Source organism: Novosphingobium sp. FG90 (assembly GCF_057808725.1).
The window spans coordinates 109095-163860 of sequence record NZ_JBMDIO010000003.1; the positions used below are offsets into that span (position 1 = coordinate 109095).

The 54766-nt window shown below is 65.3% G+C and carries 55 protein-coding genes and 1 tRNA gene (2 of these 56 only partly in view); 32 read left to right on the plus strand and 24 right to left on the minus strand.

What is annotated here, in order from left to right:
- The 4 genes from ACODRZ_RS03715 to ACODRZ_RS03730 all read left to right on the plus strand — a co-directional run.
- Nucleotides 1-160: the 3' portion of a MerC domain-containing protein gene (locus ACODRZ_RS03715; protein WP_488969517.1), read on the plus strand. 212 nt of this gene lie to the left of the window's left edge; 160 of the gene's 372 nt are visible here — the last part of the coding sequence; its start codon lies beyond the left edge, outside the window; its stop codon occupies nucleotides 158-160.
- A 17-nt stretch (nucleotides 161-177) separates the two neighbouring features.
- On the plus strand, nucleotides 178-390 hold the full coding sequence (gene thiS / locus ACODRZ_RS03720) for a sulfur carrier protein ThiS (RefSeq protein WP_008831265.1): 213 nt from the start codon (nucleotides 178-180) through the stop codon (nucleotides 388-390).
- A gap of 56 nt (nucleotides 391-446) precedes the next feature.
- Nucleotides 447-1229, plus strand: coding sequence for a bifunctional sulfur carrier protein/thiazole synthase protein (locus tag ACODRZ_RS03725; protein WP_488969518.1), 783 nt, complete (start codon nucleotides 447-449; stop codon nucleotides 1227-1229).
- A gap of 158 nt (nucleotides 1230-1387) precedes the next feature.
- Nucleotides 1388-1915 carry a hypothetical protein gene (locus tag ACODRZ_RS03730; protein ID WP_488969519.1) on the plus strand — a complete coding sequence of 176 codons (528 nt, stop codon included), beginning with the start codon at nucleotides 1388-1390 and terminating at the stop codon, nucleotides 1913-1915.
- A 129-nt stretch (nucleotides 1916-2044) separates the two neighbouring features.
- Here ACODRZ_RS03730 and ACODRZ_RS03735 read toward each other — a convergent pair whose 3' ends face one another.
- From ACODRZ_RS03735 to ACODRZ_RS03750, 4 genes are all read right to left on the minus strand, one after another.
- Nucleotides 2045-3154 (minus strand): zinc-binding metallopeptidase family protein, encoded by a 1110-nt coding sequence (locus ACODRZ_RS03735; RefSeq protein ID WP_488969520.1) that lies wholly within the window; start codon nucleotides 3152-3154, stop codon nucleotides 2045-2047.
- Nucleotides 3155-3213: 59 nt separating this feature from the next.
- The gene (locus ACODRZ_RS03740) at nucleotides 3214-5031 is read right to left on the minus strand and encodes an AMP-dependent synthetase/ligase (RefSeq protein ID WP_488969521.1); all 1818 of its coding nucleotides are present in this window, start codon (nucleotides 5029-5031) and stop codon (nucleotides 3214-3216) included.
- A gap of 74 nt (nucleotides 5032-5105) precedes the next feature.
- Nucleotides 5106-6839, minus strand: coding sequence for a gamma-glutamyltransferase (ggt, locus tag ACODRZ_RS03745; RefSeq protein ID WP_488969522.1), 1734 nt, complete (start codon nucleotides 6837-6839; stop codon nucleotides 5106-5108).
- A gap of 11 nt (nucleotides 6840-6850) precedes the next feature.
- The gene (locus ACODRZ_RS03750; RefSeq protein WP_488969523.1) at nucleotides 6851-7897 is read right to left on the minus strand and encodes a quinone-dependent dihydroorotate dehydrogenase; all 1047 of its coding nucleotides are present in this window, start codon (nucleotides 7895-7897) and stop codon (nucleotides 6851-6853) included.
- A 458-nt stretch (nucleotides 7898-8355) separates the two neighbouring features.
- Between ACODRZ_RS03750 and ACODRZ_RS03755 the strand changes: the two genes are divergently transcribed.
- From ACODRZ_RS03755 to ACODRZ_RS03795, 9 genes are all read left to right on the plus strand, one after another.
- Nucleotides 8356-8796, plus strand: a complete 441-nt coding sequence (locus ACODRZ_RS03755; RefSeq protein ID WP_488969524.1) for an SUF system Fe-S cluster assembly regulator — start codon at nucleotides 8356-8358, stop codon at nucleotides 8794-8796.
- 1 nt (nucleotide 8797) lies between these two features.
- Entirely contained in the window at nucleotides 8798-10285 is a 1488-nt protein-coding gene (sufB, locus tag ACODRZ_RS03760) for a Fe-S cluster assembly protein SufB (RefSeq protein ID WP_488969525.1), read from the plus strand.
- 190 nt (nucleotides 10286-10475) lie between these two features.
- Entirely contained in the window at nucleotides 10476-10970 is a 495-nt protein-coding gene (locus tag ACODRZ_RS03765) for an endonuclease domain-containing protein (RefSeq protein ID WP_488969526.1), read from the plus strand.
- A gap of 3 nt (nucleotides 10971-10973) precedes the next feature.
- A complete protein-coding gene (gene sufC, locus ACODRZ_RS03770) occupies nucleotides 10974-11726 on the plus strand; it encodes a Fe-S cluster assembly ATPase SufC (protein WP_488969527.1) in 753 nt (250 codons plus the stop codon).
- On the plus strand, nucleotides 11723-12460 hold the full coding sequence (locus tag ACODRZ_RS03775) for a SufD family Fe-S cluster assembly protein (RefSeq protein WP_488969528.1): 738 nt from the start codon (nucleotides 11723-11725) through the stop codon (nucleotides 12458-12460). Before sufC ends, ACODRZ_RS03775 begins: the two co-directional genes overlap by 4 nt.
- Entirely contained in the window at nucleotides 12457-13656 is a 1200-nt protein-coding gene (locus ACODRZ_RS03780; RefSeq protein WP_488969529.1) for an aminotransferase class V-fold PLP-dependent enzyme, read from the plus strand. The genes ACODRZ_RS03775 and ACODRZ_RS03780 overlap by 4 nt, the downstream gene beginning before the upstream one ends.
- The gene (locus tag ACODRZ_RS03785) at nucleotides 13653-14123 is read left to right on the plus strand and encodes an SUF system Fe-S cluster assembly protein (RefSeq protein WP_488969530.1); all 471 of its coding nucleotides are present in this window, start codon (nucleotides 13653-13655) and stop codon (nucleotides 14121-14123) included. Before ACODRZ_RS03780 ends, ACODRZ_RS03785 begins: the two co-directional genes overlap by 4 nt.
- Entirely contained in the window at nucleotides 14120-14623 is a 504-nt protein-coding gene (locus tag ACODRZ_RS03790) for a GNAT family N-acetyltransferase (protein WP_488969531.1), read from the plus strand. Before ACODRZ_RS03785 ends, ACODRZ_RS03790 begins: the two co-directional genes overlap by 4 nt.
- Complete coding sequence (locus ACODRZ_RS03795; protein WP_488969532.1) at nucleotides 14620-14985, plus strand: HesB/IscA family protein; 366 nt, start codon at nucleotides 14620-14622, stop codon at nucleotides 14983-14985. Before ACODRZ_RS03790 ends, ACODRZ_RS03795 begins: the two co-directional genes overlap by 4 nt.
- 113 nt (nucleotides 14986-15098) lie before the next feature.
- Here the strand turns inward: ACODRZ_RS03795 and ACODRZ_RS03800 are convergent, their stop codons facing one another.
- The gene (locus tag ACODRZ_RS03800; RefSeq protein ID WP_488969533.1) at nucleotides 15099-16241 is read right to left on the minus strand and encodes a serine hydrolase domain-containing protein; all 1143 of its coding nucleotides are present in this window, start codon (nucleotides 16239-16241) and stop codon (nucleotides 15099-15101) included.
- A gap of 31 nt (nucleotides 16242-16272) precedes the next feature.
- Between ACODRZ_RS03800 and ACODRZ_RS03805 the strand changes: the two genes are divergently transcribed.
- The gene (locus ACODRZ_RS03805) at nucleotides 16273-16671 is read left to right on the plus strand and encodes a hypothetical protein (RefSeq protein WP_488969534.1); all 399 of its coding nucleotides are present in this window, start codon (nucleotides 16273-16275) and stop codon (nucleotides 16669-16671) included.
- Between the two features lie 89 nt (nucleotides 16672-16760).
- Here ACODRZ_RS03805 and mnmA read toward each other — a convergent pair whose 3' ends face one another.
- Nucleotides 16761-17915 carry a tRNA 2-thiouridine(34) synthase MnmA gene (mnmA, locus tag ACODRZ_RS03810; protein WP_488969535.1) on the minus strand — a complete coding sequence of 385 codons (1155 nt, stop codon included), beginning with the start codon at nucleotides 17913-17915 and terminating at the stop codon, nucleotides 16761-16763.
- A gap of 257 nt (nucleotides 17916-18172) precedes the next feature.
- Here mnmA and ACODRZ_RS03815 point away from each other — a divergent pair, with 257 nt between their 5' ends.
- The 6 genes from ACODRZ_RS03815 (at nucleotide 18173) to ACODRZ_RS03840 (ending at nucleotide 25504) form a co-directional block, all read left to right on the plus strand.
- Nucleotides 18173-18421 (plus strand): hypothetical protein, encoded by a 249-nt coding sequence (locus ACODRZ_RS03815; protein WP_008829372.1) that lies wholly within the window; start codon nucleotides 18173-18175, stop codon nucleotides 18419-18421.
- Nucleotides 18422-18423: 2 nt separating this feature from the next.
- Nucleotides 18424-18723: a CtrA inhibitor SciP gene (gene sciP / locus ACODRZ_RS03820; protein WP_008829371.1), complete on the plus strand. Its 300-nt coding sequence runs from the start codon at nucleotides 18424-18426 to the stop codon at nucleotides 18721-18723.
- Between the two features lie 294 nt (nucleotides 18724-19017).
- Complete coding sequence (locus ACODRZ_RS03825) at nucleotides 19018-20244, plus strand: efflux RND transporter periplasmic adaptor subunit (protein WP_488969536.1); 1227 nt, start codon at nucleotides 19018-19020, stop codon at nucleotides 20242-20244.
- Between the two features lie 16 nt (nucleotides 20245-20260).
- Nucleotides 20261-23680 (plus strand): efflux RND transporter permease subunit, encoded by a 3420-nt coding sequence (locus tag ACODRZ_RS03830; RefSeq protein WP_488969537.1) that lies wholly within the window; start codon nucleotides 20261-20263, stop codon nucleotides 23678-23680.
- Nucleotides 23681-23762: 82 nt separating this feature from the next.
- Nucleotides 23763-24971: a DUF445 domain-containing protein gene (locus ACODRZ_RS03835; RefSeq protein WP_488969538.1), complete on the plus strand. Its 1209-nt coding sequence runs from the start codon at nucleotides 23763-23765 to the stop codon at nucleotides 24969-24971.
- Nucleotides 24968-25504, plus strand: coding sequence for a GNAT family N-acetyltransferase (locus tag ACODRZ_RS03840; protein WP_488969539.1), 537 nt, complete (start codon nucleotides 24968-24970; stop codon nucleotides 25502-25504). The genes ACODRZ_RS03835 and ACODRZ_RS03840 overlap by 4 nt, the downstream gene beginning before the upstream one ends.
- Nucleotides 25505-25514: 10 nt before the next feature.
- Here ACODRZ_RS03840 and ACODRZ_RS03845 read toward each other — a convergent pair whose 3' ends face one another.
- From ACODRZ_RS03845 to sucC, 4 genes are all read right to left on the minus strand, one after another.
- Nucleotides 25515-26378 carry a hypothetical protein gene (locus ACODRZ_RS03845; RefSeq protein ID WP_488969540.1) on the minus strand — a complete coding sequence of 288 codons (864 nt, stop codon included), beginning with the start codon at nucleotides 26376-26378 and terminating at the stop codon, nucleotides 25515-25517.
- Nucleotides 26379-26555: 177 nt separating this feature from the next.
- Complete coding sequence (locus tag ACODRZ_RS03850; RefSeq protein WP_488969541.1) at nucleotides 26556-27485, minus strand: electron transfer flavoprotein subunit alpha/FixB family protein; 930 nt, start codon at nucleotides 27483-27485, stop codon at nucleotides 26556-26558.
- A complete protein-coding gene (locus ACODRZ_RS03855) occupies nucleotides 27485-28231 on the minus strand; it encodes an electron transfer flavoprotein subunit beta/FixA family protein (RefSeq protein WP_488969542.1) in 747 nt (248 codons plus the stop codon). The genes ACODRZ_RS03850 and ACODRZ_RS03855 overlap by 1 nt, the downstream gene beginning before the upstream one ends.
- Nucleotides 28232-28466: 235 nt before the next feature.
- Nucleotides 28467-29666 carry an ADP-forming succinate--CoA ligase subunit beta gene (sucC, locus tag ACODRZ_RS03860; protein ID WP_488969543.1) on the minus strand — a complete coding sequence of 400 codons (1200 nt, stop codon included), beginning with the start codon at nucleotides 29664-29666 and terminating at the stop codon, nucleotides 28467-28469.
- A gap of 187 nt (nucleotides 29667-29853) precedes the next feature.
- Here sucC and ACODRZ_RS03865 point away from each other — a divergent pair, with 187 nt between their 5' ends.
- Nucleotides 29854-30648, plus strand: coding sequence for a 3'(2'),5'-bisphosphate nucleotidase CysQ (locus ACODRZ_RS03865; protein ID WP_488969544.1), 795 nt, complete (start codon nucleotides 29854-29856; stop codon nucleotides 30646-30648).
- A 21-nt stretch (nucleotides 30649-30669) separates the two neighbouring features.
- On the opposite strand, the gene ACODRZ_RS03870 is transcribed toward ACODRZ_RS03865, so the two are convergent.
- Together ACODRZ_RS03870 and ACODRZ_RS03875 are read right to left on the minus strand one after the other, a co-directional pair.
- On the minus strand, nucleotides 30670-32226 hold the full coding sequence (locus ACODRZ_RS03870; protein ID WP_488969545.1) for a DUF1570 domain-containing protein: 1557 nt from the start codon (nucleotides 32224-32226) through the stop codon (nucleotides 30670-30672).
- A 148-nt stretch (nucleotides 32227-32374) separates the two neighbouring features.
- Nucleotides 32375-33049 carry a YiaD family glycine zipper/OmpA-like lipoprotein gene (locus ACODRZ_RS03875; RefSeq protein ID WP_488969546.1) on the minus strand — a complete coding sequence of 225 codons (675 nt, stop codon included), beginning with the start codon at nucleotides 33047-33049 and terminating at the stop codon, nucleotides 32375-32377.
- 231 nt (nucleotides 33050-33280) lie between these two features.
- On the opposite strand from ACODRZ_RS03875, the gene ACODRZ_RS03880 reads away from it, so the two are divergent.
- Nucleotides 33281-34612 (plus strand): hemolysin family protein, encoded by a 1332-nt coding sequence (locus tag ACODRZ_RS03880; protein ID WP_488969547.1) that lies wholly within the window; start codon nucleotides 33281-33283, stop codon nucleotides 34610-34612.
- A 345-nt stretch (nucleotides 34613-34957) separates the two neighbouring features.
- On the opposite strand, the gene ACODRZ_RS03885 is transcribed toward ACODRZ_RS03880, so the two are convergent.
- The 9 genes from ACODRZ_RS03885 to ACODRZ_RS03925 form a co-directional block, all read right to left on the minus strand.
- Nucleotides 34958-35374, minus strand: a complete 417-nt coding sequence (locus tag ACODRZ_RS03885; RefSeq protein ID WP_488969548.1) for a DUF3035 domain-containing protein — start codon at nucleotides 35372-35374, stop codon at nucleotides 34958-34960.
- 16 nt (nucleotides 35375-35390) lie between these two features.
- Nucleotides 35391-35909: a signal peptidase II gene (gene lspA / locus ACODRZ_RS03890; RefSeq protein WP_488969549.1), complete on the minus strand. Its 519-nt coding sequence runs from the start codon at nucleotides 35907-35909 to the stop codon at nucleotides 35391-35393.
- Nucleotides 35906-38809 carry an isoleucine--tRNA ligase gene (gene ileS / locus ACODRZ_RS03895; RefSeq protein WP_488969550.1) on the minus strand — a complete coding sequence of 968 codons (2904 nt, stop codon included), beginning with the start codon at nucleotides 38807-38809 and terminating at the stop codon, nucleotides 35906-35908. Before ileS ends, lspA begins: the two co-directional genes overlap by 4 nt.
- 230 nt (nucleotides 38810-39039) lie before the next feature.
- On the minus strand, nucleotides 39040-39969 hold the full coding sequence (locus tag ACODRZ_RS03900; protein WP_488969551.1) for a bifunctional riboflavin kinase/FAD synthetase: 930 nt from the start codon (nucleotides 39967-39969) through the stop codon (nucleotides 39040-39042).
- An 11-nt stretch (nucleotides 39970-39980) separates the two neighbouring features.
- Complete coding sequence (locus tag ACODRZ_RS03905; protein ID WP_488969552.1) at nucleotides 39981-40478, minus strand: dihydrofolate reductase; 498 nt, start codon at nucleotides 40476-40478, stop codon at nucleotides 39981-39983.
- On the minus strand, nucleotides 40478-41536 hold the full coding sequence (locus ACODRZ_RS03910; RefSeq protein ID WP_488969553.1) for a 5-(carboxyamino)imidazole ribonucleotide synthase: 1059 nt from the start codon (nucleotides 41534-41536) through the stop codon (nucleotides 40478-40480). Before ACODRZ_RS03910 ends, ACODRZ_RS03905 begins: the two co-directional genes overlap by 1 nt.
- Nucleotides 41537-41670: 134 nt before the next feature.
- Nucleotides 41671-42126 (minus strand): 5-(carboxyamino)imidazole ribonucleotide mutase, encoded by a 456-nt coding sequence (gene purE, locus ACODRZ_RS03915; protein WP_488969711.1) that lies wholly within the window; start codon nucleotides 42124-42126, stop codon nucleotides 41671-41673.
- 26 nt (nucleotides 42127-42152) lie between these two features.
- Nucleotides 42153-42839 (minus strand): 2,3-diphosphoglycerate-dependent phosphoglycerate mutase, encoded by a 687-nt coding sequence (gpmA, locus tag ACODRZ_RS03920; RefSeq protein ID WP_488969554.1) that lies wholly within the window; start codon nucleotides 42837-42839, stop codon nucleotides 42153-42155.
- Between the two features lie 47 nt (nucleotides 42840-42886).
- Nucleotides 42887-43069 carry a hypothetical protein gene (locus tag ACODRZ_RS03925; protein WP_488969555.1) on the minus strand — a complete coding sequence of 61 codons (183 nt, stop codon included), beginning with the start codon at nucleotides 43067-43069 and terminating at the stop codon, nucleotides 42887-42889.
- Between the two features lie 140 nt (nucleotides 43070-43209).
- Here ACODRZ_RS03925 and ACODRZ_RS03930 point away from each other — a divergent pair.
- The 4 genes from ACODRZ_RS03930 to ACODRZ_RS03945 all read left to right on the plus strand — a co-directional run bounded on the left by ACODRZ_RS03930 (nucleotide 43210) and on the right by ACODRZ_RS03945 (nucleotide 48148).
- A tRNA-Thr gene (locus tag ACODRZ_RS03930) sits at nucleotides 43210-43284 on the plus strand.
- 185 nt (nucleotides 43285-43469) lie between these two features.
- Nucleotides 43470-46277: a TonB-dependent receptor gene (locus ACODRZ_RS03935; RefSeq protein ID WP_488969556.1), complete on the plus strand. Its 2808-nt coding sequence runs from the start codon at nucleotides 43470-43472 to the stop codon at nucleotides 46275-46277.
- On the plus strand, nucleotides 46277-47392 hold the full coding sequence (locus ACODRZ_RS03940) for a phytase (RefSeq protein ID WP_488969557.1): 1116 nt from the start codon (nucleotides 46277-46279) through the stop codon (nucleotides 47390-47392). Before ACODRZ_RS03935 ends, ACODRZ_RS03940 begins: the two co-directional genes overlap by 1 nt.
- Nucleotides 47393-47470: 78 nt before the next feature.
- Nucleotides 47471-48148 (plus strand): lytic transglycosylase domain-containing protein, encoded by a 678-nt coding sequence (locus tag ACODRZ_RS03945; protein ID WP_488969558.1) that lies wholly within the window; start codon nucleotides 47471-47473, stop codon nucleotides 48146-48148.
- 144 nt (nucleotides 48149-48292) lie between these two features.
- On the opposite strand, the gene galU is transcribed toward ACODRZ_RS03945, so the two are convergent.
- Complete coding sequence (galU, locus tag ACODRZ_RS03950) at nucleotides 48293-49174, minus strand: UTP--glucose-1-phosphate uridylyltransferase GalU (protein ID WP_488969559.1); 882 nt, start codon at nucleotides 49172-49174, stop codon at nucleotides 48293-48295.
- 157 nt (nucleotides 49175-49331) lie between these two features.
- Here galU and murA point away from each other — a divergent pair, with 157 nt between their 5' ends.
- From murA to ACODRZ_RS03965, 3 genes are all read left to right on the plus strand, one after another.
- Nucleotides 49332-50615, plus strand: coding sequence for a UDP-N-acetylglucosamine 1-carboxyvinyltransferase (gene murA / locus ACODRZ_RS03955; protein WP_488969560.1), 1284 nt, complete (start codon nucleotides 49332-49334; stop codon nucleotides 50613-50615).
- A gap of 59 nt (nucleotides 50616-50674) precedes the next feature.
- Nucleotides 50675-50881, plus strand: a complete 207-nt coding sequence (locus tag ACODRZ_RS03960) for a hypothetical protein (RefSeq protein WP_488986167.1) — start codon at nucleotides 50675-50677, stop codon at nucleotides 50879-50881.
- Between the two features lie 184 nt (nucleotides 50882-51065).
- Nucleotides 51066-51560, plus strand: coding sequence for a metallophosphoesterase family protein (locus tag ACODRZ_RS03965; protein WP_488969562.1), 495 nt, complete (start codon nucleotides 51066-51068; stop codon nucleotides 51558-51560).
- Nucleotides 51561-51607: 47 nt separating this feature from the next.
- Here the strand turns inward: ACODRZ_RS03965 and ACODRZ_RS03970 are convergent, their stop codons facing one another.
- Nucleotides 51608-51841, minus strand: a complete 234-nt coding sequence (locus ACODRZ_RS03970; RefSeq protein ID WP_488969563.1) for a ribbon-helix-helix domain-containing protein — start codon at nucleotides 51839-51841, stop codon at nucleotides 51608-51610.
- Between the two features lie 178 nt (nucleotides 51842-52019).
- Between ACODRZ_RS03970 and ACODRZ_RS03975 the strand changes: the two genes are divergently transcribed.
- Genes ACODRZ_RS03975 through ACODRZ_RS03985 form a run of 3 tightly spaced genes read left to right on the plus strand, consistent with a single transcriptional unit; the run spans nucleotide 52020 to nucleotide 53689 of the window.
- Nucleotides 52020-52400: a PadR family transcriptional regulator gene (locus ACODRZ_RS03975; protein ID WP_488969564.1), complete on the plus strand. Its 381-nt coding sequence runs from the start codon at nucleotides 52020-52022 to the stop codon at nucleotides 52398-52400.
- Nucleotides 52390-52956, plus strand: coding sequence for a DUF1700 domain-containing protein (locus ACODRZ_RS03980; protein ID WP_008832543.1), 567 nt, complete (start codon nucleotides 52390-52392; stop codon nucleotides 52954-52956). Before ACODRZ_RS03975 ends, ACODRZ_RS03980 begins: the two co-directional genes overlap by 11 nt.
- Nucleotides 52957-52978: 22 nt before the next feature.
- Nucleotides 52979-53689 carry a GIN domain-containing protein gene (locus ACODRZ_RS03985; protein WP_488969565.1) on the plus strand — a complete coding sequence of 237 codons (711 nt, stop codon included), beginning with the start codon at nucleotides 52979-52981 and terminating at the stop codon, nucleotides 53687-53689.
- A 195-nt stretch (nucleotides 53690-53884) separates the two neighbouring features.
- Here the strand turns inward: ACODRZ_RS03985 and ACODRZ_RS03990 are convergent, their stop codons facing one another.
- Nucleotides 53885-54766, minus strand: partial view of an L-threonylcarbamoyladenylate synthase gene (locus ACODRZ_RS03990; RefSeq protein WP_488969566.1) — the 3' portion only. 66 nt of this gene lie beyond the right edge of the window; only the last 882 of its 948 coding nucleotides appear in the window; its start codon lies off the right edge, out of view; it ends in the stop codon at nucleotides 53885-53887.

The window sequence follows — 54766 nt, forward strand, 5'->3', positions numbered from 1 at the left end:
CCACGGGCGTGTCGCTCCGCTGGCGATAGGCGCATCGGGTCTGACGCTCATGGGCATCGCCCTGCTGGTCGGTCACGGCATCGAGGAGACGGTGCTGACGATCGCGGGCGTCGCGCTTGTCGCCTTCGCGCACATTCGGAACTTGCACGGCGCCTGTTGAGCGCTATTCGGCAAGCCATGGCTGCCGAAATCCTGCTTACCGTGAATGGCGAACCGCGCCGTATTGCCGCCGGTTCCAGCATCGCCGACCTCGTCGCACAGATCGGCCTCGACCCCAAGAAGGTCGCGGTCGAGCACAACGCCGAGATCGCGCCGCGCTCGACGCTTGCCGACGTGACCTTGTCAGAAGGCGACGTGCTGGAGATCGTCCACTTCGTTGGCGGCGGCTGATCGGGCTATCCTGCCCCGCTTTTCCTGATCCCCGCTTCCCCGAAAGGACGCGCTTCATGACCGATTTCCCCGCTGATTCCTGGACCGTTGCCGGTCGTACCTTTACCTCGCGCCTGATCGTGGGCACGGGCAAGTACAAGGACTTCGCCCAGAACGCCGCCGCGGTGGAAGCATCGGGCGCCGAGATCGTCACGGTTGCCGTGCGCCGGGTCAACGTGTCGGACCCGAAGGCGCCGATGCTGACCGACTTCATCGACCCTCGGAAGATCACTTACCTGCCTAACACCGCCGGTTGCTTCACTGCCGACGACGCCATCCGCACCTTGCGCCTGGCCCGCGAGGCGGGTGGCTGGGATCTGGTCAAGCTGGAAGTGCTGGGCGAGGCCCGCACCCTCTATCCCGACATGCGTGAAACGCTGAAGGCCACCGAGATTCTCGCGAACGAGGGCTTCCTGCCGATGGTCTACTGCGTCGACGATCCGATCGCGGCGAAGCAGCTCGAAGAGGCGGGCGCCGTCGCTGTGATGCCGCTGGGCGCGCCGATCGGCTCGGGCCTCGGCATCCAGAACAAGGTGACGGTGCGCCTCATCGTCGAGGGCGCGAAGGTCCCGGTGCTGGTCGACGCGGGCGTGGGCACCGCTTCGGAAGCCGCCGTGGCAATGGAACTGGGCTGCGACGGCGTGCTGATGAACACCGCGATCGCCGAGGCGAAGGAGCCTGTCCGCATGGCCCGCGCCATGAAGCTGGCAGTCGAGGCCGGTCGCCACGCCTACCTCGCCGGTCGCATGGGCCAGCGCCGCTATGCCGACCCGTCGAGCCCCCTCGCCGGCCTTATCTGAGCACCTTCGTACCGAAACGGGACGGGCCTGCAGCCTTTCCCGTTTCTGACGGCAAACTGCGCATACAAACCTTTGCATCGTAAACCGTCCAGAAAGGATGATCGTGGTTAAATCCGACTCGTGACGGGGATCATCCCGCCACCTCAGGGACAACCACGATGGCCCACGCAGGTACGGCTAGTCTGACGATCAACGAGCTGCGCGAATTCGCCAGCTTCTCCCCCAGCGAGCAGCGCTACATCCGGCGCAGCCTCGACATCGGCCTCGGCCGCCAGGATGCTTTCAAGCTCTGGGCGCGCGACGAGAACGAACTGGCCTCGATCCGAAAGCAGTACGTCGCCTACCAGGATCTCAAGACCCTGCGCACGATGCGCCCGGACGATTACAGCTTCGACGACGTCGATGCCTTCATGGGCAAGCTGGTCCGCATGGCCGCGTTCGACCTGGCGCAGGAGCGCCTGACCAGCTTCTCCGCCTTCCGCTTCCTCTATGAGCGCCTGCTCGGTGGCTGGGTACGACCTTGGTTGCCGGGCGCGTTCTGCGGAGCCGCCGCGCTGCCACAGATTCGCCCGGATCGCCGCCGCACGCTGCTCCACTCGATCAGCGAAGCCGCCGCCACCGCGCCCGGATGGTCCGACCGCGAACCCAGCTTCTATCCCGAGTTCATCGAGAAGGAAGCGGCTTAAACCGGGACCGGTGATCCTATCATCGGCATTCCCGCAAAGGCGGGAACCCATCTCCTGACGCCGCCTGTTGCACGGTCTCCAGATGGGTCACCGCCGTCGCGGCGATGACTGAGGGTTTCAAGTCCGGCGTCACACAGGAACCGGCAGCTCAGCCAAAGAATCCCCCACCCGCGCCTTCGCCGCCAGATTGTGAATATAGTCCAGCTTGGCGATGATCGCGTCGGACAAGTGGAATGGATAGAGGTCCGGCTGCCCCATCGAGCGGTTGATAGCGTTCATCGCGAAGGACAGCGGCCCCATCGCCTCCACTAGCGCGCGGGTATCGGCGGTATAGGGATTGAAATCGAGTTCGACCTCCAGCCCGACCTCATCCCCCGGCAGCGGCGCCAGCGAAAGGTCAAAGCCCCCCGCCGTCGCCAGCACGTCGACGATATGCAGATAGTGCGCAAAGGTCTCTGCGAAGTCCTCCCACGGGTGTGACGTGGCATAATAGCTCACGAAATCGTCGGTCCAGACCTTCGAGCCGTTATCGTTGTAATGCGCCTGCAGCGCCTGATTGTAGTCGATCCGCTCGTCGCCGAAGACCGCGCGGAAAGCCTCGATTTCCTGCGGATCGGTCTCGACCAGCCGTGACCAGTAATGGTGGCCCACCTCGTGCCGGAAATGGCCGAGCAGGGTCCGGTACGGCTCGCCCATCGCATGACGCATCCGCTCGCGCTCGGCATCGTCGGCCTCGATCAGGTTGAGCGTGATCACCCCGCCGTCGTGGCCGGTGTAGATTTGCGGATTGCCCGCCTGCTCCGCCGCCGCGTCGTAGAGGAAGTCAAAGGCTAGGCCTTGCATGCCCGGCCCTTCCTCGGCCTTGGTTTCCAGCGGCAGGCCCAGCTTCATGAGCGTATGGAACAGGCGCCGCTTGGCCGCCTCGATCCTGCCCCAGCGCGGCGGCACCGAGGGTTCGGACAAGTCGGGGATCATGCGGTTATGGCGGCAGGCGCGGCACATCGGGGTTGTGTCATCGCTCGCCACCAGCCAGTTGCAGATCTGGTAATCGTTGTTGTTGGCGCAGACGACGACATCCGCGACCTCGCCTTGAGCATCGCGCCAGACGGTCGCCCCGTCGGCGAGGAAGCGGAAGGAGTCGGTCGCGGGGTCATAGCCCAGCGTGGCCTGGCAGCCGGGGCAGACGCGAACTTCGAAATGATTCAGGCGGCGGCAGTTCGGACAAGGGAAGGCACGCATGGCGCACTCGCTGTGGTTGACGTTTGCCCGGTCAACGCAGCAAGCGAGCCAGCGTTTCCTCAGCCGCGATAAAGCGCGTCCAGCCGCGCGGCGTAGCGCTCCTTGAGCTTGTGGCGCCGGATCTTCAGGCTCGGCGTCATCTCTTCATTCTCGATCGAGAACGGCTCGTCGGCGAAGGCGTACTGGCGCACCTTCTCGATCACCGAGAGGTCGGCGTTGACCCGGTCGATTGCGCTGCGCAGCGCGGTTCGAAACGCCGGAAGCCCTTGCAGCTTGCCGAAATCGAAGGTCTCGCCATTGTCGCGCGCCCACTGCAGCGCCCAGTCGGCATCGGGGACGATCAGGCCGACGATGTACGGCTTGCGGTCACCATAGACCATGGCTTGCGCGATTTCCGGCTGCAGGGTCAGCATCGATTCGACCTTCTGCGGAGAGACGTTGTCGCCCTTGTCGTTGACGATCATGTCCTTCTTGCGGTCGGTGATGGCGATGCGCCCGCGATCGTCGATGTGGCCAATATCGCCGGTGTGCAGCCAGCCGTCCTTGAGGACATTCGCGGTCGCCGCCTCGTTCTGCCAGTAGCCCGACATCACGAGTTCACCGCGAACGAGAATCTCGCCGTCCCCGGCGATCTTCACCTCGACGCCGCGCATCGGCGGACCGACGGTGTCGAATTTCACGCCCGCCGCAGGGCGATTGCAGCTGATGATCGGCCCCGACTCGGTCTGGCCGTAGCCCTGGAGGAGCGTCAGCCCCATCGCGTCGAAGAACACCCCGATCTCCGGGTTGAGCGGAGCCCCGCCCGAAACCAGCGCCTTGATCCGCCCGCCGAAGCGCGCGCGGATCTTTGGGCGAAGGGTGCGCTCGATCAGCAGGTCCAGCGGGTAATCCAGAAGCCCGCGCCTGCCGTTCAGGCGGCGCATCCCGCCACCGATCGCCCAGTCCATCAGGCGATTGGCGACGGCGCCCTGCTTCTCGATCTGCTTCATGATGCGCGTGCGCAGCACCTCGAACAGGCGCGGCACGACGACCATCACGGTCGGGCGCACTTCCTCGATATTGGCGGCGAGCTTGTCGAGCCCTTCCGAGTAATAGATCTGCCCGCCGAGCCCGATCGGCAGCCACTGGCCGCCGGTATGTTCGTAGGCATGGCTGAGCGGCAGGAACGAGAGGAATATCTCGCGCTTGTCCGGTCCCCGATCCCAGCCGAAGTCCTGCTCGATGATCTGCGCAGCGCCTGCCACGTTGGACAGCAGCATGCCGTGATGCTGGCGCACCCCCCGCGGCGCGCCGCCGGTGCCGCTGGTGTAGATGATGCATGCAAGGTCGGTACGGCCGATGCGGGCGATGCGCTGATCCACCTCGGCGCGGGCCGTAGCGGCGTCACCCTCGAGCAGTTCCTCCCACATATGGGTCTCGTAGGCACCGCCCTGCATCGGCACGAGCGGTTCCATGCCGATGACCTGACGGCACATGTCGGTCTGCACCACCGCGGGCAGCAACGCCTTGCCCAGCTTCGCGGTCGAGACGACCGCCGCGCGGGCGCCCGAATTCTCGAGGATGTGGATGTGATCGCGGGTCGTGTTGGTGGTGTAGGTCGGCACCGTCACGCAGCCCGCCGCCATGATCGCAAGGTCGGCAAGGCACCACTCCGGCCGGTTCTCCGAAACGATCAGCACCCGCTCGCCATCGCGCAGGCCCATACGGCGCAGCGACGCGGCGATCAGGCAAACGCGCCGCGCCGCCTCGGACCAGCTGATCGAGCGCCACTGGCCATCGTGCTTGGCCCAGAGCATCGGCACCTCGCCCAGCGCGTCGGCGCGGGCAAGGAACAACGACACGACGTTGGCGCTGTTGTCGAAATCGGCAATGTCCATGGCGGCCCCCGGTGTATCCTTACGAACTTCTATTGTAGGCGAACGTCTAGGTGGGGTGGCGGGTTGCCACAAGGTTACTGCGAAACGGCGACACCTTCGGTGCGCGGATCGCCCGAGCCGACCAGCCTGCCGTCCACCACCAGCACCCCGTTGGTCTTGAGCGGCATCTCGGTGGCCCGCACCGACGCATGCCCCAGCGCCTGCAGCGCCGGAATCATAGCCTCGAGCCGCGTGCCCTTCTCGACGTTGATGGCATCGGTCGGCGCGAACAGGACCGGCAGCGCCAGCGCCTTGTCCACCGGCAGCTTCCAGTCGAGCACGCCGACCAGCGCGCGGATCACTTGCACCGGGATCGTAGCGCCGCCCGCCGCACCGACGACGAACAACAGCTTGCCGTCGGGGCCGTAGACGATGGTGGGCGCCATCGAACTGCGCGGCCGCTTGCCGCCCTCGACCCGGTTGGCGACGATCGCGCCGTCTTTTTCGGGCGCGAAGCTGAAATCGGTGAGTTCGTTGTTCAGATAGAATCCGCCGACCATGATGCCCGAACCGAAAGCGCTTTCGATCGTCGATGTCCAAGAGACGACCTCGCCCTGCCTGTCGACGACGACGAAATGCGAGGTGCCATGTTCGACATAATGGCGGCCTGCCGACAGTTTCGGCGCGGGCAGGCCCGCGCTGACGGTCGCCATCGTCCGATCTGCCGAGATCAGCGCGCCCCGGCGCTTGAGGTAGGCAGGATCGAGCAGCGCCGCGACAGGCACTTTCACGAAATCGGGATCGGCCAGGAACAGGTCGCGGTCGGCATAGGCCAGCCGCTCCGATTCGGCGATCAGGTGCCAGGCGACCGGCGAATCCGGGCCGAGCCTGCCGAGATCGAAGTCCTCCAGCTGGATCAGCGTCGCTAGCACGGTGGTCGCGCCCGAGGATGGCGGACCCATGCTGCAGATTTTATAGACACGGTACTTCGCGCAAGTGCTGGGCCGTTCCTTCGCCGAGAACGCCGCGATGTCCGCCTCGGTCATCTTGCCGTCGGCGGGTGTCTCGGCCGCGACCTTCGTCGCGATCGCCTGCGCCAGCTCTCCCTTGTAGAAGCCGTCCGGCCCCTTAGCCGCGAGCATTTCCAGGGTGCTGGCAAGTGCCGGGTTGCGGATCGTGGTGCCGATAGGCAGCGGCTTACCGTCCGCACCATAGTAGATGCCCCGCGCCTGTGCATCGTGCGCGCCGGTTTCGGACTGCTTCGAGAGCGACTGGAACCCGCGCGGGGAAAGCACGAAGCCCTCGCGCGCAAGGTCGATCGCCGGCTGGAACAGGTCCGCCCACGGCAGGCGGCCGTGCTCCGCGTGAATCTTCGCAGCGAGCGCAATGTTGCCCGGTACGCCGACGCTGCGCCCGCCGACGACGGCAATGCGGAACGGCAGGGGCTGGCCCGACGAGTCAAGGAAACGCGCGGGCGTCGCGGCCTTGGGGGCGGTTTCCCGCCCGTCCCAGGATTCGACTTCGCCCTTCTCGTTGCCGAGCATCAGGAAGCCGCCGCCGCCGATCCCCGAGCTTTGCGGCTCGACCACGGTTAGCGCCAGCATCGTCGCGATCGCGGCGTCGGTGGCGCTGCCGCCACGCCGCAGGATCGACGCACCGGCCTCGGCCGCATGCGGATCGGCGGCGCTGACCATCCCAGCATCGAATACGGCAGGCCCCGCGACGGCGGGGGTGCTCGCGATCGGTTGCGATGGAATGGTCGCCGTCGTCGCGGCACAACCAGAGAGGGCGAGCGAGGCAGTCAGCCCCAGGATCAGCTTTCCGGACATTGCAGAAAGGCTTATTCGGTTCCAACCGCCTCTGCAATCGATGCGAAGCCATCGCGGCGCATCAGTTCGAGCAGGCCCTTGTTGATGGCCTTGGCGATGCCCGGCCCTTCGTAGACCATGGCGCTGTAAAGCTGGACGAGGCTCGCTCCCGCCCGGATGCGCGCCCAGGCATCCGTAGCATTGGCAATGCCGCCTACCCCGACCAGCGGCACCGCGCCGCCCGTCGCCTTGCGGAAATCGCGCAGGCGCTGCTGCGCCAGATCACGCAGCGGCGCGCCGGAGAGGCCGCCGGTTTCTCCCTTGTGCTGCGAGGCCAGCTGCGGCCGCGAAATCGTGGTGTTGGACACGATCAGCGCGCCCAACTTCTTGTCGATGGCGATTCGCGCGATGGCCTCGATGTCGGCGGGTTCGAGATCGGGTGCGACCTTGAGGAAGACCGGAGGCCGGTGCCCTGCGCCGCAAGCCTCGTCGCGCGATTCGATGACCGCGTCGAGCAGCCCGGTCAGCGCCGATTCGTCCTGCAGCGCGCGCAGGCCCGGCGTGTTCGGACTGGAGATATTGACCGCAAGATAGCCCGCCAGCGGCGCCATCAGCCGCGCCATGATCGCATAGTCGTTGACGCGGTCAGTCGAATCCTTGTTCGCGCCGATGTTGATGCCGACCACGCCGGGGCGCTGAACGCGCGCTTCCAACCGATAGACCGCATCCTGTGCGCCGCCGTTGTTGAAGCCCATCCGGTTGATGACCGCGCGGTCCTCGACCAGCCGGAACAGGCGCGGCTGCGGGTTGCCCGCCTGCGGTAGCGGGGTGATCGAACCGACTTCCGCAAACCCGAAGCACAAGCCGAGCAGCGCGTCCGGCACTTCGCCATCCTTGTCGAAGCCCGCAGCCATGCCGACCGGACTGGGGAAAGCGATCCCCGCCACGGTGCTGGCCAAAGCCGGATCGGTGCGCGGCGCACTGCCGGGTCCGGAAAGCTTCAGGGCCTTGAGCGCAAGACCATGGGCCTTCTCGGCCTCGATTCGGAAAAGGGCGGGTCGGATGAGAGAATAGAGCACGAGCGCCGCATAACGCCCCCGGCAGTGTTGCTCAAACGCTTCTTCTGCTGCGGTGCGAGATGAAAAAGCCCGTTAGGGGTCATCCCGAGCCATCCGGACCTGCGAACGTGTCGCGTTTATACAATAAATCGACCCATACGGAGCATACACGAGTCCTGCGACCCGAAGGGCTCGTAGCGGGATGCGCTCGAGTTCTTTATAACTTAAGGCGGTTTCCGATTTCGATCGGGAACCGCCTTTTTTCGCGCTTCTTGACGGCAGGCTCCCACAGATCGACCGTTAAGCAAGCCTTTTTCCATGGCTTGCGTATCTTTTGCGACGAGCTATGGCGCGGCAGCGATCAACCGTGCGAACCACTCGCAGGTGCGAAACGGCCATTGAAACCCGCCGCGTGCTGCACTAGGTGCAAATCGGAAAGAATTGATCCGATTTAAACACAGGAACCAGAAAGCCCGTTCATGCGCCTGTCGAGTATGACAGACTATGCCGTCGTCATAATGTCCGCTGCGGCGCGGCATTGCGGCACCTGCTCGCTCATCGAGCAGGCGGGCGGCAAGCGTGCGCGCATTTCCGCCGCCCAGCTGGCGGAGGAAACCGGCCTGCCTGCTCCGACCGTGCAGAAGCTGGTGAGCAAGCTCTCCTCTGCCGGACTGATGCGTTCGTCGCGCGGTGTCGGCGGGGGTCTGCGACTCGCACGGCCTCCCGCCACGATCTCGCTGGCGGACATCGTCGAGGCAGTGGAAGGGCCGATCGCCCTCACCGCCTGTATCGATCGCGCGAAAAGCGATTGCACGCTGGAATCCTGTTGCAACGTAAAAGGCCACTGGCCGCAGGTTAATGCGGCCGTGCGCGGAGCGCTCGCCCAGGTGGCGCTGACCCAGCTCGTCGAGGAAGTTTGAGATGACCGAAGAAACCCTCCCCGTTGAACGCGATGCCGCGGCGCGCGAAGCCGCTGCCCGCGTCGCCGAGTACGAGCATGGCTGGTCCTCGGACATCGAGCAGGAATACGGCCCCAAGGGCCTGTCCGAAGACACCATCCGCTTCATCTCGGCCAAGAAGGACGAGCCCGAGTGGATGCTCGATTGGCGTCTGAAGGCTTACGCAAAGTGGCTGGAAATGACGCCGCCGGACTGGGCGAAGCTCGATATTCCGCCGATCGACTACCAGGAATCCTACTATTGGGCCGCGCCCAAGAAGAAGGACGCCCTCGCCAGCCTGGACGAAGTCGATCCCGAGATTCTGCGCGTCTACGAAAAGCTGGGCATTCCGCTGGAGGAGCAGAAAGTGCTCGCCGGCGTCGAAGGCGCGCGCAAGGTCGCGGTGGACGCGGTGTTCGATTCGGTTTCGGTCGCCACCACCTTCCGCAAGGAGCTGGAGCAGGCGGGCGTGATCTTCCGCTCGATCTCCGAGGCGATCCGCGAATTCCCGGAGCTCGTGAAGAAGTGGCTGGGCCGTGTGGTCCCGGTGCATGACAACTACTTCGCGGCGCTGAACTGCGCGGTCTTCTCGGACGGCACCTTCGTCTACATCCCCGAGGGCGTGCGCTGCCCGATGGAGCTGAGCACCTATTTCCGCATCAACGCGGAGAACACCGGCCAGTTCGAGCGCACGCTGATCGTGGCCGAAAAGGGCAGCTACGTTTCCTATCTGGAAGGCTGCACCGCGCCGATGCGCGACGAGAACCAGCTGCACGCCGCCGTGGTCGAGCTGGTCGCGATGGAGGATGCGGAGATCAAGTACTCCACCGTCCAGAACTGGTATCCGGGCGATGCCAACGGCAAGGGCGGCATCTACAACTTCGTCACCAAACGCGGGCTTTGCCAGGGCGCACGCTCCAAGATCAGCTGGACCCAGGTGGAAACCGGCTCTGCGGTGACGTGGAAGTACCCCAGCTGCGTCCTCAACGGCGAGGATTCGGTGGGCGAGTTCTACTCGGTGGCCGTCACCAACAACTACCAGCAGGCCGATACCGGCACCAAGATGATCCACAACGGCAAGGGCAGCCGCTCGACGATCATCTCCAAGGGCATCTCGGCGGGCAAGTCGAACAACACCTATCGCGGCCTCGTGCGCGTGGGTGCGAATGCCGATAACGTGCGCAACTTCACCCAGTGCGATTCGCTGCTGCTCGGCAAGGAGTGCGGCGCGCATACGGTGCCCTACATCGAAGTGCGCAACCCCAGCGCCCAGATCGAGCACGAGGCGACCACCAGCAAGATCAGCGACGACCAGCTGTTCTACGCCATGCAGCGCGGCCTCGACACCGAGCAGGCGGTGGCGCTGATCGTCAACGGCTTCGCCAAGGAAGTGCTGCAGCAACTGCCGATGGAATTCGCGGTGGAAGCGCAGAAGCTGCTGGGGATCTCGCTGGAAGGCAGCGTGGGGTAATGCCCGCCCTCTCCTCTTTCCTCCGTCACCCTGAACTTGTTTCAGGGTCCATCGGGCAGCGCAGACCGAAGGCTCGTTTCACCAGCCGCCCGGTCGATTCGCTGCGGCAGGGACCGGGGCAGGAGGCACAATGGACCCTGAAACAAGTTCAGGGTGACGCAGAAAAACAGAAGATACGAAGGACCACACCATGACCGCCGCCCGCAAGACTTTGGGCATCAGCCTCGCCTCAAACGGGCCGAAGGCAGACGCCAAGGCCAGCTTCGCCGTTACCGGCACGCGCCTCGAAACGCTGAAGGAGCGTGCCAAGGACCAGCGCCGCAACCCCAGCGAAGCGCAGAAGGCCCTGTGGGCGCAGCTTTCCGGCTCGAAGCTGGGCGGGGTAAAGTTCACGCGGCAGTCGATCGTCGGCTCGGCGATCGTCGATTTCGCCTGCCCCTCGCGCTGGATCGTGATCCAGCTGAGCGCCGAGGATTCCAACCCCGACGTCAATGAATTGCAGGACCGCAAGCTCACCGAAGTCGGCATCCGCGTGCTGCGCTTCTCGGAAGAGGAAGTGATCGGCCAGGTCGATACCGTGGTCCGCGAAATCAACACCGAACTCAATGTGCCCTTCGACAAGCGCTCCGCGCGCAAGAAGGCTGGCTCACGTCCGGCAGGGACGTTCGTGAGCGACGAAGGATAAGCCATGCTCAAGATCGATAACCTGACAGCAAACGTCGCCGACAAGCCGATCCTCAAGGGTCTCTCGCTCACCATCAATCCCGGCGAGATCCACGCGATAATGGGGCCGAACGGCGCGGGCAAGTCGACGCTGGGCTACACGCTCGGCGGCCGTCCGGGCTATGAAGTGACCGGTGGCTCGGTGGACTTCGCAGGGACCGACCTGCTCGAACGCGAACCGCACGAGCGCGCCGCCGCCGGCCTGTTCCTGGGCTTCCAGTACCCGGTCGAGATTCCCGGCGTCTCCTTCGTCCAGTTCCTGCGCGAGGCCGCCAACGCCCAGCGCAAGGGCCGAGGCGAGGAACCGCTTTCGGGCGGCGAATTCCTCAAGCTCGCCAAGGAAAAGGCGGGCCTGCTGCGCATGGACATGGACATGCTCAAGCGCCCGGTGAACGTCGGCTTCTCGGGCGGCGAGAAGAAGCGCGCCGAGATGGTGCAGATGGGCATCCTGAACCCGAAGCTGGCGATCCTCGATGAGACCGACTCCGGCCTCGACATCGACGCGCTGCGCATCTGCGGTGAAGGCATCAATGCGATCATGCGTGCGCCCGACAAGGCGGTGCTGCTCATCACCCACTACCAGCGCCTGCTGGACTACGTGAAGCCGGACTTCGTCCACGTCCTCGCCGCCGGGCGCATCGTCAAGTCGGGTGGACCCGACCTTGCCCTGCGTCTTGAGGAAGAGGGCTACGAGGCGGTGGTGCAGGAGGCGGCATGAACGTCGAACTCGCCCTCCCCACCCGCAGGCACGAGGACTTCCGCTACTCCGACATCGCGGCGCTGGAGACCGTCTGGCCGATCGTGACCGAAGAAATCGCGGTTGCGGACGGCGCCGAGGATTCGCTGCAGATCGTCGAGACCGGCACCGGAGCCGTCGCCCGCCACATCGCCATCACGCTCGGCAAGGGTGCGAAGTTCGATCTTCGCGTGCTGACCGCCGGGCCTGCCTATGGCCGCATCGCGGTGGACGTGCGGCTGGCCGAAGGCGCCGACTTCACGCTGGGCGCGGCGCAGCTGGCTACGGCTGAGGAGACTCTGGAGATCGTCACCGAAGTCACCCACGCCGGGCTGAACGCGACGTCGGAGCAGATCGTGCGCACGGTGCTGGCCGGCAAGTCGGTCGGCACCTACCTCGGCCGCATCGCGGTGGAGCGCGGCGCCGACGGAACCGATGCCGAACAGTCGGTCCGCGCCATGCTGCTGGAACGCACCGCGACCGCCAATGCGCGCCCCGAACTCGAAATCTACGCCGACGACGTCAAGGCCGCGCATGGCTGCGCGGTAGGCGAACTCGACGCGCAGGGTCTGTTCTACCTGATGAGCCGCGGCCTCACCCCGCCGCAGGCCAAGCGCCTGATGCTGCAGGCCTTCATCGCCGAAGCCTTCACCGGCGCGGCGGGCGAAGAGGAACTGAGCGCAGCGGCGATCGCCCGTCTGGAGGCGATCCTGTGAGTCTCGACACCGCAGAACTCGCGCTCAAGAGCCAGTTCCCCGGCCTTGCCGGCGACTGGCACTACCTCGACACCGCCGCCACCGCGCAGAAGCCGCAAGCGGTGATCGACGCCACCGTCGCCGCAATGGGCCGCGACTATGCGACCGTGCATCGCGGCGTCTACGCACGCTCGGCCGACATGACGCTGGCGTTTGAGGCGGCCCGCCGCCGCACCGCCGCGTTCCTGAACGCCGAGGAGGACGAAATCGTCTTCACGCGCGGCGCGACCGAATCGATCAATCTCGTCGCCCAGAGCTGGGCCGCCGCCAACCTTCAGCCCGGCGACCGCATCCTGCTCTCGACGCTGGAACACCACTCCAACATCGTGCCCTGGCAACTGCTGCGAAACGGCGTGGAGATCGATGTCTGCCCGCTCGACGCCAAGGGCCGCATCGACCTCGAAGCCGCCGAGCGCATCCTGACGCCCGCGCACAAGCTGGTCGCCTTCGCTCATGTGTCGAACGTGCTGGGCTCCGTGCTCCACGTGGAACATGCCGCAAAGCTCGCCCATGCGGTCGGCGCGAAGCTGCTGATCGACGGCTGCCAGGCCGCGCCGCGCCTCGCACTCGACGTGAAAGCGTTCGACTGCGACTTCTACGCCTTCTCCGCGCACAAGCTCTACGGCCCGACCGGAATCGGCGTGCTCTGGGCGCGCAAGGAAATCCTAGACGGGATGCAGCCCTGGCAAGGCGGCGGCTCAATGATCGACAAGGTCACCTTCGCAAAGACCACCTACGCCCCTGCCCCGCAGCGGTTCGAGGCAGGCACGCCCAACATCGTTGAGGCCATCGGCATGGCCGCCGCGATGGACTGGCTTGCCGCCATCGGCCTGAACCGCGCCGAAAAGCACGAGCGTGATCTTGCTGTCCTGCTGCGCAGCGAATTGCGGGGGCGCAACGACGTGACGCTGTTCGGGCCGGACGATTCGCTCGGCATCGTCAGTTTTGCGCTCGACGGGGTGCATCCGCACGACCTCGGCACCATATTGGATGAAGAAGGCGTGGCGATCCGCGCCGGGCACCACTGTGCCCAGCCGCTGATGGAACACCTTGGCGTCCCCGCGACGGCGCGGGCCAGCTTCGGTCTCTACAGCGATGAAAGCGATATCGAGGCGCTCCTGAAAGGAATCGAGCGCACCAGGAGAATTTTCGGATGAGTGACCAGAAGCCTGCATTCAGCGTAGAGGAAGTCGATGCGGCTCCCCCCGCTCCGCGTGCGCGCGTGGACGATGCCGTGCCCCCGCCCGAGGAGCGCAAGCGCGACTACCTCGACGGATTCCTCGCCGAAAAGCCGCAGGGCATCGACCCGGCCGACCCGGGTGGTGCGATCTACGATGGCGTCATCGACGCCCTGAAGGAGATTTTCGACCCCGAGATTCCGGTGAACATCTACGACCTCGGCCTGATTTACGGCGTCGAGGTTTCGCCCGAGGCATCGGTGCAGGTCATCATGACGCTCACCACCCCCCATTGCCCGGTCGCCGAATCGATGCCGGGCGAAGTGGAACTGCGCGTCTCGGCGGTGCCCGGCGTGCGCGACTGTGAAGTGAACCTCGTCTGGGATCCGCCGTGGGACATGGCCAAGATGACCGACGAGGCCAAGCTGGAACTGGGAATGCTGTGAGTGATACCCTCGCCCCTGACCTTGCGATCACGCGCGCGAACTTCGCCGATCCTGCCGACGCGGCGGCGATCGTGGCGATGCTCGACGTCTATGCGCGCGATCCGATGGGCGGTGGCGAACCGCTTTCCGACGATGTGCGCGAACGGCTGGTGCCCGCTCTGGCACAAGTGCCCGGCGCCTTCGTGCTGCTCGCGCGGCTCGAGGGTGAACCCGTGGGCATTGCCAACTGCTTCACCGGCTTCTCGACCTTCGCGGCGCGCCCGCTGGTCAACATTCACGACATGGCCGTCGCCCCTGCCCATCGCGGCAAGGGCATCGCCCGCGCCCTGTTCGCCGCGATCGAGGGGGAAGCCCGCGCGCGCGGTGCCTGCAAGATCACGCTCGAAGTGCTGAGCGGGAACCAGCGCGCCAAGGAACTCTACGCATCGCTGGGCTACGGCGACTACCAGCTCGACCCCGAGGCCGGACACGCGCTGTTCTGGCAGAAGAGGCTCTCATGACCGAAACCACCACCAAGACCCGCCCTATCCGCCCCGCCGCCGTCATCCTGACGCCCAGCGCCGAAGCCCGCATCGCCAAGCTGATGAGCGAGGCCCCCGAAGGCGCGATCGGCGTGAAGCTCTCCACCCCGCGCCGGGGCTGCTCGGGCCTCGCCTACTCGGTCGACTACGTGACCGAGGAAGCCAGGTTCGACGAGAAGATCGAGACCCCCGGCGGCCTGTTCTATATCGACGGGGCCTCGGTGCTGTATCTCGTCGGCAGCACGATGGACTGGGTGGAGGACGATTTCACCGCCGGGTTCGTGTTCAACAACCCCAACGCCAAAGGCGCCTGCGGCTGCGGTGAGAGCTTTACGGTCTGAAGTCGCGCCTTGCCTCGGGGGCTTCGACAAGCTCAGCCTGAGCGGCAACACACAATAGTCCGAAAATCCTCTCACGCTGAGCTTGTCGAAGCCCCATGAGCGGTATGCGCCCCTCAATTCTTCGGAAACAGCGCCAGCAGCGCGCCCAGCCGGTCATGCACCTCGCGCGCCTGTGCCGGGTCGCTATGGCCGATGCGCACAACCGTCAGCAGTTGCCCGGGTGAGCCGATCACGAACTGCCCGTAATCGCCCAGACACGCGAAGACGTCCTTATCCGCCGCGCCGGGCCACAGGCGGGCGCCGTCGTTGGCCTCGCCGCGATTGAGCCATACGCCAGCGCCATAACCCGGCTCGCGCGGGCTCGGTTCCAGCATGAACTGCATCCAGCGACGCGGCAGGATCTGCGCGCCGCCGACCGAGCCGGTGTGGCGGATGAATTCGCCCAGATTACCCCAGTCGCGCGCGGTCATGGCGATCATGCCCGAACCGATCATCGTCCCCGCCCGGTCGTACCCGACGATCGCCGAGCCCAACCCGATCGGCTGCAGCACGCGGTTGCGCAAATAGTCGCTCACCGCCGCCCGGCGCCGCAGCGCGTCGTGATCGGGCGAAAGCACCCGCGCGGCAAGGTCCGAAAGGATCACCGCGCTGGCCGAGGAATGCACGAAAATCTTGCCCGCCGGGGCCTCCAGCGGCTGCGCCTCGGCGTAGGAGGCCATGTCGTCGCGGCCGTCGAGGAACAGCATGCGCATGCGGTCCGATTCGTCCTCGATGCGGCCGGTCCCCGCGCTGGTCGTCTCGACATGGCGCAGGCCCGAGCGCATCTGCAGGAGCTGGCGCAAGGTGATGACGCCGCGTGGGTCACCCGGGCGCTGCCATTCAGGCACAGGGGCCGATTCGTTGAGGCGCAGGCGGCCGTCGCTGACCAGTTGGCCGATCATCAGCGCCGTCACGCACTGGCCAGCCGACCAGCCTGGAAGGCGCGAATCGGGCTTAACGCCCTCGCCGTAGCGCTCGACCACGACCGAGCCGCGCTTGAGGATGACGAGGGCGTCGGTTTTACCCACCGCCTCGTCGTCGAACAGGCGATCGATGGTACGGCCCAGCGATTCGCGCGGGGCGCCGCCGGAATCCTTGATCGCGGCGAGCGATTCGGTGCTTGGCGGCGGCGGTCCTGCGGGCGCGCCGGAGCCGCAGCCCCACAGGGCTGGCAGCATCAGCATCGCGGCGATAAGGGGGGGACGGCGCACCGACATGGCGCGCCGGTCATGTGCGAGGCGTTTGAGAATGGCAACATCCGGGCAACCCGGACCGGGGGATAGGGGCGCAGGTGCGGCCTATCCGACACGGCAACCCTCGCGCTGGAAGCGCAACGTGATCCTGATCGCGCTGCTGGCGATGGTGTTGTGCCTGGGGTGGATGTGGCGTGGGCTGCGCGAGGAAGCGCTCGTCGGCGCCGCCTATGGCGCGCGGATCGGCTGCGTGTGCCGGTTCGTGTCGAAGCGGCCGATGGACTTGTGCGAGGGCGATCTCAAGGTGGCGGGGCTCGCGGGCGCCGGGCGCTGGGTATCGCTGTCGGAGGACGCCGATACGCGCACGGTCAGGGCCTCGGTGCCGCTGCTGGCGAAGCAGAGCGCGGATTTCGATCCGGCGCGCGGGTGTCGGCTGGAGCCGTGGCAGGATTGAGCACACTTCGTCATTGCGAGCGCAGCGAAGCAATTCAAGGCAGCATTGAACCGCTCTGGATTGCTTCGCTGCGCTCGCAATGACGAAGGTTAAGCCGCGCTTTCGGTCGAATCGATCCAGCCGCCGCCGATCACCCGCTCCCCGGCGTAGATCACCGCCGCCTGTCCTGGCGCGACGCCGTATTCGGGTTCGGCAAAGCGGATCGTCGTGTCCGCGCCCTCGCCCAGCGGGCCGTCGAGCACGATCGGCACCGGCTTGGCGAGCGAGCGCACCTTGGCGGTCAGCGGTGCATCGGGAATCGGCCCGATGCGGTTGGTCTCCACCAGCCTCGCCGAGGCGGTCGCCAGCAGGCGGCGCGGGCCGACACGGACCTGCCGGGTTTCCGCTTCGATACCGGTGACGTAGAGCGGCTCGGGCTGGCCGCCGATCTCCAGGCCCCGGCGCTGGCCCACGGTGTAGTGGATGACGCCGCGATGGCTGCCGAGCACCGCTCCGGTCTCGGCATGGACGATCTCGCCCGGCGCCTCGCCCTCGGGACGGACGGCGCGCACGATCTTGGCGTAATCGCCATCGGGCACGAAGCAGATGTCCTGGCTGTCGGGCTTGGCGGCGACGCGCAGGCCCGCCGCTTCGGCCAGACGGCGCGTCTCGGTCTTGGGCAGGCCGCCGAGGGGAAAGCGCAGGAAATCCAGCTGCTTCTCGGTGGTGCCGTAAAGGAAGTAGCTCTGGTCGCGCGCCGGATCGAGGGCGCAGTGCAGCTCGGAACCCGCCGCGCCCATCACCCGGCGCACGTAGTGACCGGTGGCGAGGCAATCCGCGCCCAGTTCGCGCGCCATCGTCAGCAGGTCGGTGAACTTCGGCCCCATGTTGCAGCGAATGCAGGGGATCGGCGTGCGCCCGGCGAGGTAGTCGTCGGCGAAGCGCTCGACCACTTCCTCGCGGAAGGCGCTCTCGTGATCGAAGACGTAGTGGGCGATGCCTAGGCGGTCGGCGACCGCGCGCGCGTCGCGGATGTCGTCGCCGGCGCAGCACGCGCCCTTGCGGCCGGTCGCGGCGCCGTAGTCGTAGAGTTGAAGGGTTACGCCGATGACTTCCGCCCCGCTCGCGGCGGCAAGAGCGGCGACGACCGAACTGTCCACGCCCCCTGACATGGCCACGACGATGCGGCGGGCGGACAGAGGCTCGGCAAGTTGGAACAGTTCGGCGGGGTCGAGCCCGGAAAGAAGATCGGAAAACGCGGTCATGGTGGGGGCGCACATACAGCCAAGCGCGCCGGATTCCTATCCTCCGCCTTTTTCGCCCCCTTTCCCATCGTGAAGAAAGGGTAAAAACGGCTTTTACGATCCCTTGACCACCTGCGGGTTATAGGGCCTGCATCATGAACGTCGCACCACATCACATGACCCCCGATACAGGGGACGCTCCGGGTCGCACCGCAGGGATACCTGCGGTTCCGGGCTGCGACGGGCTTTCCGAAGGGCACCTCCCCGCCGATCCCGCAATGATCGACTGGCAGGCGCTGCGCTCCCGCCTCTTCGCCACGCACGACCGGCTCGGTGTGCTGGGAGAGGACGCGGCAGCCACGCGGCTTCGGCTGCGCGGCAGCTTCGACGGGTGCGCCGCCTCGGCTCTTAATGCTTACGAAGAATGCTCAAGAAACGTTAACCTTGATGCTTCAAGCAATGGCAAGCCCGTTGGAGGCAAGGATTCTCCAGTCGCCGATGTGAACGATAGCGGCGAACGAGGGTAAAGATGATCGAGAACCAGAAAATCCGTCCGGCACAGGTGATCGGCCCGCTCGGCGAGCCGCTGACGGTTGCCGACCTCCCCCCCCCAAACACCACGCGCTGGGTCGTGCGCCGCAAGGCCGAAGTCGTCGCCGCCGTCAACGGCGGCCTGCTGACGATCGACGAAGTCTGCGAGCGCTATTGCCTCACACTCGAGGAATTCGCCTCGTGGCAGCGCGCCGTCGATCGTTCGGGCATGCAGGGCCTGCGTGTGACACGAATCCAACACTATCGCGATCTCTACGAGCGCCAGCAGAAGTTCTGAGCCCCCTCTAACTTCGTCAACCAAGTTCAAAGGCGGCCGTGGAGCATCTTCACGGTCGCCTTTTCACGTTCCGACGCAATAAAACACATTCACCTGGCCAGACTGGCGCAATGAAGTCGTTCGTCGATGCCTGTCGACGTGAAACCCGGTTCGCGTTGCCACCCTGTTCCCGCGAGTATATGAATCCAGCGGTTTAAGCCATATCGGCAGCCCCGCCTGAATACAGGCACAAGGGCGGACGATGCGGCGGGAGAGCACGCCGCCCGGGGGCGCGTGCATGCGTGCGGTGAACAGATGAACTACGATGGCAAGATTGAAGCCGGCCCCTCTCAGGTCGGCGGGCAGGCAGACGAACCTCACGTCTTTGACGCGGCGGGAACGTCGCTCGACAGGGACGATGCCCTGGACCGTCGCTCGCGCCGGGTGATCGTTCTGGTCATCGTCACCGTCGTGCTGCTGGCAGCCGCGCTGTGGTTCGTGCTGCACAAGGGCGACGCGGCCGATGCCGCCGGTGCCGATACCACGCAGGTTCCCGTCGTCTCGGTCGTGGTGCCGGGCCGCTCCAGTGTTGCCGGGGAAATCACCGGAACCGGATCGCTCGCTGCACGCCGCGCCATGCCGGTGGGCTCGGTCGGCGAAGGCGGCGAAGTGCGCGAAGTGCGCGTGGACGCAGGCGACTGGGTGCAGAAGGGTCAGGTCCTTGCGGTCATCGACCGTTCGGTGCAGGTCCAGTCCGCCGCCAGCCAGTCCGCCCAGATCCGCGTGGCCGAGGCTGACGCCCGGCTGGCGCAGGCCAATCTCGATCGCGGCCTCAAGCTCGTCGATCGCGGGTTCATCTCCAAGGCCGACATCGACCAGCTGACCGCCACCCGCGATGCCGCCGTCGCCCGCGTCGGCGTGGCGCGCGCTACGCTCGGCCAGCTGCAGGCGCAAAATGCGCGGCTCAACATCGTCGCGCCCGCCTCGGGCCTCGTCCTCGCGCGCAACGTCGAAGTCGGGCAGGTGGTAAGCGGCGGCAGCGGCGTGCTGTTCAACCTTGCCCGCGACGGCGAGATGGAACTGCTGGCCCTGCTCTCCGAGGACGACCTTGCCAAGCTGCACGTCGGCGTCACCGCGAACGTCACGCCGGTCGGCTCGGGCAGGAGCTTCACCGGGCAGGTCTGGCAACTCGCGCCCACCATCGACAATACCACTCGCCAGGGCACCGCGCGCATCGCGCTCAAGTACGACCCGGCGCTGCGTCCCGGCGGCTTCGCCACCGCCGTGATCGAAAGCGGCACGGTCGTCGCGCCGATGCTGCCCGAATCCGCGATCCAGAACGATGCCAAGGGCTCGTTCGTCTACGTCGTCGGCAAGGACGACCGCGTCCACCGCCAGCCGGTTAAGACCGGCCTCGTCACCGCGACCGGCATCACCGTCACCGCGGGCCTGGGTGGCGACGAGAAGATCGTGATGCGCGCCGGCGGCTTCCTCAACGACGGGGACAAGGTCAAGCCGCGCCCCTCGACTGCAGCCAAGTAACGGGCGAGCCGAACCCATGCGCAACATCTCGGCCTGGTCGATCCGCAACCCGATCATCCCGATCGTCTTCTTCATCGGCCTGATGATCGCCGGTATCGTCTCGTTCAACCGGATGGACGTGAACAACATGCCGGACGTCGAGTTTCCGGGCGTCCACATCGGCGTCTCGCAGCCCGGCGCCGCTCCGACCGAGATCGAGACGCAGATCACCCAGATCGTCGAAGGCTCGGTCCGTTCGATTCCCGGGGTCGAGGAAATCCAGTCGACCGCCTCGGAAGGCCGCTCGACCACGCTGGTGTTCTTCTCCGTCGGCACGAACGTCGATGTGGCGACCCAGCAGGTGAAGAACGCGGTCGATCAGGTGCGCGGCCAGTTGCCCGACGGCATCCTCGAACCGCAGGTCCAGAAGATCGAGGCGGGCGGCGGCGGCTCGCTCGCCTACTTCGCGGTGCGCGCCGACGACATGACGATCGAGCAGCTCAGCTGGTTCGTGGATGACACCATCGCCAAGACCCTGCTCGGCGTCGAGGGCATGGCCACCGTCAGCCGCGACGGCGGCGTCAACCGCGAGATTCGCGTCGTCGTCGATCCCCAGCGCATGCAGGCGCTGGGCGTCAGCGCCGAGGCGCTCAACAACGTGCTGCGTCAGGTCAACGTCGATGCGGCAGGCGGTCAGGCGGAAATCGCCGGTTCGCGCCAGTCGGTGCGCGTGCTGGGCAATGCCGAGACCGCCTACGACCTCTCGCAGAAGCGCATCAACCTCGGCAACGGTCGTTCGGTGAAACTCACCGACGTCGCCAGCGTCCATGACGGCTTCTCCGAGCAGACCGACATCGCCCGCGTCAACGGCCGCGAAGTCGTCACTTTCGGGTTCGAGCGCGCACGCGGCGCCTCCGACGTCGCCGTCTACGACGCGGCGATGGAGAAGCTGAAGGAAATCCAGAAGTCCCACCCCGACATCCACGTCACCCGCCTGTTCTCGCAGGTGGACTACACGCGCGGTCAGTACACCTCCTCGATGGAGGCGCTGGTCGAGGGCGCGGTGCTGGCGATCGTCATCGTCTTCCTGTTCCTGCGTGACTGGCGCGCGACGATGATCTCGGCGCTGGCGATCCCGCTCTCGGCGATCCCGACCTTCTGGTTCATGGACCTGCTGGGCTTCACGCTGAACTTCCTCTCGCTCCTCGCGCTCAGCCTCGTCGCGGGCGTGCTGGTCGACGACGCCATCGTCGAGATCGAGAACATCGTGCGCCACATGCGCATGGGCAAGAGCGCTTATCAGGCCTCGATCGACGCCGCCGACGAGATCGGCCTCGCGGTCGTCGCGACCACCTTCTCGATCGTCGCGGTGTTCCTGCCGGTCGGCCTGATGCCGGGCATTCCGGGCCAGTTCTTCAAGGCATTCGGCCTGACCGTCGTGGTCGCGGTACTGATGAGCCTTGCCGTCGCGCGCGTGATCACACCGATGGTCGCGGCCTACTTCCTCAAGGCGCACGGCCATGCCGAGCACGGCGGCGGCAAGGCCATGGACCTCTACATGAAGATCCTCGCCTGGACGCTCGACAGCCGCGAAGCGCACCGCCGCAAGGCCGCGCTGGTGCGTCAGCCGTTCCATCCCGCCTACGCAGTGGTCGCCACGATCGCATTCATCCTGCTGATCGCCGCCGGACTCGGCGCATCCGGACTGCTGTTCACGGCCCTGCAGACCGGAATTACCAAGATCGGCCTCAAGAGCGCCGCCTTCGTGATCGCCGCGATCCTCTCCCCGCTCGCCATTCCCGTGGCGATCTGGCTGCTGGGCAAGCTGTTCCGCTTGCTCGCCAGCGCGATGGGGGCACTCGGCCGCTGGTATCGCTATTACACCGACCGTGTGATCGCGCGCATGCACGACCACCGCTTCTACGCCTTCTGCGCCTCGGTCTATGCGCTGGTCGTCACATTCGCGCTCCTCGCCGGCCTGCCGCAGCAGTTCCAGCCGAGCACCAACAATGACACCAGCGAGGTCAAGATCGAACTGGTGCCCGGCACCACGCTCGAACAGTCCGAGTTGATCGGCGGCCGCGTCTCGCGCCTGCTTGAAAAGCAGCCCGAGGTCGAGCGCGTCCTGCAATTCGCGGGCGAAGGTTCCGGCACGCTCTACATCGCCCTCAAGCCCGCCAAGGAGCGCGAGGCGACCAGCATCGAGTTCGAGCGCCGCATGGCCCCGCAACTGCAGGACGTCGCCGACGCGCGCGTCAGCTTCGCCTCGCAGTCCGGTGGTTTCGGGTCGGGCCGCGACTTGTCGATCATGCTGTCGGGCAGCGATTCCGAACTGCTGAACAAGACCGCACAGACCCTCGTGGAGCAGATGCGCGCGATCCCCGGCGTCGTCGCCCCGCGCATCGCCGCCGACCTGCAGCGCCCCGAGTTGCTGATCGTGCCGCGCCCCGACCTTGCGGCGCAGCTTGGCGTCACTACGTCCGCGCTCAGCCAGACGATCCGCATCGCGACGCTGGGCGAGATCGACCAGAATGCCGCCAAGTTCTCGCTGAGCGACCGTCAGGTGCCGATCCGCGTGATCCTCGACCGCACCTCGCGCCGCGACTTCTCGACGATCGAAAACCTGCCGGTCTCTACCGTCAGTGGCGGCACCGTGCCCTTGAAGCGGGTGGCGGAAATCCGCTTCGGCGCAGGACCGACGCAGATCCAGCGCTACAACCAGTCTCGCCGCATCTTCGTCGGCGCCGACCTTGGCGAAGGCCAGGTCAAGGGGCCAATCATGACGCAGATCCAGAACCTGCCGATCATGAAGAACCTGCCGATGGGCGTTTCCAACGCCCCCGTCGGCGAGGACAAGTGGCAGGCGGAGATGATCACCAATTTCGTCACCGCCGTCATCTCGGGCATCTTCCTCGTCTTCGCGGTGCTGGTGCTGCTCTACAAGCGCTTCGTCTCCCCGCTGGTGAACATGGCCTCGCTGCTGCTGGCGCCGCTGGGCGGCATGCTGGCGCTGACCATCGCCGGGCAGCCGATCTCGATGCCGGTCTACATCGGTATCCTGATGCTGCTGGGGATCGTCGCCAAGAACTCCATCCTGCTGATCGACTTCGCGATTGAGGAGATGAGCAAGGGCGTCGACAAGCTCACCGCGATCATGGACGCCGGACACAAGCGCGCCCAACCGATCGTCATGACCACCGTGGCGATGACCGCGGGCATGGTGCCAACCGCACTGTCGATCTCGGGCGACGGCGCGTTCCGTGCGCCGATGGGCGTGACGGTGATCGGCGGACTCCTGCTCTCCACCCTGCTCACGCTGGTGATCGTGCCTGCAGCCTTCAGCCTCGCCGATGGTTTCGAGAAGCGGGTCGGGCCGAAGCTGCGCAAGTCGCTGCTGACCTACGACCCCGATCAGCACCACGCCGGGACGCCCACTCACGCGCACCCGGCCGAGTAAGAAAGGGGCCAGCTTGCTGCCAATCGGGCGTCGGAATGCAGGTATACCGCTGACGGGCATCGCCATCGATCGAGGCCGCCGGATGCGCCTGTTCGCGACCGGGCTGCTGCTGGCGATGGGTGTCGCCTTCGTTGTGCTCCACAAGGTTGCAGGCACGCACCCGGCATGGGGGTACGCCATCGCCTTCACCGAGGCGGCGATGGTCGGCGGCCTCGCGGACTGGTTCGCGGTAACCGCGCTGTTCCGCCGTCCACTCGGCCTGCCGATCCCGCACACGGCGATCATTCCGGAGAACAAGGACCGCATCGCCGATTCGATGGCAACGTTCCTGCGCGACAACTTCCTCACCCCGCAAGTTGTCGCGCGGCGCGTGAATGCCTTCAACTTCGCGGCGGCCGCGGGGGGATTCCTCGCCGACCCGGGGCGCGGCGGCCAGTCGCGCATCCGCGCTGGCGCCGCCAACCTGATCGCCGACGTACTCGAATCGCTCGATCCTGAGCGGCTCGGCAATCAGGTGCGGTCCGGACTCGCACGCCAGTTGGAGCGGGTCGAAGTCGCCCCCCTGCTCGGCCAGATGCTCAGCGCGATGATCGCCGACCGCCGCCACCTGCCCCTCGTCGAAGGCGCGGTGCGCTGGGTGGGCGAAGCTCTGGAAGCGAACGAGGAGATGGTGCGCGCCATGATCCGCGAGCGCGCCCACAGCCTGCTCCGCCTGACCGGCCTCGACACCCGCATCGCCAATTCAGTGCTCGACGGCCTCTACAAGCTGCTCGCCGAGATGATCGTCCAGCCCGACCATCCGCTGAAACTCAAAGTCGAGCAAATGCTGGAAAGTCTGGCCGACCGCCTCGTCAACGATCCGGAAACCCGCGAGCGCGTGGAAAACGCGAAGCGCGAACTGATCGCCAATCCCGCAGTCGGCCAGTGGTGGCAGTCGGTCTGGGAGCGTCTGCGCCGCAAGCTGATCGACGCCGCCCGCAATCCCGACGCCGCGCTGGCGGGGCAACTGACGACGATGCTCGGCGAACTGGGGGCCGCACTACAAGGCGATCCGCGCCTGCAGGCCCAGATCAACCGCTTCGCCCGCCGCACGCTGGTGGGCGTCACCGCGCGCTATGGGGAGGAGATCGTCGGCCTCGTCTCGGGCACCGTGAAGCGCTGGGACGCCCGCACGATCAGCAACCGCCTCGAAGGCGCGGTAGGCCGCGACCTGCAGTTCATTCGCATCAACGGCACATTGGTGGGCGGCTTGTTCGGGGTCTGCATCCATGCCATCGATCGGCTGCTATGACCGATGGCCCACTGCTGAAGACCGACCGTTTCGACCTGTGGCGCCCGGTAGCGGGCGATCTGCCGCAACTCTGCGCCCTGATCGATGACGAAGAAACTCGACGCTACCTCGGCCCCGCTTCGGCCGAGAAGCAGCCCCAGTTCGACCGCCTGATGCGTAATGCCGGTTCCTGGGCGCTCTTCGGCTACGGCACCTTCATGGTGCGCCCGCGCGGCATGGACGACATCATCGCGACATGCGGCGTGTTCCATTCATGGCGTGGGTTCGGCGCCGACGTGGGCATGGACGACGTCCCCGAGGCGGGCTGGATCGTGCGCCGCGACTGGTGGGGCAAAGGCGTTGCGAGCGAAACGATGGAAGCAGCGCTGCGCTGGTTCGACCATGAGCACGGTCCTAAACGCATCGCCTGCATGATCGAGAACGGCAACAGCGCATCCGAGCGGGTGGCGACGCGGCTGGGGTTCGTGCTCTATGGCACTCAGCAGTCAGAAGGACAGGAGTCCGCCAATCTGACGCTTCTTGAACGGAGATAGTTCTAAAAACCTAATCCCTGTTATAAATGGCTGCGCTTACGTAATACCACGGCACAGCCGTGCCGTTTTCATCGCGAGCGGGCTCGAAAGCGGCTGCAGATGCCCCATTGCACGCCCAGTCATTGAATCGTTGATCCGTGGTTTGAATAACCTTGCAATGGGTCACAACACCTTGTGCATCCAGCACCACCAGAAACGTGACTTTCTCGCTTTTGCTTTTGCTCGTCGTCTCAGGTGGATGACTGCCGTAAAGCGCTTTGGCAAAAGCCATGGGCGATTTCATTTTTGGTGGCTGCGACAACATCCTCAACCGGGAAGGCTCCACACCCCACCCAAGAAACATGTCATCGACGCACTTGCGCAATGCCTGGAGAGGCCGCGCCATTTTCCCGGTCTTGAGAAGCAGATTAATTCCCGGATTCAGAATTCCGATCTGCTCCACGTCCTGCTGATGATCTACAACTTGCTCCGGATTCGATGCGTGGTCCTCTATCGCCTCCGTGCCGATCCGTGCCCGGAGGATCATTGCAGGCCCATATACGGAGTTCATAGCTGAGCGGGGATCTTTGATCGTGACCGGCGGTTCGATACCATAGTCCAGTTGGACCACCTTATTCCATTCAACACGTTCGATAGCCTTGCCGGCAATCGACAGGTCCAGCCAGTCGTCCAGTGTCGGCTGGCGAATACTGAGTAATGTTTTTTGGCCGGGCGCACCGAATTGCCGAACGAGCAGGCAAGAGTTTTCCTCCTTCGTGACATTCCAGATGGAGGTCGGCTGCAATATTATCTGCTCTTCCTCAGAAAATGCGGTGGACGGAAAGGCCAAAAGAGTGGCTACGATCATTTGCGTAAATGCGTCGCCAACCTTCATCTACCTCATCCCCCATCGTAAACTGCCGAGATTGCTGACATCTGAAGTTGGCGTCTCGTCCCTTTGAAGGCTCAACCCCTTATCAGTGCCGGGCTGCTCGGCGTCATCCCATACAAATTAACCCCCAGATTTGCATCCGGGGGTTAAATGTTTGTGACGGTTGCAGAAATGAAACCGTTACAGCTTGCCGGTAAGCTCCGGCACCGCGTTGAACAGGTCCGCGACGAGGCCGACGTCGGCGACCTGGAAGATCGGGGCGTCCTCGTCCTTGTTTATGGCGATGATGGTCTTGGAGTCCTTCATGCCCGCAAGGTGCTGGATCGCGCCCGAGATGCCGACCGCGATGTAGACTTCCGGCGCCACGATCTTGCCGGTCTGGCCGACCTGGTAATCGTTGGGCACATAGCCTGCATCGACCGCAGCACGCGAGGCGCCGACGGCGGCGCCAAGCTTGTCGGCGAGCGGCATGATGGTGGCCTCGAAAGTCTCCGAGTCCTTCAGGGCGCGGCCGCCCGAGACGATGATCTTGGCGCTGGTCAGCTCCGGACGCTCCGACTTGGCGATTTCCGCGCCCACGAAGCTGGAGAGGCCCGCATCACCGGCCCCGGTCACGTCCTCGACCACGCCCGAACCGCCGGTGGCCTCGGCCTTGGCGAAGGCGGTGCCGCGCACGGTGATGACGAGCTTCGGATCGCTCGATTCCACGGTGGCGATAGCGTTGCCCGCGTAGATCGGACGGGTGAAGGTCTTCTCGCCCTCGACCGAGAGGATGTCCGAGATCTGCGCGACGTCGAGCAGCGCGGCAACGCGCGGCGCGACGTTCTTGCCGGTGGTCGTGGCGGGCGCGACGAAAGCGTCGTGGTGGCCCATGAGGTCCACGATCAGCGGCGCGATGTTCTCCGCCAGCGCGTGCTCGTAAGCCGCGTCGTCGGCGAAGTGGACCTTGCCCACGCCCGAAATCTGCGCGGCAGCATCGGCCACGGCACGCGCACCGGAACCGGCGACGAGGAGGTGGACTTCACCCAGCTTGGCAGCAGCGGTGACGGCGGAGAGGGTGGCGTCCTTGACGGAGGCGTTGTCGTGTTCGACCCAGACGAGCGTCTTCATTATGCGACTCCCAGTTCCTTGAGCTTGGCGACGAGGCCGTCAACGTCGGCAACCTTGATGCCGGCCGAACGCACCGGCGGCTCGGAGACCTTGAGGGTCTTGAGACGCGGCGCGATGTCCACGCCGTAGTCGGCGGGCGACTTCACATCGAGCTGCTTCTTCTTAGCCTTCATGATGTTGGGCAGCGAAGCGTAGCGCGGCTCGTTGAGGCGCAGGTCGGTGGTGACGATGGCAGGAAGCTCAAGCTTCACCGTCTCGAGGCCGCCATCGACTTCGCGGGTCACGGAGACCGAGTCGCCGGCAACATCGACCTTCGAGGCGAAAGTGCCCTGCGGACGGCCGGTCAGCGCGGCGAGCATCTGGCCGGTCTGGTTCGAATCGTCGTCGATCGCCTGCTTGCCGAGGATCACGAGGCCGGGATTCTCTTCAGCCACAATGGCCTTGAGGATCTTGGCGACGGCCAGCGGTTCCACTTCGGCGTCGGTCTCGATCAGGATCGCGCGGTCAGCGCCCATGGCGAGCGCGGTACGCAGGGTTTCCTGCGCCTTCGTCGGCCCAACCGAAACGGCGATGATCTCTTCGGCCTTGCCCGCTTCCTTGAGGCGGATGGCTTCCTCGACGGCGATTTCGTCGAAGGGGTTCATGCTCATCTTGACGTTGGCAAGGTCAACGCCCGTGCCGTCGGCCTTGACCCGCGGCTTCACGTTGTAATCGATGACCCGCTTCACGGGCACGATGATCTTCATTGCGATCTGTCCTCTCACTGCTGGGACGGCAAATTTAACCGCACGATTAAATTCTGGTGCGAGCTATCGCGTTCCTCTGCCTCGACGTCAAGCCTCGCAAAAGCGCTAAGAGCTTGCGACGGGAAAAGAGAAACTTCGCGCAACGCATACATGCAGAAACGGCGGGGGTCGCGAAACCCCCGCCGTCTCAATATTCGCTATATGATCGTGCGCATGATGCGCATCACCGAAAGGGTCAGGCGACAGCCTGGACTTCGGCGACGATCTTCTTGGCGGCATCGCCCAGGTCGTTGGCGGGGACGATCGCCAGGCCCGAATTAGCCAGGATGTCCTTGCCCTGCTGGACGTTGGTGCCTTCGAGGCGGACGACGAGCGGAACCTGCAGGTTCACTTCCTTGGCCGCGGCAACGATGCCCTCGGCGATGATGTCGCACTTCATGATGCCGCCGAAGATGTTCACGAGGATGCCCTTCACAGCGGGGTCCGCGAGAATGATCTTGAACGCCGCGGTCACCTTCTCCTTGTTGGCGCCGCCGCCGACGTCGAGGAAGTTGGCCGGGAACATGCCGTTGAGCTTGATGATGTCCATCGTCGCCATTGCAAGGCCCGCGCCGTTGACCATGCAGCCGATGTCGCCGTCGAGCTTGATGTAGGCGAGGTCGTACTTCGAGGCTTCGATCTCGGCCGGGTCTTCCTCGGTCTCGTCGCGCAGGGCGAAGATGTCGGGGTGACGGGCGAGAGCGTTCGAATCGAAGCTCATCTTGGTGTCGAGGACGAGCAGTTCGCCGCCCTTGCTCTCGACCAGCGGGTTGATCTCGACCATGTCGCAGTCCATCGCGATGAACGCGGTGTAGAGCTGCTTGGCGAGCTTCTGGGCCTGCTTGTTGAGGTCACCGGTCAGCTTCAGCGCGAAAGCGACGGCGCGGCCGTGGTGGGCCTGGAAGCCTTCGGCCGGATCGATGGTGATCGTGGTGATCTTCTCGGGCGTGTTGTGGGCGACTTCCTCGATGTCCATGCCGCCTTCGGTCGACACGATCATGGCAACGCGGCCGGTCTTGCGGTCCACCAGCATCGACAGATAGTATTCCTTGTCGATGTCGACGCCGTCGGTCACGTAGAGACGGTTGACCTGCTTGCCCGCTTGACCGGTCTGGATGGTGACGAGGGTGTTGCCGAGCATTTCCTTGGCGAAAGCCTCGACTTCCTCGATCGACTTGGCAAGACGCACGCCGCCCTTGGCGTCGGCGGGGAGTTCCTTGAACTTGCCCTTGCCGCGGCCGCCGGCGTGGATCTGCGCCTTGACGACGTAGAGTGGTCCGGGAAGCTGCTTGGCAGCAGCGACTGCCTCTTCGACGGAGAGGGCGGCGATGCCGGCGGGAATGCCCACGCCGTACTTCGCGAGGAGTTCCTTGCCCTGATATTCGTGAATGTTCATCGCTCAAATCGCTTTCTGCTGGAGGTTCCCGGGGAAGGCGCCGTAGCCATATGTTCGCCTGCCGCCTAAGCACATCCGGACGGCCTTGAAAAGGCCCGACGCCTGCGCAAATGCATAGCTGCGACGAATTTGACCGCACTCATTTGATAACAGTTCGCAATAGCAATTAATTGCGGGAACTTGCCCGATGATCGACAGAATGCGACTCGAAGCCATTGTCCGGGAGGCCGGACGCATCGCCCTTGCCGGCTGGCCGGGCGATGGGCATGACCTCGAATCGTGGGAAAAGACACCGGGAAGTCCGGTCTGCAGTGCCGATCTCGCAGTCGATGCCTATCTCAAGCAGGAATTGCGCGCATTGCTGCCTGCGGCAGGATGGCTCTCGGAAGAGACCGCCGACACACAGGACCGACAGGATCATGAACTGGTGTGGCTGGTCGATCCGATCGACGGCACCCGCGATTACATCCACGGCCGCAAGGGCTGGGCGATTTCCGTCGCTCTGGTGAATACCCGCCGTCCGCTGCTAGGCTACCTCTTCGCCCCGGTGCGCAACCGCGATGAAGGCGGCGAATTCTGGTCTGCCGAAGCGGGCAAGGGCGCCTGGCTCAATGGCGTGCGGCTAAGCGCGAGCAATCGCGATGTCCTTTCCGGCTCGCGCGTTCCGGCACACAAGCTGGCGACGGAGGATTCCGACCTTACCCTCGTCGATCAGCCCAATTCGATCGCCCTGCGCATGGCGATGGTCGCATCCGACCAGGCTGACCTGCTGGCGACACTGCGCTGGGGCTACGAGTGGGACATTGCCGCCGCCGGCCTCATTGCACGCGAGGCAGGTGCCGCGGTGACCGACGCCTTCGGCCAGCCGCTCAATTACAACAAACGCGATCCCCGGGCATTCGGCGTCCTGGTCTCATCGAACGGCATCCATGCGGCAGCGGTGGAACGGCTCGCGGATCGCGCCCGGCGCTATTCAGCCTGATTCACGCAGGGCGCGAAAGGGTCAGGAAGCGTCGCCTTCGGGTTTATCCTCGCCGGAAACTTCCTCCCCCATGTCCTCCCCCTTCCAGGACGGGTCCTTCTCCATCCGGTCGATCAGATTGTGGGCAAAGGCACTCATACCGCCGCCATGCGGATTGTTGGCCACCGGCCCCAGCACGATCCGTGCCTCCGGCGAGCGCCCGAGATGCAGCAACGTCGTACCCAGCGTCATGCGCAGGCCAAGGTCGAATGGCGCCAGTTCGACGGCCCGGATCAGCCCATCGACAGCCAGTTGGGACGGTTGCTCCCCCTGCTCTACGAAACTGCGGTAGAAGTAGATCAGCGGCAGCGGGTGATCATTTTCCAACCTGTTGAGCGCAATGAACGGTGCCCTCGCGGTCTTGTATGCCGCCGCCTGCTCCCTGGCATCGCCCTTGTTGTTCTCGGCCTCGCGGAACAGCGCGTAACCCTTCTGGACATAAGCATTGACCTGCGAGGGATCGCGCCTGATCGCGGCATCGGCTGCGGCGATCGCCTCCTTGTCGTGCCCCGCATCGAACTCGCATTCCGCAAGCGCGGCAAGGACCGCCGCATCGTCGGGATACTTCGCCGCGATAGACCGCGCCTCCACCAGCAGCTTCGCCGCTTCCTCGCTCGTCACGCCCCGGCGCGAGCGGATGCGGATCGGCATGATCTCCGCCTCGCCGGGGGAAAGAGTGCGCAGTGAAACCGGGCCGATCGTCAGGATCTCCGGCTTGAGCGTCAGCGCCGTCATGCGCCGCTGACGCAGGTAATGGTCGAGGTCCTTCTCCAGCTTGTCGAAATCCCCGAACGCCTCCAGCGCCGCAGCCCTCTGGCCGCGCCCTTTGGCGAGCAGGTCCGTGTAGGTGCTGAACTGACCTTTGCGGTCGCCACCAAACGTCAGGTAGTGATAGAGCAGCCAGCTCTTGCCATAGAAGGCGTCGTAGCTGGTGTGCTTGCGCTTGTCGTACTCGGTAGGGTCGAGCAGGTCGGCCGCCTTGACGTCCTGGGCGTAGAGCAGTTCGCCCGCGCGGTGGTTGGCTGGCCTGCCGAGCCACAGGCCGCCGTCCGCCTCGAACTTGGCCGAGGCGAAGAATTCCGCGGAGCCCTCGCTCAGCCAGCGCGGCATCGCCGCCACGTTGGTCGAGATCAGGAAGTGGTGCGCATATTCGTGCAGCAGCACGATCATCGACCACGTGACCGCCCCGCTGCCGCTCTGCACCGCTGGCACGATCGCCAGCGAGCCCCCTGCCCTCGGCACGTAGAAGCCCCCGATGAACTTGTTGTCACCGCCGTGGAGTTCACGGACTTCGCGGGTGTTGCGGACCACATAGACAGTCACCCGGTTCGACGGGCTGGGCTTAGCCACCTTGGAGCCCAGCACGAAGGCCATCCCCGCGTGATACCGCTCAAGCTGCTGAGCGAAGCGGGTGATGTCCTTATCGGAATCGTTGGCGTAGATGACGAAGTGTTCGCTCGACGCTTCCATCCAGGCCGCCTGCGCGGGTATGGTCCAAAACCACGCAGCCAGCGCCGCCACTACAATCCCGAAACGCATCAAGTCCCCCCGAACCCGGTTCGCGAGCAGACTACGCCGATATTGTTGCGTTTCAAGTTATTCCATGGAAATCACGCGCTTATAAAGAAGGGGGCGGTGCACTTTCGCGCGCCGCCCCCTTCCCCGATCCCGCTTCCTGCGGAAGCTCTTACTTCGCCGCGTTGGCGTCGTCGGTCGTGACCGGCGTGATCTTGATCTCGACGCGGCGGTTGAGGGCACGGCCCTCCGGCGTGTTGTTGTCCGCGACAGGGTAATTCATGCCCATGCCCTGCGTCTGGATGCGCGAGGACGAAACGCCCCGGCTGATCAGGTAGCGCGCGACCGAATCGGCGCGGCGCTTCGACAGGTCCATGTTGTAGGCGGCCGAACCGGTGGAATCGGTATGGCCATACACGTCGACGAGGCTGTTCGGATACTGGACCATCGACTGCGCGACCTTGTCCAGCGAAGTCTGGAACGAGGGGCTGATCACGGTCGAATCGACCGCGAACGTCACGTCCGGCAGGTTCACGAGGATGCCGTCGCCCTGCTGGGTTACGTCGATGCCCGAACCGGCGGTCTGCTCCTTGAGTTCCTTGATCTGCTTGTCCATCTGGTAGCCGACGACGCCGCCCGCGACGCCGCCGATGCCCGCGCCGACGATGCGCGCGGTCTTGCCGCCGATGACGCTGCCCAGCAGGTAGCCGAGGCCCGCGCCGCCGACGCCGCCGATTGCCGTGCGCGAAACCTTGCGCTCACCGGTGTTGGGATCGGTGACGCAGGCGGAAACCGTAACCATCGCGAGAACCGCGGCGGCCGAAGTGATCAGGCGCGACTTCTTCATCTCTAGGGTGTCCCTTCCTCTTGATGTGCCCTTATAGCGGGCATCTGTGCGGTAGTGAACATGAACGGCGAATGGCTCACGGGCGCTCAACACACTCCACAACCTTGGGTTCCCGATCGCACCGCAGAATGCGGCAATCGTTGCAAAGCGTTGCCGTCAGGCATTCGGGCAGCATTCGGACAACGCGGGTTCTTCGCGAGACGCACAATCTCTGCTAGCGGTGGAAGTACTGTGACACCCTTTCCCTGGACCGACGTCCTCATCATCATCGGGCTGATTCTACTGAACGGCCTGTTCTCGATGTCCGAACTGGCCATCGTCTCCGCGCGCACGCCGCGCCTCAAGGTCTCTGCCGACAAGGGCAGCCGGGCCGCCCAGACCGCCATGGACCTGGCTGCCGATCCGGGCCGCTTCCTCTCCACCGTGCAGATCGGCATCACCCTGATCGGCATCATCGCCGGTGCCTATTCGGGCGCGAGCCTCGGCCAGCCGGTCGGTGATCGCCTCGCCATGCTGGGCGTGCCGGTGCGCTTCGCCGGGGAACTCGGCTTCGCCGTGGTCATCATCGCCACGACTTACGCCAGCGTCGTCGTCGGCGAACTGGTGCCCAAGCAGCTGGCGCTCCGCATGGCAGAGCCGGTGGCGGTCTTCATGGCCCAGCCGATGAGCTGGCTGGCGACCATCATGGGTCCGTTCGTCTGGCTGCTCGACAAATCCTCGGGCCTGATCCTGCGCCTGTTCTCGATCCGCAGCGGCGACACCGAAAGGCTCACCGCCGAGGAACTCCACATGATCTTCGCCGAGGCGACCCGCACCGGCGTGATCGAGGAGGAGGAGCGCGCGATGATGACCGGCGTCATGCGCCTTGCCGAACGACCCGTGCGCGAACTGATGACCCCGCGCAACCAGATCGACTGGATCGACGCCGACGCCGACGAGACGACCCTTCGCGCCAAGATCGCCGCCTCGCCGCATTCTCTCCTGCCGGTAGTGGCGGGCGAAGGCGCGCCGGACAACGTCGTGGGCATCCTCAAGGTCAAGGAAGTGCTCGCCGCGCTGGTCGAGGGCCGGACGGTCGAGGTCCGCGCGATGATGCGCAAGGCCGAGGTCATCCCCGACCAGCTCGACGCCATGGATGCCCTTCGCAAGCTGCAGACCGCCGAAGTATCGATGGCCGTGGTGCACGACGAATACGGGCACCTCGAGGGCGTGGTGACGCCGTCCGACGTGCTGGCGGCGCTGGCTGGCAACTTCGTATCGCACCAGGACGAGGGCGACGAGCCCATGGTGACCGAGCGCGAGGACGGATCGCTGCTGGTTTCCGGCGCGATGCCCGCCGATTCCCTTGCCGACCGCCTCGGCATGACGCTACCCGAGGACCGCGACTTCGCGACCCTGGCGGGCTTCGTCCTGCACGTTCTGCGCAAGGTCCCGCGCGAGGGCGAGCACTTCACCGATCAGGGGTGGCGCTTCGAAGTCGTCGACATGGACGGACTCAAGATCGACAAACTCCTCGTCAGCAGCATCGAGGATGAGGACGACGGCGTCACCGGCGACGGCTGACGGGGCTGCTACCCGGCTGGACGGCAATGTGAGGGCACGCGGGGCGACCCGCGTGCCCTTTTTTTCATGCGCAGGAAGAATTAGGGCCAGCATCGCAGGAAAGCCTCCGTCATGCCGATACATATCCCGTCAGCCAAAACACGCCCGTCATCCCAGCGAAGGCTGGGATCGCTGGCCGCGCAAAGCCTAACCGTCGGCAAGGCGCTCTGACGATAGCTTGCAGTAACCGGCCAGCGGTCCCAGCCTTTGCTGGGATGACGGGGTCTGCATTGGCGCCCGCGCAATGCCCCAAACAAAAAAGGCCGGACTTTCGCCCGGCCTTTTTCGAATCGTTCCCGCGAGAGATCAGCTGCCCACGGCAGTCTGCGCATCACGCCCGTCGCCTTCCGGCGCGGCGAGGATCGCGCGGGTCAGCTGGCCCTTGGCCACTGTGTAGGTCTGCGGATCCCCCACCGTCGAACGGATCGACGGCTCGGCAGTGCCGGCGAGGCTGAGCGCCGACTTCTCGATGTCGCTGCGGGCCTGCGGGCCGCCGAACAGGGCATCGAGCGTCTGCTGCTGCACCGAATCGTCGGTCGGGCGAGGCTGCCCCTGCTTCGGCGGGCTCAGCGAGAAGTCGGGCGGCACCACCAGCGGGGTCTGGCGCTGCACGGCGAACTCGTCGGGGCGAGCACGGTTGAACAGGCCGGTGCTGCCGCAAGCGGACAGCATGACCGCGCCCGTCGCGACGAGGAGGAGGGCAGCGGTTTTCTTCATGCGCATCAAATTCAACTCGCGTTTAATCTGCAATCGGGGCGGGTTGCGCCTCTGTCTCGGGCTTGTCGCGCGAAAACAGGGAACGGGCAAGGATAATCAGGACGCCGATGGTGATCGCCGCATCGGCAAGATTGAAGATCAGGAAGGGCCGCCACCCTCCGAAATGCAGGTCGGCATAGTCGATGACATAGCCGACGCCGAAGCGGTCACGGATGTTTCCGGCCGCTCCGCCCAGCACCATGCCGAGCGCCGCGATCTCCGGCAGCTTGCGCTCGCGCAGCATCCAGACAAACACGAAAGCCGCGATCGCGCCGGTCATGGCAACGAGCGCCCAGCGTCCCTCGGGCGAACCCGCGGTGAACAGGCCGAGCGAGACGCCGAAATTCTGCGTCCACGTCAGGTTGAAGAACGGCAGGACATAGACCTGCCCGATCCGGTCGAGATCGATGCCCTCGGTGATCCAGCCCTTGATGCCCTGGTCGATCGCATAGACGACCACGGCGACCAGCAGGCCGATCACCCGCTTCATCCAGGGGTTCATTCAGCCGGCTCCACGACGTCGTCGCAGCGATCGCACAGCGCGCCGTCCTCGGTCACTTCCGGGAGATGGCGCCAGCAGCGGCCGCACTTGTGGTCGGTGGAGGGGGTGACGGTCACCGCATCGCCCTGCCCGCGCGTGACTGTCCCGGTGATGAACAGCTCGGCGAGATCGGCTTGCGGCGCGCTGTCTGGCACGGTGACGACGGCGGCGAGGCTGGAGCCGATGATCTTCTCGCGGCGCAGCGGCTCAATCGCCTCGGTGACCTTTTCGCGCAGGGCGCGAAGTTCGGCCCACTTGGCGTCGTCGGCCTCGACGGCGGGAACTTCCGGCCATTCGAGCAGGTGGACGCTGTCGCCGTCAGGATAACGGCTGGCCCAGGTTTCCTCGGCGGTGAAGACGATCACCGGCGCGGCATAGCGGATCAGCGCGTGGAACAGGATGTCCAGCACCGTGCGATAGGCGCGGCGCTTCGGGTCCGTCGGCGCGTCGCAGTAGAGGCAGTCCTTGCGGATGTCGAAGAAGAACGCCGAGAGGTCCTCGTTGCAGAAATCAAGCAGCGCGCGGACGTAGGTGTTGAAGTCGAAGGCATCGACCGCTTCGCGCAGCGTGGTGTCCAGCTTGCCCAGCAGCGCCAGCACGTAGCGCTCCAGTTCGGGCATCTTGGTGACGTTGTGGACACGTTCGGTGCCGTTGAAACCATCCAGCGCACCGAGCAGATAACGCAAGGTATTCCGCAGTTTACGGTACTGGTCGGCCACGCCCTTCAGGATTTCGTCACCGATGCGGTGGTCCTCAGTGAAGTCCACCGAGAGCGCCCAGAGGCGGATGATGTCGGCCCCGTTGGTCTCCATCACCTTGAGCGGGCTGATGGTGTTGCCGAGCGACTTGGACATCTTCATGCCCTTGGAATCCATGGTGAATCCATGGGTCAGCACCGCCTTGTACGGCGCATGGCCGCGCGTGGCGCAAGCCTCCAGCAGCGAGGACTGGAACCAGCCGCGATGCTGGTCCGAGCCTTCGAGATAGAGGTCCGCCTTCGGGCCGGTATAGCCCTCGGGACGCAGAAGGTCGGGCCAACGTCCTGATTCCATGACGAAAGCATGGGTCGATCCGGAATCGAACCAGACGTCGAGAATGTCGGCGACGCGCTCGTAGTCCTCGGCATCGTAGGCGTTGCCGAGCAGGTCCTGCGCCGCCTCGTCCGACCAGCCGTCGACGCCCTTTGCAAGGATCGCGGCGCGGATACGGTCGTTGACGGCGGGGTCGACGAGGTATTCACCGGTTTTGCGGTGCACGAACAGCGTGATCGGCACGCCCCATGCGCGCTGGCGCGAGAGCACCCAGTCTGGGCGCCCCTCGACCATCGCGCCGATGCGGTTGCGGCCCTTGTCGGGGACGAAGCGGGTATCGGCGATGGCCTGCAGCGCCGCCTGACGAAGCGTCGGCGCGTCCATCAGGTTTTCCTCAGTGGGATCGAGCGCCCCGCCCTCGTTCTCCCAGCGCTTGTCGGCCGGGGTCTTGGGCGAGATATGCGTCATCGCCTGGTCCATCGGCACGAACCACTGCGGGGTGCAGCGGTAGATCACCTTGGCCTTGGAGCGCCACGAATGCGGGTAGGAATGCTTGTAGTCCGCCGAAGCCGCCAGCAGGCCGCCCGCTTCGCGCAGGTCAGAGCAGATCGGGCCGTCGGGGGCGTTGAACTTCGGATTGATGACCGAGCCCTGCCCGGCCAGCCACAGCCAGTCCTCGCGGTACTTGCCGTCGGCCTCGACCACGAACTTGGGGTTGATGCCGTTGGCCTTGCACAGATCGAAGTCGTCCTCGCCATGGTCGGGCGCCATGTGGACGAGGCCGGTGCCGCTGTCGGTGGTGACGAAATCGCCCGCCAGCAGCGGACGCGGCTCGGCGAAGAAGCCGCCGAGCGCGTGCATCGGGTGGCGGGCGATGGTGCCGGCGAGCTTAGCACCAGCGTAAGAACGATTGAGCACCCACTGGATGAGGTCTTTGCCGCTTTCCGGCATGTCTTCCTCATCAACTTCCTGCAGGCCAGTGCGGGCCAAGAAAGCGTCACGGAGATCTGCTGCAACCAGATACTTGCGATCGTCACTCGCATTTATCAGCGTGTAAGTAACCTCAGGCCCATAAGCCAAAGCCTGGTTCACCGGGATCGTCCACGGCGTCGTCGTCCAGATCACCGCGTAAACGCCGACCAGTTCGGGCACCTTGGATTCAACGATCTCGAACGCCACGTCGATCTGGGTCGAGGTGATGTCCTCGTACTCCACCTCGGCTTCGGCGAGGGCGGTCTTCTCCACCGGCGACCACATCACCGGCTTGGCGCCGCGATAGAGCATGCCGTTCTCGGCGAACTTGAGCAGTTCGCCGACGATGGTGGCCTCGGCCTGGAAGTCCATCGTCAGGTACGGGTTGTCCCAGTCGCCGTTGATGCCCAGGCGCTTGAGCTGCTCGCGCTGCACGTTCACCCAGTTCTGGGCATAGGCGCGGCATTCGGCGCGGAATTCCTCCGCCGGAACCTCGTCCTTGTTCTTCTTCTTCTTGCGGTACTCTTCCTCGACCTTCCACTCGATCGGCAGGCCGTGGCAGTCCCAGCCGGGAACGTAAGGCGCGTCCTTGCCCAGCAGGGTCTGGGTGCGCACGACCATGTCCTTGAGGATGTGGTTCAGCGCGTGGCCAATATGCATGTCGCCGTTGGCATAAGGCGGGCCGTCATGCAGCACGAACTTGTCGCGGCCGCGGCGGGCGTCGCGGGTCTTCTCGTAAATCTTTTCCGACTGCCAGCGCGCAAGAATGCCCGGCTCCTTCTGGGGGAGTCCGGCCTTCATCGGGAAATCGGTCTTCGGCAGGAAGACGGTGCTACGATAGTCGCGCTGTTCGGTCATAGTGGCACGCGCACTAGAGCAAATGCGGGATCGTTGGAAGTGCGAGGATTCGGTAAGGCTCGCCGTCCCCAGCCCGCGTCACCCTGAACTTGTTTCAGGGTCCATTGCGCCGCGAGCCCGGTGTCTGGAATGGCAAACCGCGAGTGCGGCCTTGTGAAGCGATAGTCCGGCACCAACCGCCCGATGGACCCTGAAACGAGTTCAGGGTGACGGGGTGTCTGGCCGCGTCGTCAGAGCCCCGCCAGCAGTTCGCGGGCCTTCACGCAGTCCCGGTCCATCTGCTCGATCAGCGCGTCGAGCGAATCGAACTTCGCCTCGGGCCGCAGGAAATGGTGGAACGCCACCTCGATCTCCTGCCCGTAGAGATCGCCTGCGAAGTCGAAGAAGTGCGGCTCCAGCAGTTCCTTGGGCGGGTCGAACGTCGGGCGGATGCCGATGTTCGCCGCACCGTGAACCACGCGGCCGTCGGGCATGCGCCCGGTCACCGCATAGATGCCGTAGAGCGGGCGCAGGTAGTTCGCCATGTCGAGGTTGGCGGTGGGAAAGCCGATAGTGCGGCCCAGCTTGTCGCCATGCTGCACCCGGCCCCGGATCGCAAACGGCCGCGTCAGCAGGCGTGCGGCCAGCTGGCAGTCGCCGGACTTGAGCGCTTCGCGGATGCGGCTGGACGATACGGTGCCGCCTGCGTCACTGACGGGGCCGACGGTACGGCCCTCAAGCCCATGCGCCGCGCCGACGTCGCGCAGCACTTGCGGGTTGCCGCCCTTGGCCCGGCCGAAAGTGAAGTCCTCGCCGGTAACGACGCCGACCGCGCCCATGTGGCGCACCAGCATTTCCTCGACCCACTGCACGGCGGGCATCGCCGCCATCGCCGAATCGAAGTGCAGCACCAGCATCGCATCCGCGCCTGCTGCTGCGAACAGTTCCTGCCGTTGCTCCAGCGTGGTCAGACGGAAGGGCTCGGCGTCAGGCTTGAAGTGGCGGACGGGATGCGGATCGAACGTGGCGACGATGGCCGGGCGGCCCTGCGCCTTCGCCCAGCTTATCGCCTCTCCCACGACGGCCTGATGGCCTTGGTGGAACCCGTCGAAGTTACCCAGCGCCAGCACGGCGCCGCGCAGGGATTCGGGAACGGGTTGGCGGTTGTCGAGGCGAATCATGGGTCGGAAGGCTATAGGGCGCGCGTGAGAGTCACGAAAGCATGTGCGGGGAACGCCCCCTCGGCGGGATGCTCCTCACGCAGGGTTTCGCGCCATTCAGGACCAGGCTCCGGCATCAGGGTGTCGCCATCGTAGGCGCCCGCGATCTCTGTCAGTTCGATGCGCGAGGCAAGCGGCAGGAACAGGGCGTTGATCTCCGCCCCGCCGATCACCGCCACTTCGCCGCCGTCATCGCCCGCATTGGCGAGCGCCAGCGCCTCTTCAACCGAATGCGCGACCTCGGCTCCCCCGGCGGACCAGCCGGTGTCGCGTGTCAGCACGATGTGGCGGCGGCCGGGCAGCGGTGAGGGAAAGCTCTCGAAGGTCTTCCGGCCCATCACCATCGGCTTGCCCATGGTCAGCGCCTTGAATCGCCTGAGGTCCGCCGGGAGCCGCCAGGGCAGCGTACCGTCGCGGCCGATCACGCCATTGGCGGCGCGGGCGTAGATGAGGAAGACGCTCTGCGCCATCAGTCGAGGATCAGCCGCGTGACATGGCCCATCTTGCGGCCCGGGCGCGCCGCGGCCTTGCCGTAGAGATGCAGATGGTTGGCCGGATCGGCGAGGATCGTCGGCCAGTCATGCGCCTCGTCGCCGATGAGGTTGCGCATTTCCACGCCCTTGGCGGCGAGGCCGGTGTCACCCAGCGGCAGCCCGCAGATCGCGCGGACGTGGTTCTCGAACTGGCTGGTGACCGAACCCTCGATCGTCCAGTGGCCCGAGTTGTGAACGCGCGGGGCCATCTCATTAAAGACGGGGCCGTCCTTCGTGGCGAAGAATTCCAGCGTCAGCACGCCAACATAGTCCAGCGCATCGGCAACCTTGGTGGCGAGTTCGCGGGCGGCAGGCACCTGTTCCAGCAGGTCGGCGGGCGCGGGCACGGTGCTGAGCGACAGGATGCCGCCCTCATGGACGTTGTGGGCGCTGTCGAAGAAACGCACCTCACCGTCCGCGCCGCGGCACAGGATCACCGAGAATTCAGCGAAGAACGTAACGAAGCCCTCGTAGATCAGCGGCGTGGAGGGAAGCTCCAGCGCGGCAGCGTCCTCCGGCGTCATGATGCGCCACTGGCCCTTGCCGTCGTAGCCGTCGCGGCGGGTCTTGAGGATGCCCGGCGAGCCGATCGTGGCGATGGCGGCGGCAAGATCCTCCGCACTGTCCACCGGCGCGAACGGTGCGGGCGTGCCGCCAAGGTCGGTGACGAAGCGCTTCTCGTTCAGGCGGTCCTGCGCCGTTTCGAGCGCGCGGGCATGGGCGAGCAGCGGCGTGTCGCCCAGCGCCGCGAGCGGGCCGACGGGGACGTTCTCGAACTCGTAGGTCACTACCGCGCAGTCTGCGGCGAACCGCGCCATGGCCCCGGCATCGTCCCAGGGTGCGCACGTGAACTGCGCGCAGACCTCGGCGGCGATCGAGTCCGCCTCCGGCGCGTAGACGTGGCAGCGGTAGCCAAGCTGCGCCGCCGCCATGGCGATCATCCGCCCGAGCTGGCCGCCGCCAAGGATGCCGATGGTTTCGCCGGGAGAGATCATTACGCCTTTACGCCTGCCTTGTGCCGGTGCCCTTCGACAAGCTCAGGGCGAGCGGATCTGGTGCTGAAACTTTTAAAACCCTACCTCGCTTGTGCTGAGCGTGTCGAAGCACTTCAGCAAAGCGATGGGCATCATCAAACCGGTTTTTCCGCCACGCTTGCGGTCTGCGCCGCCCGGAATTCCTTGAGTCGGCCCGCCAGCGCCTCGTCCGAGGTGGCGAGGATCGCCGCCGCAAGCAGACCTGCATTGGCCGCCCCCGCCTCACCGATGGCCAGCGTGCCGACCGGGATACCCGCAGGCATCTGCACGATCGAGAGGAGGCTGTCCTGGCCAGACAGCGCCTTGCTTTGAACGGGCACGCCCAATACCGGCAGGTGCGTCATTGAGGCGACCATGCCGGGCAGGTGGGCAGCGCCCCCCGCTCCGGCGACGATCACCTTGAAGCCCTCGGCTTCCGCACTCTTGGCGAAATCCACCAGCCGCTCAGGCGTGCGGTGCGCCGAGACGATGCGGGCATCATAGGCGACGCCCAGCTTGTCGAGCATCTCGGCGGCTTTCACCATGGTCGGCCAGTCGGACTGGCTACCCATGACGATTGCGACGGGCGCGGTCACGCTCAACGCTCCGAGAGGTAGTAGCGGTCGAGCACCTTGAGATCGTTGTCGAGCTCATAGACGATCGGCTGGCCGGTAGGGATCTCCAGCCCCGTGATCTCCTCGTCGGAAATGCCCGAAAGGTGCTTCTCCAGCGCGCGCAGCGAATTGCCGTGGGCGGCGACCAGCACGGTCGAACCGGCATGGAGATGCGGCACGATCGAACCTTCGTAATACGGCAGGACGCGGGCGATGGTGTCCTTGAGGCTCTCGGTCATCGGCACGTCGATACCAGCGTAGCGCACGTCGCCAGACAGGTCGAACTCGCTGCCCTTTTCCAGCACCGGCGGCGGGATGTCGAAGCTGCGACGCCAGATCTTGACCTGATCGTCGCCGTGCTTGGCTGCGGTTTCCGCCTTGTCGAGTCCGGTGAGGCCACCATAGTGACGCTCGTTCAGGCGCCAGTCCTTGGTTTCCGGGATCCACAGGATACCGGCTTCTTCCAGCGCCAGATGCAGCGTCTTGATCGCGCGGGTCTGCAGCGAAGTGAACGCGACGTCGGGCAGCAGGCCCTTTTCCTTCAGGAGCGCACCGGCGGCGCGGGCTTCAGCCTCGCCCTTCTCGGTGACGTCCACGTCCCACCAGCCGGTGAAACGGTTTTCGAGGTTCCACTGGCTCTGGCCGTGGCGAAGCAGGATCAGGCGAGGCAATGTAGGCTCCCTATACTGTCAGGACCGACGCGGTCTTGGCGCAGCCCCTAGCTTTCCGGGGACGATTTGGCCAGCGGCGGTTTACTGCCCTGTGATTCGCCATCCTCAACCGCCTCGCCGAGCCCGGATACGGCGCGGGCCTGCGCCTTGCGGCGGCGCAGGTTCTCGCGCAGCTTGGCGGCGAGACGCTCTTCCTTCGTGGGTTTTCGAGGCGATTGCGGCGGGTTCATGGTCCGCTGCATTGCCGCTGCGAAAAAGAAAGCACAAGAGGCGCTTGACAATCGAACGCCGCGCGGACAATAGCGCCCCCCTGTCTCGGAGGCTTCTGGCCCTGCAGACAGGTGCCCCGGTTGCGGGGCCTGGAATATGTGCTGCTGTAGCTCAGTGGTAGAGCGCGTCATTGGTAATGACGAGGTCGGGAGTTCAATCCTCCCTAGCAGCACCATTCCCCTTTCTTTCATCGAAAACAGTTCGACGTCGGGCCATCTGGTTACGGCGCGTTTTCGCGTGCTTGCCGCAATGCGGCAACTGTCATCGAACTGCCTTCGTTTCATCACGTGAGCGTCATGGAACGGGCCTACGGGCCGCCCTCAAGGACACACAACGTCGCTTCAGGGAACCATTCCAGCTATGAATCGCTCGCTCCAGCTCGTCGCAGGGCTGCTTGCCTCGGCCTCCTTCGCCACCATCGCGCATGCCGGTGAAGTTGCAGGCCATGTCAACGATGCCACCGGCACCCGTGCGCTCCAGTCCGCCACCGTGCGCATCATCGAACTGAACCGCCAGGTCGAGACCGACCGCGACGGCTCCTACGTCTTCGGTGACGTGCCCGCAGGCACCTACACGCTCGAGGCCCGCTACGTCGGCGCGGAAGTGACCACCAAGAGCGTCACCGTACCCGCCACGGGCCGCATCGACGGCAGCTTCGACCTCCCCGCGATCGGCGGCGGCGACATTCTCGTCACCGGCCAGACTGCAAACCTGACCAGCGCCCTGTCGCGCCAGAAGGCGGCGGACGGCGTCGAATCGGTCCTGACCCGCGACGCGGTCGGCCAGTTCCCCGACCAGAACGTAGCGGAATCGCTGCGCCGCCTGCCGGGTGTCAACATCCTCAACGACCAGGGCGAAGGCCGCTTCGTGGCCGTGCGCGGTCTCGATCCGAACCTCAACTCGACCTCGCTCAACGGCGTGCGCGTGCCTGCCCCCGAATCCGACGTGCGCCAGGTCGCGCTCGACGTGATCTCGGCCGACACGATCGAATCGATCGAGGTCAAGAAGAGCTTCACCCCCGACATGGACGGCGATTTCGTCGGCGCTTCGATCCAGATCAACACCACCAGCGCCTTCGATTCGAAGAAGAACCGCTACAACGTCAGCGCCGAGGGCAGCTGGAACGACTACTCGGGCAAGGTAACCCCGAAGGGCTCGTTCGACTTCACCCAAAAACTCGGCGAGGACTTCGGCGTTGCCGGATCGGTCAGCTACTACAAGCGCAAGTTCGAGACCGACAATGTCGAGATGGCCGACTGGACCGAGAACGACAATGGCGCGGTCTATGGCGAAACTCTCGAATACCGCGACTATGACGTGGAGCGCACCCGCATCAACGCGGCGCTCTCGTTCGACTGGCGCGTCTCGGACACGACCAAGGCCTACGTGCGCGGCAACTGGTCGCAGTTCGACGACCATGAATACCGCCGCCGCACCACTTTCGATTTCGGCGACTTCGGCGATGTCGCGACCGCCTCGGGCTCGACCGTCAGCTTTGACACTGCCGACCTCGATGACGGCGACAAGCTGACCGTCGAGCGCGACCACAAGGACCGCTTCGAACGCCAGCGCATCCGCACCGTCGCGATCGGCAGCGACACCGACACCGGCGTCTGGAAGTTCAACTGGCAGGCCAGCTACGCCAAGTCGACGGAGAAGGAGACCTTCTCGCTCGACCCGATGCGCTTCGCCGCCGACTTCGAGAACGATTCAGGCGCGCTCGTCACCGTCGACAACTCCGGCCGGTACTTCCCGACCTACACCTCGAGCGGCATCGATGACGCGAGCGACTACAAGTTCGACCGCCTCGAACTGACGACCCTGTCGGACAGCCAGGACGAGGAATGGGCCGCCAAGGCCGACCTCGCACGCACGTTCGCGGGCGACAACGGTGACTTCACCATCCAGGGGGGCGCCAAGGCCCGCTGGCGCACGAAGTCCTACAACTTCAACATGAGCCGCTTCGACGACTACGACGGCGACTTCACCCTCGCCGACGTCCTGGGCAAGCAGACCTATCGCCTGCTCGACATGGGACCGGTCGCCAACAAGACCGGTTCGGCCGACTTCTACCTCGCCAACAGCGCCGGCTTCGAACTGAACCCGGAAGACAGCCTGATCGACAGCTCGACCAGCGACTACAAGGTCAAGGAAGACGTCACCGCCGCCTACCTGCTCGGGCGCTGGGACTCCGCGACGCTGCGCGTGATCGGCGGCGTGCGCATGGAGCGCACCCATAACGACATGAGCGGCAACCTCGTCGCGGTTTCGGAGAACGACGACGGCGACACCGTCATCGACGTCTCGCCGGTCGCCTACAAGCGCAACTATACCAACTGGCTGCCCAGCCTGACGGTGCGCTACAGCCCGCAGCAGAACCTCGTCGCGCGCTTTGCCGGTTACAAGACCGTGGTGCGCCCGAACCTTGGCGACATGGCTCCGAGCTATACCATCAACGAGGACGGCGAGGGCACGTTCGGCAACCCGGCGCTCAAGCCCTACCAGTCGTGGAACTTCGACGCAGGGTTCGAATACTACTTCGCCAACAACGGCGCGCTGACGTTCGGGGCCTTCTACAAGTCGGTTAAGGACTACATCTACGACCAGACCTCGACCGCCAGCGGCACCTTCAACGGCGTAGAGTACACCGAAGTCGAGCAGGCGGTGAACGGCGACAAAGCCGAGATCGCGGGTATCGAACTCGGCTACAGCCAGGTCTTCTCGATGCTGCCCGCACCGTTCGACGGCCTGCTCACACAGATCAACTATACCTACACTTATGCCCGCGGCTCGGTGTTCTACGAGAACGACGAAGGTGACCAGATCGCCCGTCGCATCAACCTGCCGCAGTCGTCGAAGAACACCTTCAACGTCGTGCTCGGCTACGAGAAGGGTCCGATCAGCCTGCGCGCGGCCGGCACCTTCCGCGACAAGTACCTCGATGAGGTGGGCAACGCGGCGGACCAGGACCGCATCGTCAACCAGCACTTCCAGCTGGACCTCTCGGCCAAGTACAAGCTCACCGACAACATCCGCCTCTTCGCGGATTGGGTGAACGTGAACAACGCCAAGTACTACGCCTACCAGAACTACGCGGGCGCACAGCGTCTCCTCCAGTACGAGGAATACGGCTCGACCGTGAAGTTCGGCGCGAGGATGTCGTTCTGATGAAGCGTAACCTCACGAGCATCGCCGATGTCGTGAAGCTGGGGTCGGGAGCTTTGCTGCCGGCCCTCCTGCTTTCCGCCTGCGCGACGACGGGGACCGCCCCCGAGGCGCCGCGCCCCCGCTATCCCGCAACGGATATTCCGGCCGAGGGCGAGACCATGCCCGTAGGCACGGGCAACGCCGATGCGGCAGACGATCCGGCGATCTGGCGCAATGCGGCGAACCCGGCCGCCAGCCTGATCCTGGGCACCGACAAGAAGGCGGGGCTCTACGTCTACGGCCTTGATGGTGCAGTGAAGGACTTCTCGCCCGCCGGTGCGCTCAACAATGCGGACCTGCGCGAAGTGCGCATGGCGGACGGATCGCCTCGTATCCTCGTCGGCGCCAGCGACCGCACCGACCGCGCCGAGCCGCGCATCGCGCTGTTCGGCCTCGACGGCGCGACAGGCAAGCTGAGCGTGCTCGGCACCGAATCGTTCCTGCCGGCAGGACATGCCCCGGCCGAGGCTTACGGCTTCTGCATGGGCGCACCGCTGGTTGCAGGCGAACTGGCCCGCGCCTACGTGGTGCTCAAGGACGGCACCGTCGCCGAAAGCCGCCTCGTCGAGAAGGCCGGCAAGGTCACGGCCGAGCACCTTCGCGACGTCAAGTTCGCGACCCAGTCCGAGGGCTGCGTCGTCGATGACGTCACGAAGACACTCTACGTCGCCGAAGAGGACGTGGCGATCTGGAAGGTGCCGCTTGGCGCCCCCACTCTGACCGCCAGTTCCTACGCCCGCGTGGGTGAGGCGGACGGCCTGGTCGACGATATCGAGGGCCTCGCCATCGCGCGGCAGGCCGACGGCCGCGCCTGGCTCGTCGCCTCGAGCCAGGGCGACAACGCCTATGCCCTGTTCGACCTTGCCACCGGCAAGCCCGCGGGCCGCTTCCGGATAAACGGCGGCGCCATCGGCGGCACCAGCGATACCGACGGCATCGAAGTCGTGCTCGGTGATTTCGGACCGCAGTATCCCGAAGGGCTGTTCATGGCGCAGGACGGCGACAACGCACCCAGGGCGCAGAATTTCAAGCTGCTGTCCTGGCGCTCTATCCGTACCGCGCTGGGCATCCGGTAACCCGACTCCGCCGCATCCGCGTGTGACTCGATCTCGCGGATGCGGTAGGACGGCGACCATGGTGAGGGAAACGAATCGATGAAGCGGATTGAGGCACTGGCCGTGCTCCTCACCGTTTCTTGCGCGGCATTGCCCGCAGTAGCCCACGCGGATGTTCTGCAGATCGGCAACTCCGGCGCCGAATGGGTCGCTGGCGGCCCCTCCGCCCTTCCCTCCGTCTCCGACATCGCACAAGTTGACCAGTCATCGGGTGTCGGATTCATCGGCAGCACTGTTGCGAAGGCGACTGAGCAGGTCGAATCGACCCCGATGGAGGTCGATTCAGGGCTTCACCCGCAGTCCATTACCGAAGCGCTCGACGCGGCAGGCCCGACCCGCTGGCGTGAGCGCGTCGCCCAGCTTGCGGCCAAGTACGACATCAGCCCGACGCTGCTGGAAGCGGTCGTCTGGCAGGAAAGCCGCTGGAACGAACTGGCCCTATCGCCGGTGGGCGCGCGTGGGCTGGCCCAGCTCATGCCCGGCACTGCCGCGCAGATGGGCGTCGATCCCGCCGATCCCATGGCCAACCTCGAAGGCGGCGCGCGCTATCTGCGCATGCAGCTCGATGCTTTCGGCGGTGATCTGGAGAAGGCGCTGGCCGCCTACAACGCCGGTCCTGCTCGCGTGCTCAAGGCCGGCGGGATTCCCAATATCCGCGAGACCAGGGCCTACGTCGCCTCGATCATGGCGCGGCTGACCGATCCGGTTCGGCAGTAAGGAAAGAATTCCTCCCCGAGCTTGTCTCGGGGAGGTGGCAGCCCGTCAGGGCTGACGGAGGGGGAATCTCGTGATCCATCCCCTCCACCACTCGCTTCGCGAGCGGTCCCCCTCCCCGAGGCAAGCTCGGGGAGGAATTTACGTTCAGCCCAGCAGCTTCTGCGCGATGGCGCGCACGTCGTCGCGCATATCCGGACGGTCGAGCGCGATCGCCAGCGTCGCTTCCACGAAACCTACCTTCGAACCGCAGTCGAAACGGCGGCCGTTGAAGGTCACGGCATGGAACGGCTGCTGGCCGATCAGCTTGGCCATCGAATCGGTCAGCTGGATCTCGCCGCCCGCGCCCTTGCCCTGCGTTTCGAGCAGGCCCATGACTTCGGGCTGCAGGATGTAGCGGCCAGAGACGATCTTGTTCGAGGGCGCCTCTTCCACCTTGGGCTTCTCGACCAGGCCCTTGACCTCGGTGAGATTCCCCCGGCTCTCGCCCGGCGCGATCACGCCGTAGCTCGACACTTCCTCATGCGGCACTTCCAGCACCGAGACGAGGTTGCCGCCCACTTCGTTGTAGGCCTCGATCATCTGCTTCATGCAGCCGGGCGAGCCGTACATCAGTTCGTCAGGCAGGAAGATCGCGAAAGGCTCGTCGCCGACGACCGCGCGCGCGCACCACACCGCATGGCCCAGACCCATCGGCACCTGCTGGCGCACGGTGACGAGATTGCCGGGCTGGATGCGCGTCGGTTCGAGCGGATCGAGCGACTTGCCGCGCCCGGTCATCGTCGCTTCGAGTTCGTAAGCTGTATCGAAATGCTCGACGATCGCGGTCTTGCCGCGGCCGGTCACGAAGACGAACTCCTCGATCCCGGCTTCGCGCGCCTCATCGACGGCGTACTGGATCAGCGGACGGTCGACGACCGGAAGAAGTTCCTTGGGGATCGCCTTGGTGGCGGGAAGGAAACGGGTGCCGAGACCGGCGACGGGAAAGACGGCTTTTCGGACCGGCTTGCGGAATTTCGAGTCACTCATGGGTCTGGATAATGCCTCGCTCATGTTGCGGTTGCGTTTAAAGCCCGGAAATAGTCTTAGCGCAACAACCCCATGTTAATCTTACCGAACCCTTAATCCGGCGCGAAATTGCATCCGATCCCGTTGAAGGACGCGCGTTTGGCGCTAAAGGACGGTGATGGACAAGATCATCATCGAGGGCGGCAAGCGCCTTTCCGGCACCATTCCCGTTTCCGGCGCCAAGAACGCCGCGCTCACGCTGCTGCCCTGCGCGCTGCTGACCGAAGAACCGCTGACGCTGCGCAATCTGCCGCGTCTGGCGGATATCGACGGTTTCCAGCACCTGATGAACCAGTTCGGCGTCTCCACCGCGATCGCGGGCAGCCGTCCGGAAGACTTCGGCCGCGTCATGACCCTGCAGGGCACGCGCATCACCAGTTCGGTCGCGCCTTACGACCTCGTGCGCAAGATGCGCGCCTCGATCCTCGTCCTTGGGCCGATGCTGGCGCGCATGGGCGAGGCGACCGTGTCGCTGCCCGGCGGCTGCGCCATCGGCAATCGCCCGATCGACCTGCACCTCAAGGTCATGGAAGCGCTGGGCGCGACGATCGAGCTGGCCGCCGGCTACGTGCGCGCCATCGCCCCTGACGGCGGGTTGCCGGGCGGGCGCTACTCGTTCCCGGTCGTCTCCGTGGGCGCCACCGAGAACGCGCTGATGACCGCCGTGCTGTGCAAGGGCAAGTCCACCCTGCACAATGCCGCGCGCGAGCCCGAGATCGTCGATCTGTGCAACCTGCTCGTCGCGATGGGCGCACAGATCGAGGGTATCGGCACGAGCGACCTCACCATCCACGGCGTCGACCGCCTCCACGGCGCGACCTACATGGTCATGCCCGACCGCATCGAGGCCGGCTCCTACGCCTGCGCCGCCGCCATCACCGGCGGTGAAGTGCTGCTCAAGGGCGCGAAGATCGAGGACATGGAAGCCACCGTGCAGGCGCTGCGCGATGCAGGCGTCCACGTCGAGCCCAAGGCCGACGGCCTCCACGTCGCCTCGGACGGCAAGCTCAAGCCGGTGACCCTTTCCACCGCGCCCTACCCTGGTTTCGCCACCGACATGCAGGCGCAGCTGATGGCGCTGCTGTGCATGGCCGAAGGCTCCAGCGTGCTGACCGAGACGATCTTCGAGAACCGCTACATGCACGTTCCCGAACTCAACCGCATGGGCGCGCGAATCGAGACCAAGGGCCGCACCGCGATCGTCCACGGCGTACAGGGCCTCACCGGCGCCGACGTCATGGCGACCGACCTACGCGCCTCGATGAGCCTCGTGATCGCCGGTCTCGCGGCGCAGGGCCAGACGCAGGTGCACCGCCTCTACCACCTCGATCGCGGCTACGAGCGCCTCGAAGAGAAGCTGGCGCTGGTCGGCGCGCAGATCGAACGTGTCGGCGGCGACTGAGGAAACCGCGAAGGCCCATGGCGCGTTTGCTCCTCGAACTGCCGAGAGGAGAGACGAACATGGGCCTCATCAAGTTGGCGGCCGCCGGAGCGGTCGGCTACGCCCTCTACAAATACGCGACCGAGAAGAAGCAGGAAGCCGAGTTCGCCGGCGGCGTGCGCGATTCCGGGCCGGAACACATGAGTTCGCCGCCGAGGAACTGGGACAAAACCGACGAGGCGGTCGACGAGAGCTTCCCGGCGAGCGATCCTCCATCGACATATTAATCACCGGTCGTGGTCGCAAAAAAGGGCGGGAAAAGCAAAGGCTTCCCCGCCCTTCTGCCATCCGTCGCAAATTCGCGCGGACTGCCTGATTCTCCGCATTCCAGCTGGAACGAATTGTTTACCTAACCCGTTGAAACCCTTGTCGGAGCGCCGGGGCGGCCGCTTCCGGGACGGGAAGAAGACGATGGCGATCCACTTTGTCGCGGACCTGAACTTCAACGGCGAAAGCGCCATCCACGCGATTCCCTACGGCTTTCCCGATAGCACCGAGATGACCCGCCGCATCTGCGAAGTCTGGCGCGCCCGCGTGGCCGACGACGACAATGTCTGGATCCTCGGCAATGTCGGAAACCCCGTCCACCTCGGTGGTCTGCCCGGCATCAAGCACCTAGTGCGCGGCGCAAGCGATCCGCAGCCCTGGAACTGCCTTGCTACAGGCCGCTATGCCAGCGTCTGCGACGTGCACCGCCTCGATACGGCCCACGGCACCCTGACCCTCATCAACGACCCCACGAAAGCTCCGGAAGACGATGCGCTCGTGCTGCACGGCCATACTCGGCAAGCATGGCGCCGCCCCGGCCACAACTGCGTGGCCGCGCACGGCCTCGGATGGGGGCCGGTCAGCCTCGACATGCTGCTGCGCAAGCCCGCAGAGTTGAGGCTCAGCCGCGCAGCCTGACAGCCGCCTCGCCAATACTCCCCTTCGTCATTGCGAGCGGGATTGCTTTAGCGTAGCGCCGACGTCGCCAGCCAGACCCTGACCGCCCCGGCCAGCCCGGGCGGCGTCTCGGCTTCCAACCGCTCCGCATCGATCCGCGCCACCAGCGCGTTCACCGGCACCCCCTCCTGCCCGGCCGCCCGCTTGAGCAGTTCCCAGAACACCGGCTCGAGGCTGATCGAGGTCTTGTGCCCGGCGATCTCAACCGAACGCTTGACCGGAGGATGATAAGGCGTGGTCATCACGCCGCAGCCTAGCCGTCCTCCTCAGCGCGGAAAACCCCGGAAATCAGCCGCAATCCATTGACCGATACCTATCGATAACAAGGTATCTTGCCTCGAACTGTACTTTTCTAAACAAGGTATCTTGCAACACACAGTAGCTGGCTATACACAATGGGCATCCGCAGGAGATGATTCGATGTCCGAAATCGAAATCCAGTTGAAGAAAGGGGTGCTGGGACTCTGCGTCCTGGCGCTGCTCTCGCGGGGAGACAGCTACGCCTACGAGATCGCGAGCCGCATGGCCGACGCGGTCGATATGGGCGAAGGCACGATCTACCCGCTGATGCGCCGCATGCAGTCCGAAGGCCTGGTGAAGACCTACCTTGAGGAATCGCCCTCCGGCCCGCCCCGCAAGTACTACAGCCTCACCGAAACCGGCCGCTCGCGCCTTGCCGAGCAGGTCGCCGAATGGCGCGGCTTCACCAAGGCCGTGGACACGCTGCTCGACGATGCCGCAGAGCCGACTGCCGTTCAGGAAGGCCCGATTCAGGAAGGAGAGCCCAGCCATGATGCGTAACGAATTCATCAAGCGCCTGAAGGCGGGCCTCAAGGGCATGCCGCAGGACGCCATCGACGACATCGTCGCCGACTACGAAGAGCACTTCGAAGCCGGCCTTGCCGAGGGCCGCAGCGAAGAGGAGGTTGCGACGGCCCTCGGCAACCCGAGCCGCCTTGCCCGCGAACTGCGCTTCGAAACCGGCTTCCGCAATTGGAAGAGTGATCGCACGCCGTCGTCCGCCTGGGGCGCGATCCTTGCCTTCATGGGCCTCGCCACGATCGACATCCTGATCCTGCTGCCGATCGTGCTGCCGGTTCTGGGCGTGGTCTTCGGCCTGTTCGTGGCGGTGCTGGCGGCCTTCGTCGGCGGCGGCTTCATGCTGATTGCCGGGCCTTTCTCCGGCTTCCCCGGCGGCCCGCTGATCGCGATCCTGCTGGGCCTCGGCACCATGAGTGCTGCGGTCGGCATCGGCGCCCTGCTCACCATCGTGGGCATCGGCGTGGTCAACGCCCTCATGTGGTTCGGCCGCCTGCACTACCGCGTGCTCGAACCCGCCATCCATCCCGAAGACTGACGACGACAAGGAGGACCAAGTGATGCTCAGGAAACTGCTCATCGTATTCGCCAGCGGCCTGATCCTGTCGATCGCCGCCTTCGCCCTCGCCTGGACTTTCGGCGGCGAGAAAATGAAACAGGAATTCGAGACGAAGGGTTGGTACTTCGACGGCGGCGACGATCACCACGACCAGGGACCGCGCAAGACCCGCGTGTTCGCCATCCAGTCGGGTAGCCAGCTCGCCATGGAAGTGCCGGTGGACCTCGAATTCACGCGTGGTGACAAGGCCGAGATGACCGTCGAAGGCCCCGCCAGCGTGGTCGACCGGCTGGTCTGGGCAAACGGCCGCCTCTCGCTTAACGGCAGCGCCCGGATCCATCGTGGCCTCAAGGTGCGAATCACCGCTCCCGAGATCGCCGGGCTGGACCTCGATGCACCGGGCGACGTGGATCTCCACGGTCTCGACCAGGAATCCTTGCGCATCAACGCTCGCGGCGCCATCGACCTCGACGCATCGGGCAAGGTCGCCCGGACGTTCGTGACCTCCGACGGCGCGGGCAACATCGACCTCGGCAAGGTTCAGGGCCGCGACGCCACGATCCGGATCAATGGCGTGGGCGACGTGACCATCGGCGCTACCGGCGTGGTTGACGTGGAGATCAACGGCGCGGGCAACGTCACCCTCGTCCGCAAGCCCGAGACGCTGCGTAGCCGGATGAACGGCATCGGCGATATCGACCACGATTACTGAGAAACGTTCCACGTGGAACATGCGAGGCCCGTGCCGTCACTCGACGGTGCGGGCCTTCGTTACCCGCCTTGCCCGGCTGCCCTTGCCCCCTCGTCATTGCGAGCGCAGTGAAGCAATCTAGGCCAGTCTCAAGCCGCCCTGGATTGCTTTGCTACGCTCGCAATGAAGAAGAGTGGGAGAAGATGGCGTGATGCCTCAGGCCGCGGCGCGGCGCAGGCGGTCGTTTATGGCAGCCCCGATATCGCCCTCGGGGATCGGCGCCACGGCGATGCGCGGCTGCGCTGCAGCGGCTCCGGCATGGAGCAGCGCATAGAGCCGCGAGGCCGCCTCGATCAGATCCCCGCTCGCCGACAAGGTCACCTCCCCCTTCACTGCGCCGAAACCGATGTGAAATTCGTCTGCCGCTGCCTCCACCGCATCGAGCCGCACCGGCTTGCCCGGCGCATAGTGGCTGGCAAGCTGCCCCGGCGCCTCGATGGCCTGCGAAGTCACCGGCTCGCTCGAAATACCCAGGACAGCGGCGATCCGATCCTCCGGGATCGGCCCCGGACGCAGGACCTGCCAGCGCCCCCCTTCCCGCAACGCGACGATGGTGGATTCGAGACCCGCCTCACAGGCGCCGCCATCGAGCACCGCATCGACATTCGCCCCGAGCGAGGCGACGACATGCCCGGCTTCGGTCGGGCTCACCCCGCCGCTGCGATTGGCGGAGGGTGCCGCGATCGGTAGTCCCGTCGCCGCGATGACCGCCCGCATCACCGGATGCGCCGGACAGCGCAGCGCGATCGTGGGCAGCCCGGCGGTGACCGCAGCGGCAATCGGCGCGCCCTCGCGCAGCGGCAGAACCATGGTAAGAGCACCCGGCCAGAACGCCTCCGCCAGCGCCAGCGCACGATCGTCGAACTCGGCCAGCATCTGCGCCGAAGCCAGATGTTCCACGTGGACGATCAACGGATTGAAACTCGGCCGCCCCTTGGCGCGGTAGATCGCCGCCACGGACTCGTCCCGGTCGGCTCTCGCGGAAAGGCCGTAGACCGTCTCAGTCGGCACCGCGACAAGGCGTCCGCCCCGCAACAG

Bases quoted from the DNA above. Each gene is read 5' to 3' on its own strand.
- ACODRZ_RS03735 (WP_488969520.1), bottom strand. From the start codon at position 3,154: ATGCGTGCCTTCCCTTGTCCGAACTGCCGCCGCCTGAATCATTTCGAA.
- lspA (WP_488969549.1), bottom strand. From the start codon at position 35,909: ATGAACCCCTGGATGAAGCGGGTGATCGGCCTGCTGGTCGCCGTGGTC.
- ACODRZ_RS03725 (WP_488969518.1), top strand. From the start codon at position 447: ATGACCGATTTCCCCGCTGATTCCTGGACCGTTGCCGGTCGTACCTTT.
- sucC (WP_488969543.1), bottom strand. From the start codon at position 29,666: ATGAACATTCACGAATATCAGGGCAAGGAACTCCTCGCGAAGTACGGC.
- purE (WP_488969711.1), bottom strand. From the start codon at position 42,126: ATGGGTAGCCAGTCCGACTGGCCGACCATGGTGAAAGCCGCCGAGATG.
- ACODRZ_RS03785 (WP_488969530.1), top strand. From the start codon at position 13,653: ATGAGTGACCAGAAGCCTGCATTCAGCGTAGAGGAAGTCGATGCGGCT.
- sufB (WP_488969525.1), top strand. From the start codon at position 8,798: ATGACCGAAGAAACCCTCCCCGTTGAACGCGATGCCGCGGCGCGCGAA.
- ACODRZ_RS03850 (WP_488969541.1), bottom strand. From the start codon at position 27,485: ATGAAGACGCTCGTCTGGGTCGAACACGACAACGCCTCCGTCAAGGAC.
- galU (WP_488969559.1), bottom strand. From the start codon at position 49,174: ATGAGTGACTCGAAATTCCGCAAGCCGGTCCGAAAAGCCGTCTTTCCC.
- ACODRZ_RS03965 (WP_488969562.1), top strand. From the start codon at position 51,066: ATGGCGATCCACTTTGTCGCGGACCTGAACTTCAACGGCGAAAGCGCC.
- ACODRZ_RS03825 (WP_488969536.1), top strand. From the start codon at position 19,018: ATGAACTACGATGGCAAGATTGAAGCCGGCCCCTCTCAGGTCGGCGGG.
- thiS (WP_008831265.1), top strand. From the start codon at position 178: ATGGCTGCCGAAATCCTGCTTACCGTGAATGGCGAACCGCGCCGTATT.
- ACODRZ_RS03940 (WP_488969557.1), top strand. From the start codon at position 46,277: ATGAAGCGTAACCTCACGAGCATCGCCGATGTCGTGAAGCTGGGGTCG.
- ACODRZ_RS03910 (WP_488969553.1), bottom strand. From the start codon at position 41,536: ATGATCTCTCCCGGCGAAACCATCGGCATCCTTGGCGGCGGCCAGCTC.
- ACODRZ_RS03960 (WP_488986167.1), top strand. From the start codon at position 50,675: ATGGGCCTCATCAAGTTGGCGGCCGCCGGAGCGGTCGGCTACGCCCTC.
- ACODRZ_RS03935 (WP_488969556.1), top strand. From the start codon at position 43,470: ATGAATCGCTCGCTCCAGCTCGTCGCAGGGCTGCTTGCCTCGGCCTCC.
- sciP (WP_008829371.1), top strand. From the start codon at position 18,424: ATGATCGAGAACCAGAAAATCCGTCCGGCACAGGTGATCGGCCCGCTC.
- ACODRZ_RS03900 (WP_488969551.1), bottom strand. From the start codon at position 39,969: ATGATTCGCCTCGACAACCGCCAACCCGTTCCCGAATCCCTGCGCGGC.
- ACODRZ_RS03975 (WP_488969564.1), top strand. From the start codon at position 52,020: ATGTCCGAAATCGAAATCCAGTTGAAGAAAGGGGTGCTGGGACTCTGC.
- ACODRZ_RS03740 (WP_488969521.1), bottom strand. From the start codon at position 5,031: ATGGACATTGCCGATTTCGACAACAGCGCCAACGTCGTGTCGTTGTTC.
- ACODRZ_RS03970 (WP_488969563.1), bottom strand. From the start codon at position 51,841: ATGACCACGCCTTATCATCCTCCGGTCAAGCGTTCGGTTGAGATCGCC.
- ACODRZ_RS03835 (WP_488969538.1), top strand. From the start codon at position 23,763: ATGCGCCTGTTCGCGACCGGGCTGCTGCTGGCGATGGGTGTCGCCTTC.
- ACODRZ_RS03840 (WP_488969539.1), top strand. From the start codon at position 24,968: ATGACCGATGGCCCACTGCTGAAGACCGACCGTTTCGACCTGTGGCGC.
- ACODRZ_RS03755 (WP_488969524.1), top strand. From the start codon at position 8,356: ATGCGCCTGTCGAGTATGACAGACTATGCCGTCGTCATAATGTCCGCT.
- ACODRZ_RS03985 (WP_488969565.1), top strand. From the start codon at position 52,979: ATGCTCAGGAAACTGCTCATCGTATTCGCCAGCGGCCTGATCCTGTCG.
- ileS (WP_488969550.1), bottom strand. From the start codon at position 38,809: ATGACCGAACAGCGCGACTATCGTAGCACCGTCTTCCTGCCGAAGACC.
- ACODRZ_RS03980 (WP_008832543.1), top strand. From the start codon at position 52,390: ATGATGCGTAACGAATTCATCAAGCGCCTGAAGGCGGGCCTCAAGGGC.
- ACODRZ_RS03730 (WP_488969519.1), top strand. From the start codon at position 1,388: ATGGCCCACGCAGGTACGGCTAGTCTGACGATCAACGAGCTGCGCGAA.
- ACODRZ_RS03925 (WP_488969555.1), bottom strand. From the start codon at position 43,069: ATGAACCCGCCGCAATCGCCTCGAAAACCCACGAAGGAAGAGCGTCTC.
- ACODRZ_RS03945 (WP_488969558.1), top strand. From the start codon at position 47,471: ATGAAGCGGATTGAGGCACTGGCCGTGCTCCTCACCGTTTCTTGCGCG.
- ACODRZ_RS03885 (WP_488969548.1), bottom strand. From the start codon at position 35,374: ATGCGCATGAAGAAAACCGCTGCCCTCCTCCTCGTCGCGACGGGCGCG.
- ACODRZ_RS03815 (WP_008829372.1), top strand. From the start codon at position 18,173: ATGATCGACTGGCAGGCGCTGCGCTCCCGCCTCTTCGCCACGCACGAC.
- ACODRZ_RS03775 (WP_488969528.1), top strand. From the start codon at position 11,723: ATGAACGTCGAACTCGCCCTCCCCACCCGCAGGCACGAGGACTTCCGC.
- ACODRZ_RS03830 (WP_488969537.1), top strand. From the start codon at position 20,261: ATGCGCAACATCTCGGCCTGGTCGATCCGCAACCCGATCATCCCGATC.
- mnmA (WP_488969535.1), bottom strand. From the start codon at position 17,915: ATGACCGCGTTTTCCGATCTTCTTTCCGGGCTCGACCCCGCCGAACTG.
- ACODRZ_RS03875 (WP_488969546.1), bottom strand. From the start codon at position 33,049: ATGAAGAAGTCGCGCCTGATCACTTCGGCCGCCGCGGTTCTCGCGATG.
- sufC (WP_488969527.1), top strand. From the start codon at position 10,974: ATGCTCAAGATCGATAACCTGACAGCAAACGTCGCCGACAAGCCGATC.
- ACODRZ_RS03845 (WP_488969540.1), bottom strand. From the start codon at position 26,378: ATGAAGGTTGGCGACGCATTTACGCAAATGATCGTAGCCACTCTTTTG.
- ACODRZ_RS03905 (WP_488969552.1), bottom strand. From the start codon at position 40,478: ATGGCGCAGAGCGTCTTCCTCATCTACGCCCGCGCCGCCAATGGCGTG.
- ACODRZ_RS03795 (WP_488969532.1), top strand. From the start codon at position 14,620: ATGACCGAAACCACCACCAAGACCCGCCCTATCCGCCCCGCCGCCGTC.
- ACODRZ_RS03870 (WP_488969545.1), bottom strand. From the start codon at position 32,226: ATGCGTTTCGGGATTGTAGTGGCGGCGCTGGCTGCGTGGTTTTGGACC.
- ACODRZ_RS03765 (WP_488969526.1), top strand. From the start codon at position 10,476: ATGACCGCCGCCCGCAAGACTTTGGGCATCAGCCTCGCCTCAAACGGG.
- ACODRZ_RS03800 (WP_488969533.1), bottom strand. From the start codon at position 16,241: ATGTCGGTGCGCCGTCCCCCCCTTATCGCCGCGATGCTGATGCTGCCA.
- ACODRZ_RS03855 (WP_488969542.1), bottom strand. From the start codon at position 28,231: ATGAAGATCATCGTGCCCGTGAAGCGGGTCATCGATTACAACGTGAAG.
- ACODRZ_RS03865 (WP_488969544.1), top strand. From the start codon at position 29,854: ATGATCGACAGAATGCGACTCGAAGCCATTGTCCGGGAGGCCGGACGC.
- murA (WP_488969560.1), top strand. From the start codon at position 49,332: ATGGACAAGATCATCATCGAGGGCGGCAAGCGCCTTTCCGGCACCATT.
- ggt (WP_488969522.1), bottom strand. From the start codon at position 6,839: ATGTCCGGAAAGCTGATCCTGGGGCTGACTGCCTCGCTCGCCCTCTCT.
- ACODRZ_RS03805 (WP_488969534.1), top strand. From the start codon at position 16,273: ATGGCAACATCCGGGCAACCCGGACCGGGGGATAGGGGCGCAGGTGCG.